The sequence below is a fragment of the Methylophilus methylotrophus DSM 46235 = ATCC 53528 genome (assembly GCF_000378225.1).
Lineage (GTDB): Bacteria > Pseudomonadota > Gammaproteobacteria > Burkholderiales > Methylophilaceae > Methylophilus > Methylophilus methylotrophus.
This window is the reverse complement of sequence record NZ_KB905141.1, coordinates 622,340-680,010: the sequence shown is the minus strand read 5'-3', so window position 1 is coordinate 680,010 and position 57,671 is coordinate 622,340. Positions and strand designations below refer to the sequence as shown.

Genomic DNA, 57,671 nt, shown 5'->3' with positions numbered 1-57,671 from the left:
ACTCGAATTCTTAAAACTTCCTCCACACTCTATCGAAGCTGAGCAATCGGTGCTGGGCGGGCTGCTGCTCGACAACGAAGCACTGGACAAGATTGCCGATATCCTCGCACCGCAGGACTTCTACCAGCATGATCACAAGCTCATTTACGAGCACATTGCCAGGCTGATTGAACGCAACCAGCCTGCCGATATTGTGACCGTGGCAGAGTCGCTGGAAAACAGTAATGAACTGACCACTGTGGGTGGTGTAGCTTACCTGGGGGCGCTGGCACAAAATACTCCTACCGCCGCCAATATCCGCCGCTATGCGGAAATTGTGCACGAGCGCTTTGTCATGCGCCAGCTGGTTGCCGTGGGGACAGATATTGCAGAAAGTGCTTACCAACCCAACGGCCGCGATGCACAGCAATTGCTGGACGAAGCAGAAGCGAAGATTTTCCAGATTGCCGAAGGCGGTAACCGTAAGAGCCAAGGCTTTTTGGGCATGCAGGTCCTGCTACCGCAAGTGGCTGACCGCATTGATTACCTGTATTCGCGTGAAAATCACTCCGATGTCACTGGTATCCCAACCGGTTTTACCGACCTCGACTCCATGACTTCCGGCCTGCAAGGCGGCGACATGGTGATTATTGCCGGCCGTCCTTCCATGGGTAAGACCGCCTTTGCCATTAACATTGCCGAAAACGTGGCGCTGGATACCAATAAAGCGGTAGCGATTTTCTCGATGGAGATGGGCGCCACGCAGCTGACCACCCGTATGATCGGCTCCATTGGCCGCCTGGACCAGCACAAGATGCGTAACGGCAACCTTGAAGACGAGGACTGGGAAAAGCTCACCACCGCGTTGGGTAAACTGAACGAAGCACCGATTTATATTGACGAAGGCGCGGGTTTAAGCAGCTTTGATGTGCGTGCGCGTGCGCGCCGCTTGCACCGCCAGACCGGTGAGTTGGGCCTGATTGTGATCGACTATTTGCAGTTGATGACCTCGCCTGCAGGACGCTCGGGTGAAAACCGAGCAACGGAAATTTCCGAGATTTCACGGTCGCTTAAGGCGCTAGCTAAAGAATTAAACGTGCCGCTGATTGCGATTTCACAGCTTAACCGCAGTGTGGACCAACGTCCGGACAAGCGTCCGGTCATGAGTGATTTGCGTGAATCGGGCGCGATCGAGCAGGATGCCGACTTGATCATGTTCGTGTACCGGGATGAATACTACAACCCTGACAGTGCTGAAAAAGGCACCGCCGAAATTATTATCGCCAAGCAGCGTAACGGCCCGATTGGCCGGGTACGCCTGACCTTTATGGGTGCGCATACCCGCTTTGCCGACTATGCCAATGCGGCGTATATGCCAGACGAGTATTAATTCCGCTGGCTATTCCTATGCGTCCTATTGTTGCCCATATTTCAGAAGTTGCGCTGGCGCATAACCTGGCGCAAGTCAGGCGCTATGCGTCGCAATCCAAAGTCATTGCCGTCGTCAAAGCCAATGCCTATGGTCACGGCCTGCTCAACGCCGCGCGTGGCTTGAAGGGGACGGATGCCTTTGCCGTACTCAACATCAGTGAGGCGGTTGCATTGCGTGACGCAGGTTACCAGCATCCCATCTTATTACTTGAAGGTATTTTCTCAGCAGAGGAAATGACGCTGATTGACCAGTACCATCTGGATACGGTGGTTGCGCATCAAGCCCAGCTGGCGTGGGTACTTGAAAGCCGCCCCAATATTCCGCTGCGGGTATTCCTCAAACTGGATAGCGGCATGCATCGCTTGGGCTTCCAGCCACATGAGTACAGCCATGCATTACAGCAATTGGCCAATTCTGCGAATGTGCGTGAAGTGATCCTCATGACGCATTTCGCCAACGCGGATGTGGTTGATGGCACGGATGCAGCTATGCAGGTGGTGAGGCAAATGATGCCTGAGTCCTATGCACGCTCGCTGGCAAATTCTGCGGCGATTGTGCAGCAGCCGCATACCCATGCAGACTGGGTGCGTCCTGGCATTATGCTGTATGGCGCCACCCCTGTCGCTGAGAAATCGGCAAGCAGCCTGAGGCTGAAACCGGTGATGACCTTGCAGTCAGGGTTGATTGCCGTGCAGGAAATTGCCGCGGGCGAGAGTGTAGGCTATGGCAGTTTGTTTACCGCGGACAAACCCACGCGTGTGGGCATCGTGGCTTGTGGATATGCGGATGGTTATCCACGCCATGCCCCAACGGGGACGCCAATTGCTGTCGCGGGTCGCTTAACTCGGACGCTAGGGCGTGTTTCCATGGATATGCTGGCAGCCGATATTAGCGATATTCCAGAAGCGGTCATTGGCAGTCCTGTAGAGTTATGGGGAAAACAAGTGCCAGTGGATGACGTGGCGCAGGCCAGTGGCACCATAGGCTACGAACTGTTATGTGCCGTCACGGCCAGGGTACCCTTCAAAATTCATGGCTAAAGCAAAAACACAATATACCTGTACCGAATGTGGTGCCGTTGAGCCTAAGTGGCAAGGGCAGTGCCCGAGTTGCCATGCCTGGAATACACTGGTTGAAACGGTGCCTGAAACAGCCACCCAAAGCCGTTTTGCCAGCCTGGCGCCGACGGCACAATTGCAAAAACTGGCGGATGTTGAAGCGCAGGATATATCGCGCCAGGCGACTGGAATTTCTGAATTTGACCGCGTGCTGGGTGGGGGGCTGGTGGCTGGTGGCGTAGTGCTGATAGGCGGCGATCCCGGCATTGGTAAATCCACCTTGTTATTGCAAACCGTGTGTAAGGTCTCGCAATCTCTCAAAGCGTTTTATATCAGTGGAGAGGAGTCTGCGCAGCAGATTGCCATGCGTGCGCAACGGCTTGGCCTGGATGCCAGCAAAGTGGATGTGCTGGCCGAAATCAACCTGGAAAAAATCAGCCATGTGCTGCAACACCACCAGCCTGACGTCGTGGTGATTGACTCTATCCAGACCATGTATTCCGATGCGTTGCAGTCTGCACCGGGCTCGGTGGCCCAGGTGCGAGAATGTAGCGCGCAATTGACGCGGATTGCCAAGCAGCTGGGGATCAGCATGATCCTGGTCGGCCATGTCACCAAAGAGGGGTCGCTAGCTGGTCCGCGGGTGCTGGAGCATATTGTGGATAGCGTGTTGTACTTCGAAGGCGACCAGAACTCCAGTTTCAGGCTCATACGTGCCTTTAAAAACCGTTTTGGTGCGGTCAATGAACTTGGCGTATTTGCTATGACCGAAAAAGGCCTGCGTGAAGTCAGCAATCCTTCGGCCTTGTTTTTGTCGCATCACGAGTCGCCTGTGCCTGGTTCCTGTATTACGGTTACTCAAGAGGGTACGCGGCCTTTGCTGGTTGAGATTCAGGCGCTGGTAGATACCGCGCATGCACCTAACCCCAAGCGCTTATGCGTTGGCCTGGAACAAAATCGCTTGGCCATGCTGTTGGCAGTGTTGCATCGGCATGCCGGTGTCGCCTGTTATGACCAAGATGTCTTTATCAATGCCGTCGGCGGCGTGAAAATCAGTGAACCTGCCGTGGATTTGGCGGTATTGCTGGCGATTGTGTCATCACTCAAAAACAAACCTTTGCCTGGCAAGTTGATTGTGTTTGGCGAAGTTGGGTTGGCTGGGGAAGTGCGCCCCATTCAGCGCGGCCAGGAACGTCTTAAGGAAGCGGCCAAGCTGGGCTTTACCCATGCCATCATCCCAAAAGCAAATGCCCCCAAAGGCGGTATCACCGGTTTACATATTGATGCGGTTGACCGGCTTGAGCAAGCAATAGACGTGCTGCGCGCATAAAAAAATGGCAACGACTGCTGAGAGTGCAATCGTTGCCTGAGAGTGAGGCTACCCAGAAGAGGAGGGGCAGCCACAGGGAAGCTTGCAGCCCTAAGGCTGCTGTCTAAAAAATCCTGTTGTTTCCACTTGCCTGCGCTTAATCTTTCTTAAGACGCACCAATTGCCTGGGTCGGTAAGTTGCGCTCCACGCGGTTCATGACTTCTGGCAGGCGTTTGCTCATCAATGCTGGATACAAGTATAGGAAATGCGGGGAAGGCTGTCAGTTACAAAGAGGTGGTGTTTTGTAGCGATTTGTAGCTGCTTGGATACTGTGAAATTAGGCGATATAGGGGGCTGCCGAGGCAATTAGTCACAAAAATTTCATGCAACTATTCCCAAATCCCAGTTGCCAAAACTGAGTCACTTACCATACTTGTATGACATTAAGATGACATTCGGCAAAAATGTACTGGGGGAACAATAATGAAAAAAATCCTTTTTCTTGTACCACTCATGATGGCTGCGTGTGCCAGCGTCACTCCAAATCAATATACAACGCAAAATGGCAGGATGGGCTATACGCTCACATGCAGCGAATTCAACACTACCTGGGAGCAGTGTCAGTCGAAGGCGGGTGCCTCGTGTTCACACGGTTACGAGGTGGACAAGCACTTGTCTTTCACTGAACACTTTCCTGATAGCGGAGATGGCATTTACAGGCCCGCGAACAATCACCTGGCGGTGATTTGTAAAAATTCAGGCTAAGAATTGCTTTTAGGACCGCCCACAATCGCTTGTGCTGCGGCGTAACCACTGCGGATTGCGCCTTCTATGGTCGCTGGATAAGGTCCGGCGACATAGTCCCCGGCGAGCAATAGCTGTGGTTGTGAGGTGATGGTGGTAGTAGGTCGCACCATGGCTGGCAGGCAGCTGAAGGTAGCGCGTTTTTCAGTAATCACCTGCGACCAAAGTGGGGCGTCTTCCAATTGTGTACCATAGCTGGATAAAGCCTGGTTGATTTCGAGAATGCACTGTTCTACTAATGCGGATTTATCGACAGTCCATGGTGCATGGGCGCTGATCACTACAGCCAGTAACCCATGCTGACCACAACATTGGCCGCGGTCAAATACCCATTGGGCGGTGCCATGACACAAGCCCATCATTGGGTGAGGTAAGGTTGTGTCTGCGCGGTATTGTAGGTAGATCGTTGTAATCGGTTGATACTCGAATGCAGGTATTGCAAGTTCACATCTGATCGTTTTGAGCTGATGCGGGCCCACCGCAATAATCACATCATCATAGGTTTCTGTGTCAGTGGTGGTAGACACTTCACAACCTTCCGCTGATGGTTGAATGGCGGTGACGGGGCTACGTAGCCTGACCTTACTACCCAAGGCTTGAATATGTTGCAGCAAGGGGTGGATCAAGGCACTGGATAGGTCTGTTTTGAACACCAGAAAGTCGCTATCCTGGCGCTTGTGCTGGAAGCTATCGCATAACACATTGAGGAACACCTGTGCACTTGCCAATTGAATAGGCGTATTTAGGGCTGCGAGGCAAAGGGGTTCCCACAAAGTACGAACGGCGAGGGAGGTTTGTGTGCCCTGCGCCAGCAATTCTGCAACGGTCAGGTCTTGCGCTAAAGTAAACTTTTGTTGTTTGAGTTGTTGCATCCAGCAGATGGCGCGCCATTTACTCTGCCAGTCCAGACCTTGCGCTGTCAATAAGCCCCACAGTAGATGTAGAGGCGCGGGCAACCATGTTGGTGTGACCAAAGACATGCGTTGCACACCATTGTGCATATGCAGCGAAAGTGGCAAGCGTTTGAATATCTGCTCTGCATCCAGTCCGGCTTCTTTAACCAAATCGAGCGTGGCGCTGTAAGCACCCAAGCACAAGTGTTGGCCATTATCAAGCATGGTGGTGTTATGGGTGACACTCCGCGCCCGGCCACCAGCCTGAGCGGCAGCCTCAAATAGCGTCACCTGATGACCATGCTTTAACAGTGCATGCGCGGCGGAGAGGCCCGCTAGCCCTGCACCCACAATAGCGACATGACGGCGAACGTTTGGTGAAGATGGCATTACTTGCGATATTTAAACCATGCACTCACGGCCAGCTTCAGTTTCCTGAACGGAGGCAGCATGATTTTATGCGTCAGTACCAGATTGGGCTCTGGCTTGATTTCTTGTAGCAAGGCCCGGTAAATCGCGGCCATGATAAGACCAGGTAATTGAGGCTTGATATCTGCTTTGGGTAACTGGTTCAATGCCTTGTCATAAAACAGTTCAGCACGTTCAATTTGCTTGAGTAATAGTGCCTGCATTTGCTCTGACGGCTTGCTATTCAGGAGTTGTTCTTCGGTAATACCTGCACGTTCCAGTTCATCCAGCGGAATGTAAATGCGTCCGCGGCGGGCATCTTCGCCGACATCGCGGATGATATTGGTCAGCTGGAAGGCCATGCCCAGATCGTGCGCATATTCAAGTGTTGCAGGGTGACTGTATCCAAAAATTTGCGCAGAGAGCAGCCCAACGACACTGGCAACCCGGTAACAATACAAAGCTAGCTGTTCAAAGTCAGCATAGCGGTTGTATTGCGTATCCATTTGCATGCCATCAATAATCTCGATGAAATGTGTCTCTTGTAGATTGAAACGTTTAACCACGGGTTGCAAAGCCTGAGTGACAGGGTGCTGTGGTGTTTCATGAAAGAGCCTGTGAACTTCCTGCTTCCACCAGGCCAGTTTGGTCTGGGCAATCTGGTAATCAGTACATTCGTCGACCACATCATCCACTTCGCGGCAAAACGCATACAATGCAGTCATGGCGTCGCGTTTTTCTTTGGGTAAAAACATAAAACTCAGCGTGAAGCTAGAGCCACTCTCACGGGTTTTCTGTTGGCAATATTGTTGCGGGCTCATTGTTTAAACAGGGCTTTCAGCAAAATCAGTAGCCAGTCATAGGCTTTTAAGGTCGGACGATGGTGGTAAATGTCGCCACGGCAGGATTTTAATTGATGCAGAATGCGTTCGCCACCAGCAATCATCATACGCAATTCGAAACCAATCCGACCAGGCAATGCACGGCCTAGCGGTTTGCCACTGAGTAACATCCGTTCGGCACGTTGCACATTGTGCATGAAAAAAGTTTCCCAGGCATTATCCAGGCGCTGCAGGCGTAAATCCTGCTCGCTGATGCCAGCCGCTCGCATCTCATCCTGGCTAAGGTATATCCGTCCGGTTGCGCCATGTTTTTTCAGGTCAATCGCGATGTCCTGATAAAAGTTAATCAATTGCAGGGCTGTGCATATCTGGTCAGACCAAAATCTATGTTGTGGGGTATCGCTGCCATACAGTTGCAGCATCAGGCGGCCCACTGGATTGGCCGATCGACGGCAGTAATCCAGTACCTCATCAAAGTTGGCATAGCGGGTTTTGACCACATCCTGTTTAAAAGCCAGAATCAGATCTAACAGCAATTCTACGTCCAGTTTATGTGTTCTGATGACTTGTTGCAGTTCGTGAAACAGGGGTTGCGATGGCCGTATGTAGGCCTGAATGAGTAATAACTCGTCTTCATAGGTTTGCAAAGCCTGCAAGCGTTGAGCCTCGCTGGCATCGCCTTCGTCGGCAATGTCATCTGCTTCTCGCGCGAACTGGTAAATCACGGTCACCGCATGACGCAGATGCGCAGGCAACAGCAAGGAAGCAACCGGGAAATTTTCGTAATGCGTTTTCGCCAATGTGAGACTGGCTTGCGATTGGGCTGGCTTGGAAAAGGCTTGCATGGCTTAAGTATGCCATAAATCCGTGATACGCTTACGCCTTGTATATTAACAAGTAGTGAAGAGAGTTTATGTTAGGGATTATTGGTGGCACCGGGCTGACGGCACTGGATAATTTGAATATTTCTAAGCGCCTGATTGTGCGCACGCCTTATGGAGAACCTTCACAGCCGCTGGTGTTTGGTGAGATCAATGGCAAAGAAGTGGTGTTTCTGGCGCGTCATGGTGGCGGGCATACCATTCCGCCACATGCCGTTAATTACCGCGCCAATATCTGGGCGCTGCATTCGGTTGGTGTGTGTGATTTACTGTCCGTGGCGACTGTGGGTGGCATCGCCCGGAATTTAATTCCTGGAGACATTGTACTGCCCAACCAGATTCTGGATTATACCTATGGCCGCAGTAATACTTATCATGATGGCGTGGAACTACCGGTACGTCATATCGATTTCACGCATCCCTATGCACAAGCCATGCGTGAGCGTTGCCTCAAGGCAGCCGCAGATGTGGGTTATAGCTTGGTGGATGGTGGCGTCTATGCTTGTGTACAGGGGCCGCGATTGGAAACTGCGGCAGAGATAGACCGTTACGAGCGGGATGGGGCGACGATTGTAGGTATGACAGGGATGCCTGAAGCGGCCTTGGCGCGGGAGATGGGCGTCTCTTACGCGGCAATTTGCCCGGTGGCTAACTTTGCCGCAGGGCGGGGTGATAGTGCCCAGGCGATCCAGTTTGAGCAGGTCATGCCTTTGTTGCAGCAAACCATGGATAAGGTGCGTACGGTGATTGCACAGTATCTGTCTGATAATGATTGTTCTGCTTAAGGCAAAGGAATCATAATGGCAGTGAAACCAGTATTACGTATGGGTGAACCACTGTTATACCGCGTAGCAGATAGAGTCACGGCGTTTGATACGCCTGAACTGCACGCACTTATCCAGGATATGCATGACACCATGACCCACATGAATGGTGCCGGTATCGCCGCACCTCAGATTGGGGTCAGCCTGCAAGTCGTGATGTTTGGGGTAGGCAAGAATCCGCGTTATCCAGATGCTGAAGAGGTGCCATTCACCATCCTGATTAATCCCGAGTTAACGCCCGTTGACCAGATGGAAGAAGAGGGCTGGGAAGGTTGCCTGTCTGTGCCCGGTATGCGCGGCCTGGTTCCGCGTTATCAGCACTTGCATTACCGGGGTTTTGACCCGCAAGGAAACATCATTGACCGGACGGTGAGTGGCTTTCATGCACGCGTTGTACAGCATGAATGTGACCACTTGTTTGGCGTGCTTTATCCCATGCGTATCCGCGACATGACAAAATTTGGCTTTAATGAAGTACTTTTTCCTGGAATGACACTCCCAGATGATTAATTGTTTGCTATAATGCGCGCTTTCGGGAAGAGTGGCAGAGCGGTTTAATGCAACAGTCTTGAAAACTGTCGAGGGTTCACGCCCTCCGTGAGTTCGAATCTCACCTCTTCCGCCAAAACATGAATGCCGCAGGAATGCGGCATTTTCATTTGCAGTTTTTATTCATTACATATTTAAGGAAACGTCATGACACAAATCATCATCGACCATAACCCATCAGAAGAGAAATTGAACGAACTGGGCGTAAGAAGCTGGAACACCTGGGATTGCGCACCTTCCAAATTCCCTCTGGATTTCACTGCGACTGAAAAAGCCTACGTATTGGAAGGCGAATTCAAAGTGACCCCAGCAGGTGGCGAAACAGTGACCATCAAAGCAGGTGACTATGTTGAGTTCCCAAAAGGCCTGAAATCCCAGTGGGAAGTGGTCAAACAATTGAAAAAACACTACAAGCACTTCTAATTGCTGCTTGTCACAAGTGTTTAAGAAAAACCCTGCATCGCAGGGTTTTTTGTTTTTGGGAGTCTTAGATCGTTAAAGCTGAAGTCATTAAACTATACCAATGTGCCGAAATTTAAACCGGATCCCAGCATGCACTCTAGCCAACTTGTTGATATTAAAATACAATCTCACCTTGATTGAAAAATCAAACGCCTTGGGGTGGCTAACGCCTGAGATCTCGCGCAAGCGGGAAACCCAATGAACCTGACCCAGATAATGCTGGCGTAGGGACAGGCAGAGCATCCACAACGCAAATGTTTTGGTTTGTTGTTCTATCAACAAGCCTATTCACATCATTGTCACTCTTTCCCTGTCCTTTTTATGTATTTTAATAGAAAGGATGATCGTGAAACCGATTACAAAACCACTGTCTTTGATTAGTCTGCTACTGACCACACCTGTGTTGGCCGCGGAAGATGATGAGACAGTGAAGCTGCCTGAGGTTGTGGTGAGCGCGGATTTTCGTCCAAACACGGCAGAGAAAACCCCAATCAGCCTGACTGAAATCAAGAAAGAAACCATTGAAGCACGTGGCGCCCAACACCTTGAAGAAGTATTAAATCTCGCGCCTAACGTGAATGTCACTAGCGGTGCTTCTCGTGGGAGATTTCTGCAAATACGAGGGATGGGTATACGCAGTCAATATAACAATCCTGTGAATCCGTCAGTTGGCCTCATTATTGACGGCATTGATTTCAGTCGATTGGGTGGGGCGGCAACGCTGTTTGATATCGATGCGATTGAGGTTTTGCGTGGACCGCAAGGCACCAAGTTTGGCCCTAATGCGATTGCAGGGGTGGTGACCATGCAAAGCGCTGAGCCAACCAGGGACTTCAAATTACGCGCCCAATCCGGCGTGGCCGAATATAACACCCGTAACCTTGGCCTGGCAGTAGGTGGCACCATTGTGGAAGACCGTCTGCTGGGGCGTGCCTCAATTTACTCACATAAGTCTGATGGCTATATGCAAAATGATACTTTGGGCCGTGACAATACCCAAAATCAGGATGAGTTGACCTTTCGCAGTAAATTTAAGTTATTCGCGACAGAAGATTTAACGCTAGACTTTACCCTGATGCATTTGAATATTGATAATGGCTACGATGCATTTACCTTGGATAACAGTCGCCGCAGTAAAGCAGATCAGCCTGGTGAGGATGCACTCAGAGCCAATGCCTTTGGGGTAAAAGCTAACTGGCAGGCGTCAGACGCAGTGATTATTCAATCTGAAGCAACTTTTCTGAAAGCAGATTCTGCTTATGGATTCGATGGCGACTGGTCAAAAGGGCTTGCCATTGGGTACAGCGGTACAGAACAATATAAGCGTAAACATGATAATTACTCATTTGAAGTGCGTGCCCTGTCTGATAAGGCAGGCAGGATTTTCAATGATTCAACAGATTGGACAGTGGGTTTCTACCATTTTAGCCAGGATGAAAAATTCGATTCCAACATCAATTACGGCACCCCGAATTTACTGAATGGCCGCTTTGATACGGACAACACTGCCTTATTTGGTCAACTAGACAGCCATTTAACAGAAAAGCTCACTTTGGTTACAGGCTTGCGTGCTGAGCATTTTGAAGCCCGCTATAGAGACTCTGACAATCTTGTTAAAAATATCTCTGAAATGCTGTACGGCACTAAGTTGGGACTGAATTATCAGGCCAGTCAGGACCATCTTTTGTATACTTCGCTGAGCCGCGGTTACAAGCCAGGCGGTGTCAACAACGATAATAGGGTGCAGCCAAGTCAGAGGGCATTTAATACCGAATATATGTGGAATCTGGAAGCGGGTGTTAAATCTCATTGGCTGGACGGATCTCTTGTGACGAATGTGGCTGTGTTTTACGCAAAGCGTAAAGACGCACAAACAAAAAGCTCTACACAAGTTGGCACTTCGTTTATTGAGTTTTATGACAATGCCGCACAAGCCACGCATATGGGCCTGGAGGCAGGGCTGGATTGGTTTCTTACTGACCAGTTGCGTATGATAGGTTCTCTGGGCTTGTTAAATGCCAAATTTAACGAGTATCAAAACCCCAATCCTGCAGCTGTGAAGTTGCAGGGACGCGACGTTGCCAGTGCACCTTCATATCAATATAACCTGGGTGCAGAATGGTATGCCAATGCCGCATGGACCTTGAGGGCAAATGTAGAGGGTAAAGACGCTTTTTATTTCTCCGACAGCCATAACTCAAAATCCAGTGCTTATGCTCTCGTAAATGCGAATGCTGATTACAAATATGACAAACATTGGCGTCTGAGTATTTGGGTGAGAAACTTGCTGGATAAGGATTACGCAACCCGAGGTTTTTTCTTTGATCAAGGATTTGGTAATCAAGGCTATCAGCAATACGGTGAGCCACGCATCGGTGCTATCACTGTTACTTACGATTATTAAACAAGCGAGGGACTTGAATTGCCCGCATTAATATTTTTTATTTTGGAGTGTGTATGCGTATCTCAGTAGACATCAGCTTGTACCCATTAACCGAAGGTTATGTAGAACCCATTCTTGAGTTCATCAATAAACTCGAAGCCAATAAAAAACTGGTGGTAAAACGTAATAGCCTGGCAACACAGGTGTTTGGTGAGTATCGTGAGGTGATGGATTGTCTCGATACAGAGATGGAAGCGGTATTTAATGCGTTACCGCACAGTGTATTTGTCATGAAGTTTATTGGCACAGATAGAGCCGATGTGGTCGATGTATAAAAGTAGGTCGATTTCCTCGCCATGACACAAGAGCATTTCCATTCTATCGTCACCGCATTTCAGCAAATGTCCCACTGGGAAATGGCTGCTGCCTTGATGGGCGTGGCCTATATTCTGCTCGCTGCCGAAGAGTCGCAATGGTGCTGGCTATTTGCTTTCTTCAGTACGCTGGTGTACACCGTGCTGTTTTGGCATGACCAGCTTCCCATGCAGGCGCTGCTGAATTTCTATTACATGGGCATGGCGATTTATGGCTTTTGGGCCTGGCATAAACATGGTAAACAAACGGACACATTAAAGATTAGCCGCTGGCCGTGGCTTTGGCATATCGGTTTTATTGTGGTGGGGATTGCCGTGAGTGCTGTTGTCAGTGCTTATTTGCAAAAAACCGGCCAATCACAAAGCCCGGTGCTGGATGCATATACCACGGTTTTCTCAGTGATGAATACATGGTTGATTGCCAGGAAAGTGTTGGAAAACTGGCTATACTGGGCGGTAATTGATGGTGCGGCCACGTTGTTATATGTGCAAACAGGGTATTACGCAACGGCGGCTTTATTTGTGTTGAACACCATTCTGGCGATTGTCGGTTTTATCAGTTGGGTGAAGCTTTACCGGCAACAAAGGAGTTGATGTGGATGGGCCGGCTGGTTTATATGCGTTGCATCCATTGGGACAAGTCACGCTCACCGAGTATGTTCATTAAAAACAGCAGTAACTGGTAGCACGGTTTCTGTGCATGTAGGTCAGGCCAGGCGTGCTTTTGCATATAGTGCCGTTTAAATAAAGCCCATTGCGGCGGGGTTAATACATATTCGAGCAGCACCAGATCCAGCGGTCGTGGGGCAATCACAAAGGCATCAATATCAATCAACACCAGGTCATGTTTGCCTGAGTCGCCCAATTCGCTGCAACGGAATTGATCCCAACGCAGGTCCAGCATCACCGGTACAAACTCGGTTTCACGGATATTTTTTGTATGAGCCAGCACTTGGCTGACCAAAGGGTCAGTCATCAGCATGCCATGCTGATTGACCAGGTAAACGAGCGTTTCATGTAAACGACCAGGCCATTGTGTTGCTGAGAATTGTGGCGCATGGAGTGGCCCCCACTTGCGATTAATACACTGGTGCAGTGTAGCGATATGTTCGGCTAACTGGATTACCCATTGATCGGTGATCTGCTCCGCCTCAGCATCTTTGCCAGCTATAAAATGGCTGAGTACAAACCTTCGGGCACTGGCTGCGACAAAATCAGGGATAGTCAGCGTACCGTTTTTCTTTAGAAAATAATGCGTTGCATGCATATTGGCCAGGCTGTCAGGAAAATCCGCAGCAAATAAGTGGTTTGCACCTAGCCAGAAAGGGGATGCTTCAAGCGTCGCCTGATTGCAAACTTTCAGTATCATGTCACCATGGTCTGTCGGGCAGTAAAAAAGCTGATGGGTGCTATCTTCAAACTTGTTCGGAATAGCAAGGGGTTGAGCAATCAGTTTGGGTAAACCGGCTTGTTCGGATGCAGTGAGTTGCGGGTAAGTAAACATGGTCTGGCTCATATTTTAAGGTATCAGGCTGTTTAAATCATCTTGAGAATACACAGAATAAGTGGCTACGCGGCCAAATTGCTGCGTTGCGCGGTACTCTAAACCTCGCTGTACACCGGGTACTATCTCGGTTTCTGCGTTCCGTGCGCCTTGCACCTTATCCCGCTCGCTCATTTATCCGCGTATCCTTGAAGAAATCTGCAGGACGAGGTTCATTTTTTAACATTCAATCGCCGGTGGGGTCAGCTCACCGTATTGCAAGGTTGTATTGGTCACTCCCTGCCGATTAAAATAGCTTTGACCTGTAAAAGAGGAGAGCGATATGTCAGCCATTATTGTTGAAAAACCCACGCCAGAGCGCCTGAATGAACTCGGGGTCAAGCAATGGCCTACCTGGTCCAAAGAAATTTCCATTTTTCCCTGGCAATATAGCAGTACTGAAATCGCCTATATCCTGGAAGGTGAGGTCACCGTCACGCCAAAGGGCGGCGCGCCAGTGAGCTTTTCAGCCGGTGATCTGGTGACATTCTCATCAGGCCTGGATTGCGTTTGGGAAGTCAAAAAACCACTACGCAAACACTATCATTTTGAATAAGACTAAAAGCAATTAAAGCGCTTTTAAGGCTTGTGTGAGCGTGGCACTTTGTGCGTCACCTATGGGCTGTCCGTCGCAGGCTGAAATCAGGAAACTGTCTTCGACCCGATTGCCCAGCGTGTTGATTTTGGCATTATGCAGTTCGATGCCATGTGTGAGAAATATCAGCGCCATGCTAGCCAGCAGGCCAGGCCTGTCATTGGCGACGACATCCAATTGCTGAAAAGTACTGCCTTGTGGTGGATGACCAGGTGCCGCGCGCAGGTGCACTTGCGTTGTGATGGGCATATGTTTTACCTGACGGCTGACACGCCCGCGTATCGGTGTCGGAATAGGCTGGTCGCTGCACAGTTGCTCGGTCAAGCCCTGCTCTATGTGTTTAAGCAGGCCGTTATAGCTGATCTGCCGTGTTTCAGGTTCGAGGACAATAAAGTTATCCAGTGCATAGCCGTGCGCGCTCGTGAAAATCTTCGCCTGCACAATGTTGTACTGCATGCTGTCAAAAAAGTGGCAGATGCGGGCAAAGATTTCTTTTTTATCCCGGCCATAAATCATGACCTGAATGCCATCACCGTTGGGGCTGAGCCGGGCACGCACGATTGGTTTTTCGGCGCGCTGGTGGGGGATCAGCAGACGGCTCTGCCAGGCGATTTCGTCACTGTCAAACCGGCTAAAATAACCGGCACCAAATGCTTGCCACAATGGCTGTACCGAAGACTCTTTAAGGTTGAAGCTGCTGAGTTTTTGCAAAACCTCCTGTTTGCGCAGAGTGAGTTGCGCTTCTGTATTGAGCGATTGTTGTAATACGCGCCGTGTTTGCAGAAACAGGTTTTCCAGCAGTTTGGCTTTCCACGCATTCCACACATTGGGGCTGGTGCCACGGATGTCTGCGACAGTGAGCAAGTACAATGCTGTCAGCCGGTATTCTGAACCTACCAGTTGCGCAAAGGCTTCAATCACATCGGGGTCTGAAAGATCACTTTTTTGTGCAGTACTCGATAATTTCAAATGCGCTTCAACCAGCCACGCCACCAGTTCGGTATCGTTTTTAGGTAAGCCCAGCTTGCGGCAAAAGCGCCTGGCATCCAGGGTGCCTAATGTTGAATGGTCGCCGCCACGGCCTTTGGCAATATCATGAAAGATCGCAGCCAGGTATAACAGGTGTGGCTGGTTGAACGCATTAAACAGCTCGCTACACAACGGAAATTCGTGGCGCAAATCCGCTTTAGCAAAGCGACGCAGGTTACGCAATACGTTAAGAGTATGTTCATCCACGGTATAGACATGAAACAGGTCATGTTGCATTTGCGCAATGACGCGGCCGAACACCGGGATATAACGGCCCAGGATGCCATAACGATTCATGCGGCGCAGGCTGCGGTGTACCCCTTCACGGCTTTGCAGAATTTGCAGAAACAGTGCCTTATAGGCGGCATTTTGCCTAAACTTGTGATCAATCAATGGTTGGGCAGCTTGCAGTGCCCGCACCAGTGGCGCGCTGAAGCCAGTGATTTCAGGGTGTTGTTGTAAAAGTTGGAAGCAGCGCAGGATGGTTTCGGGTTTGCGTTGAAACAGGTCTGGGCTACGTGCGCTCAACAGGCCTTGTGATAAGGTAAAGTTTTCATCCAGGACGGTGGCAGGTTCGGTGGGTGGATTCACACGTGCGTGTAGGAGTTTAAGCAATACCTCGTTTTCAATAATGATCGCTTTGGCGCTGCGGTAGAATCCTTGCATCAATTGTTCGCTGGCACGTTTTTGCGGAGTGGTTTGATAGCCCATTTGTTCGGCCAGGGCGTTCTGGAAATCAAATACCAGCCGGTCTTCACGTCGCTTGGCCAACAAATGCAGGCGGATGCGCAGGTTCTGCAGCAATCGTTCATGGCGTTTGAGTTGGTTCGCCTGGCTGCGGCTCAGCAGGCCAGTATGCACCAGGTCATTCCAGTCATGGCCTAAATTCTGGCTTTGGGCGATCCATAAAATCATATGTAGATCACGCAGGCCACCTGGACTTTCCTTGACATTGGGTTCAAGGTTATAAGCGGTATCGTGAAACTTGGCGTGGCGGATTTGTTGTTCGCGCAGTTTTTCTGCAAAGAAGCGCGCGCTGTCTAGCTGTGTCTGTAATGAATGCGCCAGTGTTTTGAAACTTGATTTGTCACCGGTCAGCCAGCGTGCTTCCAGCAGGTTGGTCATGATGGTCACATCGAGTTTGGCCTCATCCAGGCATTCCTGCAAGGTTCGCACACTGTGGCCAATATTGAGGCCAATATCCCACAAAGTGCCAACCAGCGATTCGACATCGGTTTGCAACTGCTGGCTACTGTGCTGTGGCATCAGAATCAGCAAGTCGATATCCGAATGCGGGAACATATCGCCGCGTCCATAACCGCCCACGGCAAGCAGGCTGACGGTGCCTGGCAGGGCGTAAGCGCGCCAGATATCCCTTAATAGCTGGTCGAGTAAACGGGTGTGTTGCCGCAACAATGTTTTTGCTTGCGGAGTGGCCAGGTAAGCATCGGCAATCTGCTGGCGAGCCAGTTGTAACGACTCGCGCCAGTGCTTGAGCTGTTCTTTGGCAATCACCGTCATGTAGCTACGGTCACTTATAGGTCTGGACGTGGCGGTGTGCCGGCAGAGACCGTCATGATCTCAAAACCATCTTCCGTCACCAGTACCGTGTGTTCCCATTGGGCGGAGAGGCTGCGATCTTTTGTGACGACCGTCCAGCCATCCGACATGAATTTGATGTCACGACGCCCGGCGTTGATCATGGGCTCTATGGTAAAAATCATGCCTGGCTTGAGCGTGACGCCTGCACCGGGTTTGCCATAATGTAAAACCTGGGGTTCGCAATGGAATTTTTTGCCTATGCCATGCCCGCAGAATTCGCGCACGATGCTATAACCATTTTTTTCTGCAAACGATTGAATAGCATAGCCAATATCACCCAAGGTATTGCCTGGTTTGACTTTTTCGATCCCGCGCCACATGGCCTGGTAGGTCAGGTCACACAAGCGTTTTGCCTGCGGCGTGACGCTACCCACCATAAACATACGTGAAGTGTCGCCATGGTAGCCATTTTTAATCACAGTGATATCTATATTGACGATGTCACCGTTCTTGAGCTCTTTTTCGCTGGGCACGCCATGGCAAATCTGCTGGTTGATAGAGGTGCAGATGGATTTGGGATACGGTGTATGGCCATCAGGCGCATAGTTCAACGGTGCCGGAATCGCCTGCTGCTCATTGACAATATAATCATGGCACAACTGGTCCAGCCTGTTGGTGGTGACACCCGCAACCACAAAGGGGGTGATGTAATCCAGTACCTCAGCGGCCAACCGGCCAGCGACGCGCATTTTTTCAATTTCTTCGGGAGTGTGCAGAGTAATTGCCATATGCCTGATGATCTTCAAAAGCCAGCTTTTGAGCGGCCAGCTTGGGAATCAATAACTAAAATGTCATTCTAACATAGGCATTTATCAGAGATGACTAAAGAAAAAGCGCTTTTGCGCCGTTAAACTGATAAGTCAGAGAACAAACTGGCAGTGAATTGTGCGATTGATTACAGCATCGCCTTGCGCTGCAGTGTTTTATACTCGGGCGCATGAATCAAGCTGGAGCGTACACATGGTGACACTCACCGAAGCAAGAGAAAACCGGACAGTCAATGATTGGGTCGCCTTTTTTAAACAGGCTGACATCCCGGTATTGCGGCAGACAGCCAGGGAACTCGCAGCATTGCGCGAGCGCGAGGATGAAATGGGTGCCCGCGACATAACCCGCGTGGTGATTAATGACCCACTCATGATGTTCAAGGTGCTGACGTACGCCAATAATCATCGAAGCCGCCATCAGTTACAAGATCTGGTGCAGGTTGAACAGGCCATTATCATGATGGGCAACAGTACCTTTTTTGACCAGATTCCGACTGTGCCGCATGTAGAAGATGTATTAAACGAACATGTCGCGGCATTAGTGGATTTGCTCAAACTGATGATACGCGCACACCGCTCCGGGTATTTTGCTGCCGATTTTGCCTCTCACCTAATGGACTTGCACGCAGAAGAACTGCGCGTGGCCGCTTCGCTATACGATTTTGCCGAAATGCTGATGTGGATTTTTAATCCGGAAGCCATGGGTGAGATCAGAAAACGCCAGGCGGCTGATAAAACCTTGCGTAGCCGTGTTGTGCAGCAAGAGGTGCTTGGTTTTAGGGTGGTGGAGTTGCAGGCGGAGCTGGTGCAGGTCTTTAACCTGCCATCTTTGCTAACAGATTTGATGGATGAACAGCGCGCACATTTACCCCGAGTGCGTAATGTACAGTTGGCGGTGAATTTAGCCAGGCATTCAGCCGATGGCTGGGACAATGCTGCCTTGCCAGACGATTACAAAGACATTTCACAGTTGTTGCATGTGGATGTAGATCGCGTGATGCATATTGTGGGCGCGCCCCAACCATAGGCAGCTGATTAGTGCCCTGCAAGCCGATCAGTGATCGCCTGATGAACGCGGTCTATCACCTGTTCCCAGGTTTCTTCCGGCCCTTGTTGGAACAGCCGCATGCCTGGATACCACGGACTATCTTCCCGCTGCTGTAACCAACGGAAATGAGACTGGTGTGGCACTAACAGCCAGACCTGCTTCCCTAACGCCGCCGCTAAATGCGCCACAGCGGTATCCACCGAAATCACCAGATCCATTTGCATGATCAGCCCGGCAGTCTGCGTAAAGTCTGTTAATGCCGGGTGGTGGCATTCCAGCATCGGAAACCGTTTGAGCATGATGTGGTCTTCACGCCTGAATTCTTTTTGCAGGCTATGCCATTCCACCTCCATATGCAGCAAAGGCGCCATCAGGTACAGGGGAGTGCTGCGCAATGCGTCATATTTATTGCCCGCATCGCCACACCAGTTCAGGCCGATACGCAACCGCCTGGCGGGCCCCAGTAATTGCTGCCAGGGTTGTTGATGCCGTTCTGCAATCTGCAGATAAGGCAGGGCGGCAGGAATGGTATCCAGAAGGGTGCTAAAGGCGGTGGGTAAACTCAGCATGGGGCAATGCACGTCAAAATGAGGCAATGGTCGCCCATCCTGGCGGATCACAAAAATACTTGCGTCTTGCGCCCACAACTCATTGAATAAATCAAACAGCGCATCAGGCACAGCGACGATGATCTGGTTAGGCTTAAACGCCTTGATCAAGGGGATATAGCGGCAAAACTGCAAGGTATCGCTGAGCGTCATTTCTGCCTGGATCAGAATGGTTTTACCAACCAGCGAGCCGTTACCGCGCCATAATAGGCGCAAGTCCGGGCGCTGTGGGTCAGCAAACATTTGCCAGCGGGCTTCATACATCGTCCAGCCAGTTTCATACTCGCCTCTCGCCAGTTGCAACATGCTCAGGTAATAACGGGCCTGGGCGTGGTTAGGTGAGTGTTGCAGGGCCGTTCCCAGGCATTGGTAAGACTCGTCGCTCTCACCATTTTCATAGAGTGCCAGGCCCAGATTGCAATAGGCAGAGGCATAGCCGGGATTGAGCTGCAAAGCCTGGCGGAAATCACTGATGGCCTCGGCATATTTGCCTAGCTGGCACAAAATGACACCACGGTTGTTGTAAGGCACAGGCAGCATAGGCTGGTAGCTGATGGCCTGACTAAAACTACTGAGCGCTTCTTGACTGTGCCCCTGTAATTGCAGCATCAGTCCACGTTGGTGGTAAGCTTCTGCAAAGTCTGGCTGAATTCTAATCGCCTCGTTCATGCATGCCAGCGCCTCATCTGTCGCGTGCAATTGCTGGCATAACACGCCAAGACGGTAATGAAAATGGGCATGCTCAGGATGTGCCACAATGGCTTGCCTGAGCAGTGCCGCGGCCTGCTCGACTTGCTGAGCTTGTAGCATTAAATCCGCACACTCACTAAACGCCTGCATATGCTTCGGATTCAGTTTGGTCACCGTACGCAACCGTAAGATGGCCTCCTGCGTGCGGCCCAGGTTTTTCAGCGCACGCGCATCCAGGTAATAAATATTGGCCTGTTTGGCATCCAGCGCAATCGCCTGTTTATAGCAGTCATGTGCAGCCTTAAACTGCTGTGTGCGCATATGCAGGTTGGCCAGTTGCAAACGCAACTCCACTAAGTCAGGCTTCAGGCTGATCGCCTGCAACAGGTATTGCTCGGCGGCATGAAACTCCTGATTTTGAAGCATCAGCCCAGCCAGCTTCTGGTAGGCGTCCCACTTTTGCGGGTCTGCGGCGATCAGTTTGAGCAGTTTTGCAATGGCTTCATTATTCATGGGGAGTGACTGCGAACCTTCAAACGATTGCGGATGACCTTAAAATGACTGATGGCGGATTAAGGTACAATAAGCAGCTGTAAGCGTCAACGACCTGAATGTCATAAATCTGTTGTAGAGAAGGAAAATCGAATGCTGATCAAACTGATCATGTACGGACTTTTGCTGTGGCTGGCCATCTGGGGCTACCGCCAATACCAGCAGCCGTCCACCCGCGTCACTGTTGGCATGAAGGCCCCGGATTTCAAATTACCGGATGCGGATGGCAATATGCGCAGTTTGTCTGACTGGCAAGGTAAATGGCTGGTGCTGTATTTTTATCCCAAGGATGATACGCCGGGATGCACGCGGGAGGCCTGCCAGTTCCGGGATGATATCCAGCAAATTCGCGCGCTCGGCGCTGAGGTGGTTGGTATCAGTGTAGACACGGTTGCAAGTCACGCCCAGTTTGCGCAAAAGCATCGATTATCCTTCCCCATCCTGGCCGATAGCAATGGGCAGGTGGCTGACGCCTATGGTGCCTTGTTTAACCTGGTGGTGTTCCAGGCGGCCAAACGCATGACATTCGTGATTGACCCCCAAGGCATGGTGGCGCAGATGTACAGCAACGTTAACCCGGATGGTCATAGCAAGGCCATTATCAGTGACCTCAAACGCCTGTCAGCTTTTTAAAGAAGATTTCCATGCAAGCCCTTTCGCTCATCGTTGCTCACGCGGATAACCGTGTGATTGGCCACAATAACCAGCTCCCCTGGCATTTGCCTGAAGACCTCAAGCGTTTCAAGCAGCTCACCATGGGGCACCACATTATCATGGGCCGCAAAACCTATGAATCATTGGGGCGGTTGTTGCCGGGGCGCACAACCGTGATTGTCACACGCGATACTGAATATACCGTGGAAGGCGCGAAGGTGGTGCACTCATTGCCTGAGGCGCTGATTGCGTGTGCTGGTGATGATGAGCCGTTTTTGATCGGTGGGGCAGAAATGTATGCGCAAGGATTGCCTTATGTCACGCGGCTATACATTACGCGTGTCTATGCGCATGTGGGTGGGGATGCGTTTTTTCCGGAGATGGAGATGCATGACTGGGAGTTGGTGAGTGAGGAAGGGCATACCTCGGTGAATGGGTTGCATTATAGTGATATGGTGTATCAGCGACGCTGATCAGGATGTTATTGATTGATGGAAAAAGATTAAAGTTCTTCTTTTAACCATGCTTAATCTAAATTGAAGGTAGTCGAGTTTTTCGTCATTCAGGCATAGTGTGAGCAGAGTATGTGCTGCGCCTGCGGAACGGCTTGTTTATGCGAAAGCAGCGCGTTAAGCAGTAAGTGGTCATTCCGGCGGAGGCCGGAATCCAGATCAGGTGAAAGTTTAGCTGAATCAAGAGTGACTGCCATACTTACTGCAACTCCTCGTAGATGTTATTTGGAAATCCACATTCCTTTTTCGCCGGTAGGCGAATTACTTCTCTTTGCTTGAGCAGTCTATGGTTTAGTTTTGAGTGTGCTCCTAGATGGATAAAGTCTTTATTTCGCCTTTAGGCGACCATTCTTTCTTATGCTTGTCCATAAGAAAGAAGGCAAAGAACAAGACACCCTAGCTTCCGCTTGTTCCCTGCGTTGCTCACCAAAACAAGCGGTCACGAAACTCGACCTGGCAGCTCACACAATACGTGAGCTGCTGCGGGACTCGGACAGTCGCTCCCTTTTTCCTTCTTTTGGCTGCGCTACTCGGCGCGGCAGATAGGGGCCCGAAACCTCATGAGCGCCTGCGTTTGTGGGCTAAAAAGCAAGAATTTGAGTTTTTCACCTTCCAAATTTCTACGTTGTCAGTTTGGCGAGATGAATCCCATCCCATCACGCTGAGTAGGGGGAACAAAGTAAGGGAGAAGAGAGCGGCTATCTGAGCTCCGCGGCAGCTTGCGGTGTTTGCATGCTGCTAGGGCGACAACTAACACAGTGTTGCGACGTAGGCAAACTCGCGTAGCGATGTTACGCATAGCGACCTTAGCCAATTTCGTGACCGCTTACGCTAAGTACAGCAAAGCAACGGATGAAAGCCTTGGGTTGAGCAAGGCAAGGGATTCGTCAGGCCGTGATGGCTGGGTGCCGTCCTCTTTGGCTTCGGCCGCCACTGCGTGGCTTAACCTGAAGGTTAGCCTATGCCGCAACACTTTGTTAGTTGTGGTTACTTTCTGTGGGGCAAGCAACAGAAAGTAACTCGCCTACAGGCGAAACAGAGTACTGTATAAATAGCAAAGGCAACCATTAGGTTGCCTTTGGTGAAGTTCACAAAAAAATAAAACTCAGTAGAAAAACTGCTGAGTGAAACTAAAAATTTAATCTTCTTGCTTCACGCAATCCACATAATACACGGCTTTACCATCGACTATTTGCTTCACTAATCCATGGTTATCCGTCTCAAAGCCTGGGAATTTCTCATTAAACTCGCGCGCAAACTTGAGGTAGTTCACAATGACTTTGTTAAAGCGTTCGCCAGGGATCAGCAACGGGATGCCTGGCGGATAGGGCGTTAACAGCACTGCAGTGACGCGGCCTTCGAGGTCATCAATGGCTACGCGTTCAATTTTGCGATGCGCCATTTTTGAGAAAGCATCGGTCGGTTTCATGGCTGGCACCATGTCAGACAGGTACATTTCTGTGGTCAGGCGTGCTACGTCGTTAGCTTTGTAAACTTCATGAATCTGCGTGCATAGATCTTTCAGGCCTACGCGTTCATAGCGTGGATGTTTCTGTACAAACTCAGGCAGCACTTTCCACAGCGGCTGATTCTTGTCGTAGTCGTCTTTAAATTGTTGTAACGCGGCCACCATCGTGTTCCAGCGGCCTTTGGTAATGCCGATGGTGAACATGATAAAGAATGAGTATAAACCGGTTTTTTCAACGATCACACCGTGTTCAGCCAGGTACTTGGTGACAATGGCAGCGGGGATGCCGAATTCATCGGAAAAGTCGCCTTCTACGTCTAGTCCTGGGGTGATGATGGTGGCTTTGATCGGATCCAGCATGTTAAAGCCTTCGGCCAGGTTGCCGAAGCCATGCCAGCGTTCATTGGCTTTGAGCATCCACGCGTCACGTTCTTCCAGGCCGTCTTCGGACAGGTCAGTTGGACCCCAGACTTTAAACCACCAGTCTGTGCCCCATTCTTCGTCGACCTTGCGCATGGCGCGGCGGAAGTCCAACGCTTCTTTGAGGGATTCTTCTACCAGGGCGGTGCCACCAGGGGCTTCCATCATGGCAGCAGCGACGTCGCAGCTGGCAATAATTGAATATTGCGGGCTGGTGGAGGTGTGCATCAAATAGGCTTCGTTGAACACGTCACGGTCCAGGCGGTTCTGGTCGGCATCCTGTACCAGAATCTGCGAGGCCTGGCTTAGGCCTGCCAATAGTTTGTGCGTGGACTGGGTGGAGAACACCATGGATTCTTTACAGCGTGGGCGGTCAGCGCCAATCGCATGGTAGTCACCATAAAAGTCATGGAAGGTCGCATGTGGCAACCAGGCTTCGTCAAAGTGCAGGGTGTCAATTTTGCCATCCAGCATTTCCTTGATTTCTTCCACGTTATACAACACGCCATCATAGGTGGACTGTGTAATGGTCAGCACGCGTGGCTTGGCATTTTTGTCGGTGGCAAACGGGTTGCGTGCGATCTTTTTCTGGATGTTTTCCCAGGCGAATTCACTTTTTGGGATAGGCCCGATAATGCCGAAATGGTTGCGCGTTGGCATCAGGAACACGGGCACGGCACCCGTCATAATGATGGAGTGCAATACGGATTTATGGCAGTTACGATCAACCACTACAATATCACCCGGCGCCACGGTTGAGTTCCAGACAATCTTGTTCGATGTTGAGGTGCCGTTAGTGACAAAGTACAAATGGTCGCAGTTGTAGATGCGCGCAGCGTTGCGCTCAGAAGCGGCCACCGGGCCGGTGTGATCCAGTAATTGGCCTAATTCATCTACCGCATTACACACGTCTGCACGCAGCATGTTCTCGCCAAAAAACTGGTGGAACATCTGCCCGACTGGGGATTTCAGAAAGGCTACGCCACCCGAGTGACCAGGACAGTGCCATGAATAAGAGCCATCAGCCGCGTAATGAGTGAGTGCCTTGAAGAAGGGCGGTGGCAAGCTGTCCAGGTAGGCTTTGGCTTCGCGGATAATCAGGCGCGCCACAAACTCAGGCGTGTCTTCATTCATATGGATAAAGCCGTGCAACTCGCGCAACACATCGTTAGGGATGTGACGGCTGGTACGGGTTTCGCCATGCAGGAAAATGGGGATTTCCTCGTTGCGGTAACGGATTTCCTGCACAAAGTTACGCAGTTGCTCAATGGCTTCCGGTTTCTCCTCAACGATTTCCTCATCATCAATCGACAGGATAAAGGCTGATGCACGGCTTTGCTGCTGGGCGAAAGAGGTCAGGTCGCCATAGCTGGTGACGCCAAGCACTTCCAGGCCCTCATCTTCGATGGCTTTCGCCAGCACACGGATGCCCAGGCCGGAAGAGTTCTCGGAGCGGAAGTCCTCGTCAATAATGACGATAGGGAATCTAAATTTCATGCAATAAATCCTTTACCGCTAAAATCAAGACACAAGGGCACAGAGAAAGCATTTGCTTTGCACCGTGCCCTTGGTGAATGTCAGGTTATTGTTCAATGTTGCCGTTATATTTTTGGCAGGGTCACGCCAATTTGACCCTGGTATTTACCACCACGGTCTTTGTAGCTCGTTTCACAGATTTCATCAGACTCAAAGAACAGCACTTGCGCACAGCCTTCGCCAGCATAAATTTTGGCGGGTAGCGGTGTGGTGTTGCTGAACTCTAGTGTGACATAGCCTTCCCACTCTGGTTCAAAGGGGGTGACGTTGACGATAATGCCGCAACGCGCATAAGTCGACTTGCCGAGGCATACAGTCAGTACAGAGCGAGGAATACGGAAATACTCTACCGTGCGCGCCAGTGCAAATGAGTTAGGGGGAATCACGCAATAGCCTTTGCCGGAGACCTCGACAAACGACTGCGGGTCAAATTGCTTGGGGTCAACTATGGTGCTGTTGATATTGGTAAATACGCGGAATTCGTCAGCACAACGGATATCGTAACCGTAAGAAGAGGTGCCATAAGAAACAATCTTCTGGCCATTGGTCTCACGTACAAGCTTGGGCTCAAACGGCTCAATCATGCCGTGTTGTTCAGCCATTCTGCGTATCCATTTGTCAGACTTAATGCTCATTCCGATATCCAGTCACTCGCGCTAAAGCGTATGTAATAAAGAGAAAAAAGCGGAGTTTAAACTCCGCTTTTAGTGAGTGCAAATAATAACAACAAAAGCTGCTAAATTTGCAAATTATTTATGAATTTTTAGCGATAGGTGCAACGTGGCCTAAAACTTGTCGCCGCCCAGTTCAATGCTGTAACGCCAGAACTGGTCTTCACCTTCAAAAATCACTTTGGATTCAATCGGATCACGGCTGCCAGCAGGGTACTGATGCACAGGGCGCTTGTCTTCCGCCCAAGCTTTCACGACTGGGTCGACCAGGCGCCATTGGGCTTCAGCTTCAGAAATATGCAGATAGTTGGAGTTGTCACCTTGCATCAGGTTAAGCAACAGGGCTTCGTAAGCATCTACGGTGTCGTCGCTATCCCAACGGTTAGCCGCATCCAGCTGGATGGTACGTGTTTGCACGTCCAGGCCAGGAATCTTGGACTGGATTTCCAGCTTGATACACTCGCGAGGCTGGATGCCGATAATGAGCCAGTTCTGGTCCTGGTCATTGATTTGCAAAGGTGCCTTCTTGAAGCGGATGGAAATGCGTGTGTCGGCTTCGTGCAGGCGTTTTGCCGTACGGATATAGAACGGTACACCTTTCCAGCGCGGATTATCGATAAACAGTTTCAACGCTGCATAGGTTTCAACGACGCTGTCCTTGTTGCCTAATTCTTCCAGGTAGCCAGGGACTTTTTCGCCGTTGATTTCGCCAGCAGCGTATTGTGCACGGAATGCGTGTTTTTCCAGCTCTTTAACTGGAATTGGGCGAATTTCTTCAAGCAATTTGATTTTCGCATCACGCACGCCTTCAGGAGACAGGTCTTTTGGCTGCTCCATGGCGGTTAAAGCCAATGTTTGCAAAATATGGCTTTGTAGCATGTCACGCAATGCGCCAGTGCTGTCATAGAACTGTGTACGGTCGCCTACACCCAGCATTTCGGTGTTGGTGATTTGTACGTGGTCGATATACTGATTGTTCCAGATCGGCTCTAACACGGTATTGGTAAAACGTTGCAGCAGAATGTTCTGCAAGGCAGATTTACCCAGGTAGTGGTCGATACGGTAGATTTGGCTTTCTTTGAGGTGCTTGGTGATCGCAGCCTGCAGCTCTTTCGCAGATGGCAGGTCAGTACCGAATGGTTTCTCGATCACTACACGACGCCAGTATTTGTCTTCCTGAGTCAGGCCAACATTTGCCAGGGATTCCACCACTGGGGCAAAGTCAACGGGACGTACAGACAGGAAGTAAGCCAGGTTCTGCGGGAATACTTTTTCGTCGCTCAGGGTCGCTTTCAGTTTTTTGAAAGCATCTGGATCGGTCGGCGGGTTGGCATGGTAGAAGTTACGGGCGATAAAACGCTCGAACACTTTCTGGTCATAGCCTTTTTTAAACTTGGTATCCAGCATGGATTTGATGTCTGCACGCCAGGCGTCCAGATCAACCACTTGGCGGCCAACGCCGATAATTTTCATGTCATCTGGCAGGCGGCCCAGCATGTCTAGCCTGAACAAACCAGGATATAGTTTTACGCGGGCCAGGTTGCCACTCGCGCCAAACAATACCAGGGTGCATGGATCAATTTTATTCGTCATTTCTAACCTTAAGATAAAAATGTAAACGGGAAAGGGCAGGCCTTTCCCATATGTCTGTTAATTAAACTAGTTAGTTCTAACAGTGTGCGCAAGTCATTAAGCAAAAAGCCTCCCATCACGAGAGGCTTATTCTGAATTACTTGGTTTTAACTGCGTGGCCACCAAATGCATTACGCATCAGTGACAACAGTTTGTAGCTGTAACCTTTGGAGTCCTGGCTGCGGAAACGGGCTTGCAATGCAACAGTCAGTACTGGCGCAGCAACACCTTGTTCAACCGCTTCAACCACTGTCCAGCGGCCTTCGCCGGAGTCAGCAACATAAGGAGCGATGGCTTCCAGCTTCTGGTCACCTTTCAGTGCTTCAGCAGTCAGATCCAGCAACCAGCTGCGAACCACGGAACCATGACGCCACAATTCAGTGATTTGTGCCAGATCCAGGTTGAAGTCTTCTTTACCTTTGATCAGGTCCAGACCTTCAGCAAACGCTTGCATCATGCCGTATTCGATACCGTTATGGATCATTTTTGTGAAGTGGCCGGAGCCGACTGGACCCACGTGTGCCCAACCACGGTCTGCGTGAGTCAGTGCCTGTGCGTAAGGTGCCAATACATCTGCATATTGTTTTTCACCGCCGTACATCAGGCAGTAGCCGTTTTCAAGGCCCCAAACACCGCCAGAAGTACCGCAATCGATAAAGCCGATACCGTGCTCAGCCAACATTGCACCGCGACGCTGACTGTGTTTGTAGTTAGAGTTGCCGCCATCGACGATGATGTCGCCTTTGTTCAGCATTGGAATCAAATCTTTGATTTGATTTTCGGTGATTTCGCCAGCAGGCAACATCAGCCAGACAATTTTTTGGCCTTCGAGTTTGCTTACAGCATCCGCCACAGAGGTTGCCGCTTCCATGCCTTCTTCTTTAACCAGTCTGTTAACGAATTCGGTGTTGAAGTCAAAGCCAACTACGTTGATTTTGTGACGCAGCAAGCGTGCAGCCATGTTGCCGCCCATTTTGCCCAAGCCAATCATTGCTAATTTCATTCGGATTTTCCTATGGTATGAGGATAGTTTAAGAGACACCCATCTTTTGGATGGCATGAACCCGATCAGTGCTTCGGATAATTTTGCAGAATTATCATGTCGAGTCAGCTATAATTATAGCAAATGCCGTTACGCACTAAAAGGCTGCGCGCGCTTTTTTGTATTGTTTTTTACAGGTTTTCTATGTCTTTGAATGCTCAAACCCGTTGGCTCACATTTCAATCCCAGCAAGAAATTAATCAAGCTGCCCTGAACAGAATTTTAGCTGCTGCTGATGCGGCGATTGCCAAATATGGCAGCTTTCTCATTGTACTAGCCGGTGGCAGTACCCCCAAAGCCGTTTATCAGTTGCTGGCAAAGGCTAATGCCGACTGGGCTAACTGGCATGTGTATCACAATGATGACCGCTGCTTGCCGGTCGATCATGCCGAACGCAACAGCAAGATGGCACGCGACGCCTGGTTAAGCCATGTGCCTATCCCAGAAAATCAGATTCACGATATTCCTGCCGAGCTGGGCAATGTGGAAGGCGCCAAAGCCTATGCTCAAACTCTCAAAGGTGTGCGTACTTTTGACCTGGTGATTCTTGGCCTGGGTGAAGATGGCCATACCGCCAGCCTGTTCCCTGGGCAACTTGTGGACAACTCTGCTGATGCGGTCCCTGTCTACAACTCCCCCAAACCGCCTGCAGACCGTATTACCATCAGTCAACATCGCCTCAACAATACACATGAAGTCATGTTCCTGGTGACCGGGGCAGGTAAACAAGAGGCGGTCGATCAGTGGCGTAGCGGGGTTGCAATCCCGGCAACATTGATTCAATCCCCCAATGGTGTGGATGTCTATTGTTTTGGTGTCGAGTTGAAATAAAAGCTGCTCAATAAAAAAGCGCCTTAAGGCGCTTTTTTATTGGTTTTTTCAGCCAGCAGTTGTTCCAGCAGGCTGATTTGTTGCTGCTGCAAGCCAATCAGTTCCTGCCATTGCTGTTCGCGCAAACTGTCCATTTTTTCGTGTAGCAGTAAAATCTCCAGCTCTGCTTTCAGGTTCACTTCATAATCATGTTCTGCCTGCCTGCGGTCAATTTCTGCCTGGCGGTTTTGTGACATGAGGATAATCGGTGCCTGGATTGAAGCCAGCATGGACAGGAACAGGTTGAGCAAAATATAGGGGTAGGGATCAAACGCGTTGCCATACCGCAACAGGATGACCGAGTTGAGAATAACCCAGCCCGCCAAGACGAGCATAAACACGAAAATAAAGGCCCAGGAGCCGCCGAAGCGGGCCATGGCATCGGCGGCGCGTTGACCGCGGCTCAATGTTTCGTGGGTGGGGGGCGCAGCCAGGTTTCGCGAAACCGGGTGGCGCTCTGTGACATGCCTCGCCACCCGTTGCATATGCTCATCCATCGCTTCGTATTGCGCGCCCATCAGGCCTTCAGCAATATGGTGCTTGCGGAGTGTCATACGCAGTTTCTTTCAGGGGGGAATTCAGGTTTTCTGAATCACAATGTTAGGAAACTTGGCGCTGTGGTCCAGGCTGGCAATGGCGATTTTGCTCGCCGCTTTGCGTGCAATCTCTTTATAAGTATTCGCAATCGCGCTTTCCGGGTGTGCAACCACGGTAGGCTGGCCGCCATCTGCCTGCATGCGGATGCTCATATCCAAGGGCAAACTGCCGAGTAAATCTACGTTGTAATCTTTAGCCATGAGCGCACCACCACCGGCACCAAAAATATGTTCTTCATGGCCGCAATTGGAGCAGATATGCGTGCTCATGTTTTCGACGATGCCCAGGATAGGGATGCCGACTTTCTCAAACATTTTCAAGCCTTTGCGCGCATCAAGCAAGGCAATGTCTTGTGGCGTCGTGACAATGATCGCACCCGTCACAGGAATTTTTTGTGCCAGTGTTAATTGAATGTCACCCGTGCCCGGTGGCAGGTCTATGACTAGATAATCAAGGTCTTGCCAGCGCGTATCGCGTAATAGTTGTTCTAAAGCGCCAGTCACCATGGGGCCGCGCCAAACCATAGGCGTATCTGTATCCACCAAAAAACCGATGCTCATGGCCTGAATGCCATGCGCACGCATGGGTTCTATGCTTTTGCCATCAGCACTGTCAGGGCGGCCGGAAATACCCAGCATCTGTGGCTGACTGGGGCCGTAGATATCGGCATCCAGCAGTCCAACGGTCGCCCCTTCTGCGGCCAGCGCCAGAGCCAGGTTGACGGAGGTGGTGGATTTGCCCACGCCCCCTTTACCTGAGGCCACCGCAATCACGTTTTTCACATTAGGCAGCAAATTGACGCCACGTTGCACACTGTGCGCGACGATGCGGCAACCCACATTGACAGTCATCTTGCCTATGCCTTCTATGCCGCCCAGGGCATCAGCCACTTGCTGGCGGATCACCTCCAGTTGGGTTTGGGCCGGATAGCCTAACACCACATCCAGGCTGACGTCGTTACCATTTATCTGGATATTTTTAATGCATTTTCCACTGATAAAGTCTTTGCCGGTATTTGGGTCTATGCAAAGTTTTAAGGTGCTTTGAATCAATAATTCGCTGATGGCCATGCCTGAGATCCCTGCGGTAATGCCTGACTAATTAGATAGGGTATTTTACCGCATTGGCGTGTGTTCGTCATGCTGCATCTGGCAGGGTTGTTGCGCAAGCTGCTCTGCAGATTTTTGGTAATGGTGGTGAAAGGTATCAAAACAGTGAGACCAGCTCCAGAGACTGCGCGCCTTGAGACGGATCGCCTGCCTGTCGAGTGACCGACAACGCAGGATGGCCTGTTTCAGATCATGGTACAGCACGCCCGAAAATCCTTCTTCGACAACGTCACATGGGCCAGTAACGTTAAAAGCCGCCACGGGCAAACCATTACACATGGCTTCTATCATCACGATGCCAAACGTGTCTGTGCGCGAGGGGAAAGCAAACACGTCATTATTTGCATACAGCTCAGCTAATGCCTGGCCGTAGTGATATCCCACAAAATGCACACGCGGATATTTTTGCTTTAATTCGTTTAAATATGGGCCGTCACCGACGATGGTGATCTCAAATTCGTCCTGATACACACACAAGGCATCCAGGTTCTTTTCTTTGCTGACGCGACCAACATTCAGCACGCGTAACTTGCTCGCTGAAGAGGCTGCATGTGAGGTGCTTATGAGTTGCTCGGACACGCCACGCGACCAGATGACCAGGTGCTTAAATCCCTGCTTGAGCAATGTCTGACGCATGCTTTCTGTGGTGACAAACGTCGTCAATGCATCACGGTGAAACCAGCGTAAATAGCCATAGGTCCAGCGCGCTGGAATATGCCACATCAGTTGCAGATATTCAGGAAAACGCGTGTGGTAAGAGGTGGTATATGGTTTTTTATGCAGTTTGCACCAGCAACGTGCCACCAGGCCCATCAGGCCTTCGGTGGCGATGTGTAGTTGCGAAGGTTGCATGCGGTTGAGCGTGCGCCAAAGCCGCCACGGTTGCAAATTGAGCTGTATTTCGGGGTAAAACGGTAATGGCATCCAGCGAAACAAGCTGGGATGTAATACCCTAAAGCGCAGATTGCGTGAACGGGCGACGCGGCGCAAGTTTTTATAAGTCGCTGAAACACCATTTGTTTGCTGAAAGGTGTCGGTCACAATCAACATCATTCACTACGCTCCGCATAGAAGGGTTGATGTATGTTGGCAAGCTGAAATGACGGATTGATGACTATTTAAGTGTTTATGGTTATGCCGTTCTGCACATCATCCTACGTGGTCAGCTGGCTGTAAGCTTCGGGCCCCATGCGGTAAGTTCACTCTAAGGCTGGATTGCTAAGGTAAGCACATCGATGACAGCAATATCCATCTAAGCAGTCACGGTTAACTTATTTGGAGAACACGCATGAACAAATTACTTGCACTCACCCTGTTAGCTATGAGCTATGCCCATCACGCCAATGCAGACACCTTGCTGCAAACCGCGGATCAAGAAGGTGACTTCAAAACTTTTTTACAAGCCGTTAAAAGGGCTGGCCTGGAGAGCACGCTCAACGATAAAGGCCCGATTACCCTGTTTGCCCCTAATGATGCGGCGTTTGCCAAGCTGCCAAAAGCAAAATTTAAAGCCTTAATGGCCAATCCCACTGAGCTGAAAAAAGTGCTCAGCTACCATATTTATCCCGGCAAAATTACCCAGGCTGATGTAAGCGCTGGCAAAGTCAAATCCCTCGAAGGTGCTGACCTGATGCTCTCTGTGACTGATGGCGTGAAAGTCGATAATGTTAAGGTGGTGGGCGATGAAATCAATGCTGATAATGGCGTGATTCATATCATGAGTGCGGTGCTGATCCCGAAAGGTTAAATCGATATAAGGTTGATGTACGCAAGACATTTTGCCTAAAGCTGCCTCGAGTTAAGCTAAAGGCAGGGTTCTCAATCAGGCATTTTATATCTCACCGACCAGGTAATGCATGTTGGATCGCAATACCTGGTCTTGTCTTCTGCAACATGAATATGTGATGGCATGCTTCATGTTGCATTTGCTTTATGTTATATCAAATCATGCGCCTCAATTGGAATTAAAATCTGGTAGAGAGTTTGCGCATCACAATGGTCACTTATCCCATTGCCGACGTGTTTTGCGGTTACTTGCTCTATCTTGCCAAGGTACTAAGGAGACATGGTTTGATCAATATTCAAGACAGTCCGTCGCATGCCCTGCCATTACCAGAAGTACTAGATACCTTTGATACCCAAAAAACAGGCTTATCAAGTGATGTTGCCTTGGCACGTTTGCGCATGGTTGGTGAGAATCGATTACCCCAGTCCAGCGCAAAGTCCATGTGGCTCCGGTTAGCCTTGCAGTTTCATAATCCACTGATTTACGTCTTGATGGTGGCGGGCATTGCTACTTTTACGCTGGATGATTATGTGGATGCGGGGGTGATTGCGGCGGTGATCATAATTAATGCACTGATCGGCTTTGTGCAAGAGGGAAAGGCTGAGGAAGCGCTAAAAGCAGTGCGCTCGCTGATGGCAACGCGTGCAAAAGTGTTGCGTGATGGTCAGCATGCAGACATAGACGCCAGTCTGTTGGTGCCTGGAGATGTGGTGATATTGGAGCCCGGTGATCTCGTGCCTGCAGACTTGCGACTAATGCAGGTGAAAAATTGCTTTGTCATGGAGGCAGCGCTGACAGGTGAATCTGATCCTGTTGAAAAAAATATAGACATTGTTGCGGTGGAGGCGCCTGTTGCAGACCGCCTTTGTATGGCCTATTCCAGTACGTTGGTCACTGCGGGGTATGCGCATGGCGTTGTGGTGGCCACGGGCAAACAGACCGAAATCGGCAAAATCGGCATCATGGTCAGCGATGAGCAAAGCTTAGAGACGCCATTAACCCGTCGCCTGGGCCTGTTTGCAAAACAAGTGACGCTGCTTATTTTAATCATCGGCGTCTTCTCTTTTGCCTTTGGTTATTGGGTAAGGCAGATGCCATTGCTGGACTTGTTTGTAGCCGTGGTGGGCTTGGTGGTGGCAGCCATTCCAGAGGGCTTGCCTGCGATTGTGGCTATCGTGCTTGCCATTGGAACGCGCGTGATGGCGAAAAACAAGGCAATTGTCCGTCGACTGGCCGCAGTAGAAACATTGGGTTCCGTGACCGTGATCTGTTCTGATAAAACGGGGACGCTCACCTGTAATCAAATGACTGCGGTGACTGTCATCTTGCCAGAGCAAACGCTCAACGTATCTGGCGTGGGCTACGCCCCCAAAGGCGATTTTTTAAAAAAGGGTGACAGGCTTGATGTGACTCTAGCCCATGACCTACGGAGTTTGCTCATGTGCGCCACGCTGTGTAACGATGCGGGGGTTGAGCAAAACGAGGAGGGCGCCTGGGAGCTGATAGGCGACCCTACAGAAGGCGCACTGCAAACGCTCGCCGCTAAAGCCGGCGTAGACAAACTGAACTTGCATCAACGCTATCCTAGGTTGGATTGCATACCGTTTGAGTCTGAGCATCAATATATGGCGACTTTGCATCACAGTCAGACGGGTGAAGGTTTGGTGCTGCTCAAAGGGGCACCAGAAACCGTACTGGCGCATTGTCAGCGCGATGTGTCAGGTCCGCTGGATCTTGAGCGTTGGGAGGCCCGCATGGCAGAAGCTGCCAAACGCGGAGAACGCGTGCTGGCGTTAGCCAGACGCATCCTGCCCACGAATAGCACCACATTGTCGATGGCCGAGATGGATGACAATTTTGAACTGCTTGGCATGGTGGGCATGCTGGATCCTCCGCGTGCAGAAGCGATGGCAGCCGTGGCCGAATGTCAGGCCGCGGGGTTGCGCGTGGTAATGATCACAGGCGACCATGCCATCACTGCCAGTGCCATCGCCAAACAGATAGGCTTGAATGCCAGTGCCATCCTTTCTGGCGAACAGATAGAAAAAATGGATGATGCTGAGCTTCGCGAACAGATGAAAACGGTGGATGTGATTTCCAGAGCATCGCCGCAACACAAATTGCGCCTGGTGAAAGCCTTGCAATCGCTTGGCGAGTTGGTTGCCATGACCGGCGATGGGGTCAATGACGCGCCTGCGATCAAGGTCGCTGATATCGGGGTGGCGATGGGTAATAAAGGCACTGCCGCTGCCCGCGAAGCGGCTGATCTGGTGTTGACCGACGACAACTTTGCCACCATCAGCAATGCAGTCAAAGAAGGGAGAGTGGTACTCGATAATATCAAAAAATCTATGTTGTTTATTTTGCCAACCGATGTTGCGGAAGCAGGGGTCATTCTTCTTGCCATTCTTGGCGGATTATCATTGCCGATCACAGCCAGTCAGATTTTATGGATCAATACGGTCACAGCCGTGACGTTTTCGCTTGCCATTGCCTTTGAGCGGCCTGAGCGCGGTGTGATGCAAAGGCCGCCGAGATTGCCCACAGAACCCCTGATTACCAAGCTGTTTGCAAAAAGAATTATTATTGTCAGTGCCCTGCTCATGGCATTTACTTTTACAGCCTTTGAGTGGGAATTATCACGTGGGCACAGTTTGGCGATGTCTAGAACAGCCGCTGTCAATATGCTGATCATGTGCCAGATGGCTTATTTATTCAATGTTAAATACTTTGCGCATTCATCCATGCGGATTTCAGCCTTCATCGAGAATAGAATCACTTTAGTCGTTTGTGGCGTGATGATAGTCTTGCAAGCTTTATTTACTTATTCACCGTGGATGCAATCGGTGTTCAGTACTGAACCTATTGATGTTGCTAGCTGGTTATTTATTCTGGCCTTCGCCATCTTGATGTTTTTAGTGATTGAGCTGGAAAAAGCGGTATTACGTACTTTTAAGGTTCAAGTCTTGTAGCAAGTGCAAGGCAGATGGAGGGAATAAGTCAGTTTTTAGGGATGACCTGCGCAGCCATTTCAGCTTCTTCATCAGCAGGGATGACCAGAATAGGTTTGGAGGAGGGGGCACTGATCCAAGGTTGATGGGTTTGGTTGGCGTTTGGGGACAAACGAAAGCCTAAAAATGAGAGCGGGTCACAAATCAATGCTCTTATTTTGCTGGCGTGTTCGCCTATGCCTCCTGTAAACACCAATGCATCAATGCCGCCTGCTTTCGCGGCATAACTTCCTATCATGGCACGCACGCTACGGGCAAAGTACTCCACCGCAAATTTTGCAGCAGGGCTATCGCTGTCCAGCAGGGTTTGCATGTCGCTGCTTTCGCCATTGGAGAGGGCGTGCAGGCCACTTTGGTGAAAAATCAAATCCTCCAGTTGTGCGCTGTTCAACTGATTTGCGAGTGCCAGCATCACGCCGGGATCCAGATCGCCACTGCGCGTCGCCATCGGGATGCCGCCCGCTGTGCTATAGCCCATACTGGTATCCACTGATTGCAGGTTTTCAAGGAGGCAGACACTGCATCCGCTGCCAAGATGGGCCACAACGATACGGCCTTGCGTGATCGTATGGTCCAGCAATCCAGGTAGCTGCTTGGCGATATGCGCATAATTCAAACCATGAAAGCCAAATCGACGTAGCTGCGCTGATTCGGGGATGGCGTAGCGGTATGCCAATGCGGGCAGGTTGTAATGAAAACCGTTGTCAAAACATGCCCACTGCGACAGTCGGGGGTGGTCGGAATAGTGAGTTGCACAAAGCCTGACCCCCAACAAGTTGAGTGGGAGATGCAACGGTGCGAACGAAACCAGTGTTTCAAGACGATCTTGCTCTTCCACCGTCAGCAAACGCGCCGTGTCCTCAATATGGCCGCCAAACACAAAACGGTGGGCGATACGGGTTGGGTGGGCAGCCCCCAGCTCTGCAAAAAGCTGTTTAAATGCAGCCTCAAAGCCTTCTGTCACTGGCAGATGCGGGGCTATACGATAATGGTAATTCTGGCGGACGTTGTCAGATGCAAAGTAGGCCGCTTTTAGGCTGGACGAGCCACAGTTGATCACCAGTAAAGACTGGTCATCATTCAATATGTTTTGCGTGCTTAATTCTGCCATTGCCATTCATCCTCTTCTGGCATATCCACGCCATGCTGATAGGCATATTCACAGCAAGCGATCTGGCGGTTCAGGAGTTCCTCTTGCACATGGGCACCGATATTGCGTAGGCCAGGAATGCGGTAAATCGCTTCAATCGCCAGGCTGAAACGGTCAATCTTGTTCTGGATGGCCAGCTCTAGCGGTGTGTTGATACTGCCTTTTTCGCGATAGCCCCTCACATGCAGGTTTGCGTGATTGGCGCGCCGGTAAGTGAGCCTGTGAATCAGGTAGGGGTAGCCGTGAAAATTGAACAAGATGGGTTTGTCCGTGGTAAACAAGCGGTCAAACTCCTTATCGGATAAACCATGCGGATGCTCGCTATCCGGTGTCAATTTATATAAATCGACGACATTGATAAAGCGGATTTTTAGCGAAGGGAAGTGGTGCATGAGCAGCTGGGTAGCCGCAAGCGCTTCCTTGGTTGGAATATCGCCCGCACATGCCATAATCAAGTCGGGTTCACTCCCCGCGTCGCTGCTGGCCCACTCCCAAATCCCCAGCCCTTTTGCACAATGGATAGTCGCACTTTCAATATCCAGATACTGAAGATGTTTTTGTTTGTCACAGACAATCACATTAATGTAATCATTGCTGCGCAAACAGTGATCTGCCACAGAAAGCAGGCAATTGGCATCGGGGGGTAAATAGATGCGTGTTATTTCCGCGCTTTTATTGGCGACCAGGTCCAGGAATCCAGGATCCTGATGCGTAAAGCCGTTATGATCTTGTCGCCAGACCGTGGACGTAATCAATAAATTCAAAGAAGAAACCGGCGCACGCCAACTGACCTTTTTCGACATCTCCAGCCATTTGGCATGCTGGTTGAACATAGAGTCAATGACATGCACGAATGACTCGTAAGTGGATAGAAAACCGTGCCTGCCTGTTAATAAATAGCCTTCCAGCCAACCTTCCAGTGTGTGCTCAGACAAATACTCCATGACTTTGCCATCTGCCGCTAGCTCACCGCCATCGTCATCCTCAGGCAATCTATCCGCCAGCCAGGTCTTTTTACTGGCGGTGTACACGTCTTGCAGCTTGTTCGAGCTGGTTTCATCAGGCCCAAATACGCGAAAATTGTTTGGATTGGCCGATATCACGTCGCGCAGCATGCAACCCAGCGGTTGCGTATTGGAGTGAAGGGCGCCTTCTGCCCGTGATGCTATGACCGCATACTGGCGGTAGTCTGGTAAAGCCAGCGGCTGGCGCAACAGCCCACCATTGGCATGCGGATTGGCACTCATGCGACTGGTGCCGCGAGGGGCTAACTCAGCCAACTCAGGCAGGAGGCGCCCCTCTGCATCAAATAAGGTTTCAGGTTGGTAACTGCGCAACCACGATTCCAATTGCGCAAGATGCTCAGGGTTCTCCGCGGGTTTGCTGATAGGCACTTGATGCGCGCGCCAGCTGTTTTCCACTTGATGCCCATCCACTGTTTTGGGGCCAGTCCAGCCTTTGGGGCTGCGTAACACAATCATAGGCCAACGCGGGCGGCTGGCATCATTTTTGGTTCTCGCGTTTTGCTGGATATCCTTAATTGACTGAATAGCGGTTTCAAGCGCTTGCGCCATCTCCTGATGCATGCGCTCGGGATCATTCCCCTCCACAAAAATAGGTGTCCAGCCATAGCCATTGAGCAACTCTTCCAGTTCCTGGTGTGATATCCGCGCCAATACGGTGGGATTGTTAATTTTGTAGCCATTGAGATGCAACAACGGTAACACAGCCCCATCTCGAATAGGGTTCAGGAACTTGTTTGAATGCCATGCGGTGGCTAAGGGGCCAGTCTCCGCCTCACCATCACCGACCATCACAGCGACCAATAAATCCGGATGATCGAACGCAGCCCCAAAGGCATGCGAAAGGCTATACCCCAGTTCACCGCCTTCATGAATCGAGCCCGGCAATTCAGGCGTGCAATGGCTGCCAAATCCACCCGGGAAAGAAAAGTCTTTAAACAAATTGCGCATGCCGAATTCGGTTTGCGCTTTGTCGGGATAAATTTCGCTGCAAGTGCCTTCCAAATAGACGGGCGCCAGTACACCGGGCGCGCCGTGCCCGGGGCCAGCGATAAAAATCGCATTCAAGTCGTATTTTTTGATCATGCGATTGATGTGGATATAAGTAAAACTCAATCCTGGACTGGAACCCCAATGGCCTAATGGGCGTTGCTTGATATGACAAGCTTCCAGTGGTTTTTTTAACAGCGGGTTTTCCTGCAAGTAAATCATCCCCGCAGCCAAATAATTACACGCCGACCAATAACGATTGATGCGGTTCAGTTCATTTTGATCTAATAAAACCCTGTGTTCAGTCATATGCGCGACCCTCTCGTTTTCACTGATCGTTTGAGTAGTATGTCACTCACCATGGCAAATGGTTTGGTATAAATCAAAAGAAAGTATTTTGGAACAGGGATGTAGAGCGCTCATGTTGCGTTACAGAGCAGCTTTGAAAGCTTTTATAAAATGCGAGCAGCGGGGTCAGAGTAAAACTGAAATTCTTTTTTGTTTTTTAATCTCACCCGCAATATCCCTCCAGGTCCTTTATTGCAAATGAATAGTCGTTTTATTCAACCAACCCATCAAGCTTTTTAGGCTGAAACTCATAACTCAGCGTAACGAATGCTGACCTTGGTGCCCCAATACCCAAGAAACTGGTACCTTGCCAATCCGCACTGTTGTAGTTGAATCCACTTTCACCAATGACGCCGCGAATAGAGGGAGAGAAAGCGTTCAAGCCTAAACGCCCAGCACTGGCGTATTGCTTGTCAAACAAATTGTTAATACGCAGGCCTAATGTCCACTCAGGGCTGATTTTGTAGGTAGTGTTGAAATTAACCACGGCATAGCCATCTGTTTTACCTTCACCAAAGTCAGCACGCTGGATCGTACAGACTGTATTACCGTTGTCACAAAATGGCCCCGTAATCGGTGAAGCAGGGCCAGCTCGATGTTTATTGTTTTCATTGCCACGAATAAATGCATCAGAATGTGCAACTACATTTAAACCTACCCGCCAGTCGTTGGTGATGTCATAGCTGACATTTGCATTTAGGTTATGCAACGCAACGCCAGGCATACGATCTCCAGGGGTCACTGTAATTTGTTGATAGGTGCCCTCACCGGTTTGCGTCACAATATCGTATACATTCCCTGCACTACTGTTACTTGGACTAGCAAGCTTGAATTTGGACTGAAAAGTTGCATCAGTGAGTGCGTAGTTCACACCCCAACTCGCTTTACCCCATTTACCCTTCAGCCCCATTTCAAGGCCACGCCGACGTGTATCTCCAACATTCTGAAAATAACTACTGGTGGCATTGACTGCAACGAAATAAATGTCATCTGTTAAATCCGTTTGATAAAGCGCTGCATTCCATTCGATGCTGTCGGTTAACTGACCTCGCGCACCGACCTCATAACTGGTTGAGCGAACTTGTTTGAGGTAGGGATCTCCGGCTAAAGCCCCCGGTAGATTGCAGACACGTTGCTCAGCCAATGATCGGGGACGACCATCAGACAATGGAGTAGGGTCATAAGCGCACCCAAGTTCAATCACAGTTGGCGTTCTGGCACCGCGTCCAAGATTGGCGTATAGATTCAGGTCTTCACGTGCTTGCCACGTAATACCAAGGGATGGATTAAATGAGCGATACTTGAATTTTTCTTTTTCTGGAGGACGAAGCGTCGCGATATTTTGACCTGAAGCATCGATAGGAAATGTACTTGGATCAAATGGTACGATTTGATCTGCAATGCCAGTAGGGCACTCAGTGTTTGGGTCTATCGTGCCATCATTATTGTTGTCCGTGCAAAGTACCATCACATTAAGATAGTTAAGGATGGTGTTCACATCCGTAAATGATGAGAGCCTTGCAACTGAAAGTTGGTTGTTAACGTAAGTGCGGTTATAGCGTGCAGACGCCGTGATATTAAGTGTTTTAGTTGGTGACCATGTCTCGCTGAAATACAGACTCTTGGTCAGGCCATTCCCTTTAAAGTCGTTTAAGCCATATCCACGATCAGGGCTATTGGCGTAATATTCCCAACCTAAAAGCTCAGGTGCCACATAGGCATTGCGTTGCGCATCAAGCATGCCCAGATATTGCTTACTTTCATAAGTTGTATCAGCCTTATCAATTGAGCTGCCGATCATGAACTTATGTTTATCGAGGTTCCAGTTAAATTGTAATGAGGCTCCTTTTCCCAACTGGTCAACCTGAGTATCAGTAAAGATAGCGGTTGGGGTACCTTCTATGTAACCAGTATTCGCGTAAGGCCCACTAGCATATTTGCCATCGCGATAATAATAATTTCCGTTGGCATCTTGGGCTAATGGTCCCATGGTAGGGATATAAGACAATCCGCCTACCGCACCAACTTGATTAGTGATATTCGCACTATTAATAGGTACCACTAGCTCCCAATAATCATGAAAAAAGCCAGCATCGTCTGTGTATCCGCCCAATGCTCCAATATTTGGTGCTGAAGAAATAATGTCATAGCTATATTCACTACTCCCCGTTCCAGGATGAAGAGTACTGGTGCTCACAGCTGAACCATTAGCACTAGCCACAATAACGCCATAATTCTGAAACGCATTACGAACAATCTGTTCATACTGATTAGTGACTGCTGCATTAAATGCACCAGGTACATTTGATGGCTGAGATATATCATCCAAGTTTCGTCTTGGATCATAAGTCCAATTCCAAACAAGATTTCCTGAACCATCGCCTGCTGCCACTTGTGCTTGATTTGCGTTCGCTTGAGTATTGAAGTTGGTGCCGTAAGCAAGGTCATTGACACAAGGATCAAGAGGATCAGTACAAATTGCACCACTTGTTGTTAAAGGGTTGCCATTCGCATCCGCAGCCACATTCATAGCATAGTTGTTATAGTCGGGTAGTCCGTCTCGGTTAATGTCAGGCAAACCATTTAACAATTGGCGAGAAGGATCATTAATGGTAGCGGCATTTGGCCTTGCACTAGTCCCCCCAAAGTTCTCATTCACATCGGACATATGCGACTTGCGCTTGCTATTTCGGTTATATATCTGTGCAGTAATATTGAAAGTGTCAGTCACATCCCAGATACCTGATAACTGGAATTGAAACAGGTTGTTTCTGCTCTCGTCAGGTGATGTGTACACTTGCTTCGGGTTTTGATCGACCATCTGCTGTGGTAACAAACCGTTACCAGTCAATTTATTTCCAGCATACAAGCCAGAAAAACTAAGCCGGGCGCGTTCGTTTTGCCATTCAGCTTTACCAAATATCTGGTTGACCTTACTCGGCGAATTGTCTCGCCAACCATCCTCAAGGAAAAAGTTGCCAGATAAAAAACCAGCGATCACACCATTGTTGTTACCAGCGGAAATTTGCAGCTGTTTACGGCCAAATGAACCTGTCAGCACTTCAGCATCCAGCGTTTTGCCATCAAAACCACTCTTGGTCCGCATGGTGAGCGCACCACCTAGTGTGCCTAATCCATAAATTGGATTGGAGCCTGGAATAATTTCGAGACTGGATAAGGCATTCATCGGAATCATGTCCCAGTTCACCACATCACCAAAAGGTTCGTTGACGCGAATGCCATCTAAAAATACTGAGATACCTTGTGCCGTGCCCAACTGTGGTGAAGCCGTAAAACCACGATATTGCAAGTCCATCTGAAATGGATTGCTTTGATAGTCATTGACTGTGACTGATTGAAGCTTCTGGTTCATCAAATCAGTAATTGTGAGCGTGTGTGCCTCTTTAATATCCTTGGCCGTAAGAGATTGCACATTGCCAGGAATTTCCTCTTTTGTGAGCGCGAGACCAGGCATGGGGCCTACCTCGTAGAACTTCTTGGCACGGACTTCGACTTTATCTAAATCAAGGGTGGTTTTTTCGTCTTTTAGCTCTTTGGCTGTTTTAGCTGCGGGTTGAATATAAAGGGTTGATTGATTCAATTTGGCTTCAAGATTGCTGTTCGCCAGCAATTTTTTAAATAGCTCTTTTGTCAGCATGGTACCGCTGATGGCAGGTGCCTTTTTACTGTTGACTAAAGCGTCATTGAATGTGATGTTGATACCCAGTTTTGTGCTGATGGCTTTTAAAGATGTTGCTAGTGGCTGGCTAGGCAGGTCTATGGAGATTGTGCGCGTAAAAAGTATCTCTTCTTCCGGTTGCGGCAACTTAGTGTTAAGTTCTGCTGCCCATAAAGGGTTGATCCAGGCAGGCTGGCTGCTAAAGCAGGCAGCAATGGCTGCGCCCAGAATCAGTTTTTTTGGTGTATGCATCTGACTTCCCCGTTACTTTTTGGCTTGTTATTGCCTTAATGCATGGGGAGTCAAAACCCTGATATCTTGATTGCAAAAAAATGTAATGATGTGCGCTTGGCTTATTTAGCAGCGGGGTAAGTTTCTAGTTGAATACCTTCGGGGCTGCGGTGCACGCGGACATTAGCGATGCGGGGAAGGGTGGCGATAAAGCTGTTGCTGTCTTTAATGGCGACCACGGCGCTGATTTTTTCGCTGGAACGATCATCGCTGGTGACTGGTTGTTGCTGGTAGCGCGAGAGGGTTTCGGCGATTTCTGACAGCGATGCCTGATTAAATACCAAAGTGCCGCTAATAAAGCGGAAGTAGTCTTGGGCACTCACTTGTGGGCGAGCTTGCAGGCCGTGCTGGTTGATTTCAGCGACCTCGTTATTTTGCAGAATCAGCCCTTGCTGGTTTTGCTTGTTGAGCACCTGTACCTTGCCGTGATCGACACTCACACGCTCAAGCTGTTTGAGTTTGTTAACGGCAAAGCGTGTGCCTAGCACGGTGACTTTCAGGCGCTGGGTTTCTACCACAAAGGGGCGGTCGCGGTCAGGTTGCACTTCAAACACGGCTTCGCCTTGCAGTAGGTCAATGTGGCGCTGGTTGCGGTAGTACTTGATCTCGATGCGCGAGTTGGCGTTGAGCGTGACGCGGCTGCCATCGTCCAGTGTTTGGGTGGTCAGTTGGGCGGTAGTTGTGTGCGCGGCGAGTTGTAGCGTGGGTGTGCTTTGCCAAACTTGGTATTGATGCAAGCCAGCCCAGCCGATGCAAAGTGCAGCCACCACGCCTGCAACGGTACCCGCCAGTTTCTGCCGCGATTTTTTGCGCTCGTTCTGTTTGAAAAAAGTGTCGGCTTGTTTGGCCTGCGCCAGCAATTCCAGTTCCGAGACCGAGTCTATGCCTTGCCAGGCGTCGCTGATGCTGCGGTATTCTTGTTGATGTAGTGGGCTCTTCATGAGCCAGGCCTCAAACTGGCTACGCTCAGGTGCGTCCGGTGCTGCTTCTTGCATGCGGATAAACCACCGTGCGGCTGTTTCCGATATTTTTTTGTGGGCTGACATGCGCTTATTTGAGAAACTGCTCACGCGCCGCACGCAGGTCTAGCAAGGCGCGGATCAGGTGGCGTTCGACCATGTTCAGGCTGATTTTCAGCTGCTCGGCAATGTCTTTTTGTGCATGGCCCTCAATGCGGTACATGATAAATACCTGGCGGCATTTAGGCGGCAGGTCTTGAATGATTTGGGTCACAAGTTCCAGGCGTTGTTTGATATCAGCCAAGTGCTCAGCTGACACCGTGACAGGCTCTTCAAGCTCTGCCTGTTGCTGGTAGTCAGCAAAGTAGCTGTCTTTGCGGTATTGCTCCAGAATCAGGTTTTGCACGATGGTGCGCAGGTAGGCATGTGGTTCCTGGTTACGGTGTGGGCTAGTGGTCAGGGCAAAACGTAAAAACCCATCATGCAAAATATCTTTTGCATGATGCGGGCAAAGCGTTTTGCGACGGATGCCAGGAAGCAACGTCGTATATGCCCAATGTAGATTGATGCCATGCCAGAACATGCGATAAGCGATAAGGGGTTTAATAAACTGCAAAACACACGCAAAGATTGTTCCTAAATAAATATTGTGTAGGCTGCTGGCGGTAACTACTTGTTTCGCCTGCAAATTTAACGATAGTCGTCAGAAGATGGGAATAATTTTAATTTGGTTGTAATCAGCCAGGTTGGCTTTAATAAACCAATCTGGTGTGGGCGGGGGTGTTGGCTTGTATCAAATATCTAGCCAGGAATCGCTGAAGTGTCTTATGGTTTGCTAAAATAGCGCTTTTACTTGAAACCCATGTTGTCATGACACGCAAAATTCTGGTCACTTCTGCACTCCCTTATGCCAATGGCAGTATTCATTTAGGTCATTTGGTAGAGTATATCCAAACCGATATCTGGGTGCGTTTCCAGAAGATGCAGGGACATACAGTGCATTACGTGTGTGCGGACGACACCCATGGCACGCCTATTATGCTGCGTGCGGAAAAAGAGGGCATCACACCCGAAGCGCTCATTGAGAAAGTGCATGCCGAGCACAGCCAGGACTTTGCGGATTTTCTGGTGCAGTTTGATAACTACTATTCCACCAATTCGGAAGAGAACCGTCAGCTATCCGGCAATATTTACCGCGCACTCAAAGCCAACGGCAAAATTGCCACTAAAACCATTGAGCAGTATTTTGACCCGGTCAAAAGCATGTTTTTGCCCGACCGCTTTATCAAGGGCGAGTGTCCTAAGTGCCATGCCAAAGACCAGTATGGCGATAACTGTGAAGTGTGCGGCTCCACCTACAGCCCGACGGATTTGCTGAATCCTTATTCAGCCGTGTCTGGCGCAACCCCTGTTCGCAAAGAGACGGAACACTATTTCTTTAAACTCAGTGAGTGCGTGGACTTTTTGCGCAAATGGACACGTTCCGGCACTTTGCAGGCCGAAGCTGCCAACAAAATGAGCGAGTGGGTGGGCGAGGTTGGCGAGAATAAACTGTCTGACTGGGATATTTCGCGTGATGCACCTTATTTTGGTTTTGAAATCCCCGATGCGCCGGGCAAGTATTTCTATGTCTGGCTGGATGCGCCGATTGGTTACATGGCCAGTTTTAAAAATCTGTGTGCCAAGGCTGGACTGAATTTTGATGAATATTGGAAAAAGGATTCTTCCACTGAGTTGTACCATTTTATTGGCAAGGATATCTTGTATTTTCATGCCTTGTTCTGGCCAGCGACTTTGGAGTATTCCGGTCATCGCACACCGACACAAGTATTCGCGCATGGTTTCCTGACCGTGAATGGCGAGAAAATGTCCAAGTCACGCGGGACATTTATCACGGCACGTAGTTACCTGGATCATGTCAAAAATCCTGAATACTTGCGCTATTACTATGCCGCGAAACTGAATGGCAGCATGGAAGATATCGACCTCAACCTGGAAGATTTTGTTGCGCGTGTAAACAGCGACTTGGTGGGTAAATATATCAATATTGCTAGCCGTACGGCAGGGTTTATTGCCAAGAAGTTTGATAATAAACTGATTGCTGCCAAACATGCTGTCATTGACGATATGCGCGCTGCGGCACCTGCCATTGCGGAAGCGTTTGCTGCACGTGACTTTGCACGGGCTTTGCGTGAGATCATGAAGCTGACTGATGCGGCAAATGCCTATGTGGCAGAAGCTGCGCCTTGGATAGTGGCAAAAGACGACAGCAAGGCAGCAGAATTGCACGCAATTTGCAGCAACGCGCTGGAAATGTTCCGCTTGCTGACCATTTACCTGAAACCGGTATTGCCGAATATTGCCGCTGCAGTAGAAGCGTTCCTCAATGTGCAGCCTTTACAATGGGCGGATGTGGCGCAAGGCTTAGATGCGCAAACAATACAACCATATAACCACATGGTGACGCGTCTCGAAGGCAAGCAGATCGAAGCTATGGTTGAAGCGAATAAGGAAAGCCTGCAAGCGGCAGCGCCCACCAAAACTGAAGCCAAGGTTGAAGTGAAAGCCGAAACCAAGCCTGCCGAAGAGGGAGACTATATTTCGATTGATGACTTTGCCAAGGTCGATTTGCGGATTGCGAAAATCGTCAGTGCAGAGCATGTGGAAGGCGCTGAGAAGCTGCTTAAATTATTACTGGATATTGGTGAAGAAAAACCACGTCAGGTATTTGCTGGCATTAAGTCTGCCTATGATCCTGCTACGCTGGTTGGGCGTTTAACCGTCATGGTTGCCAACCTGGCACCCCGCAAGATGAAGTTTGGCATGAGCGAAGGCATGGTGCTGGCTGCCAGTGATGAACGCGGCGGTCCTTATATCCTGTCGCCAGACAGTGGAGCACAGGCGGGTATGCGCGTGAAGTAACCCAGGCCTGCAACGCTGGCTATACAGTGTCATTCGCTAATTTTGCAGGTGTTGATGTGTTGTTTCATTGCGCTAAATCAAGAAAATAAAAGGGTTTTGCTGCTTTAATCTACGCTTGAAATAACCGGCTAAGGTCTTGATTTATATTATATTGAATCATATAATATAAAGTTGTATATCGTCCCGGGAGGGGATACACCTAAGGTAATGTCAAACACGCAATCAATTAGCAACGCCAACCCCTGGCAGGGCCTGGATATCCAGTCTGAGTGGGAGCGTTTTAGTCAGCGTGAAACATCATTACCTCATGTTTGGATCTCGCATGTTTGGGTAGACCACATGCATTGCGCAGCCTGCAGCGGACGTATTGAGCATTCGATCAAATCTCTTCCTGGCATTCTTTCTGTGCACGCCAGTGCCGCCTCCAAACGTGTTCGAGTCGTTTGGGATGCCCAAAAAACATCTCCTTCACAATGGTTTGCCAATCTGAACGACATTGGCTATCCCGCCTTACCGCTCAACGAATACAACGCCATTTCGGATAGAACCATTCAGCAGCGCAAAATGTTGTGGCGCCTGGTGGTGGCTGTCTTCTGCATGATGCAAGTCATGATGTACGCCTACCCGACCTATTGGGTTGGCAGCAATGATATGGCACCTGACATGGTGCAACTCATGAAATGGGCTTCATGGGTGCTGACGTTGCCCGTCATGCTGTTTTCCGCCACCCCATTTTTATCCCAGGCTTGGGCCAGTATCAAGCAGCGCCAGCTAGGCATGGATGTGCCGGTGTCGCTGGGGATTGTGGCTGCATTTGTCATGAGTACGCTGGCAACCTTTGCGCCCGGCGGCTGGTGGGGCGACGTCGTTTACTACGATTCCCTGACCATGTTTGTGAGTTTTCTGCTGATTGGCCGCTGGCTGGATGTCAAGCTGCGTAACCGTACCGCTGGTGCGCTGGAGAACATGATGCGCCGTTTGCCGAATGCGGTGCTCAAGAAAAACGACGTTGGCGAGTGGGTGCAAATAGCGGCAAGTAATATCAATGCAGGCGATATTTTGTTTGTGCGTCCAGGCGAAGTATTTGCAGCCGATGGCAAAGTGCTTGTCGGGAGTACCAGTGCTGATGAATCCATGCTCACTGGGGAGTCTGAGCCGGTCATGAAGCCCATGGGCGCCACCGTGATTGCTGGTTCAGGTAACTTAACCTCAGCCATTGAAATGCAAGTGGAGCAGGTGGGCGAGGGGACACAATACCATGCGCTGGTTAACCTGATGGCATCGGCTTCCACTGAAAAACCTGGCATTGCCTTGCTGGCTGATAAGGTGGCGCAACCCTTCTTATGGGGCGTATTGCTGGCCGCCTTGTATGCGCTCATCTTCTGGTGGACCAAAGACCCTGCGAAAGCTGTGATGTCTGCCGTGGCAGTGCTGGTGGTGACTTGCCCGTGTGCCTTGTCTTTGGCTACCCCGGCTGCCATGCTGGCCAGTGCCGGTACGTTTGCCAAAGGAGGTGTGTTGATCCGCCGTTTGCAGGCAATACAGGTCATCAGTGAAGTGGATACCATTGTGTTTGATAAAACTGGCACCCTGACCGAAAACCTGCAACAGGTGACGCTTGAAGAGAGTCATGCTGCCTGGGATCGTCAGTGGATACTAGATGTGATTGCCACCATGAGCCGTGATTCACTGCACCCTGTAGCAAAAGCTTTACATGAATTTGCTTTGCATCAAGATGCACAAGATAAGCTGGAAATGCAGGGCTGGCAGGAAATTGTCGGTGGCGGCATGTCTGCTACATTTACTACCCCAAACGGGGCGTTACTGCCGGTTAAGCTAGGGAATGCAGACTTTTGTGGTGTGAGCCGTGAGGCCGAGAGCGAAGCGCTACGCCAGGTCTATGTCACTGCAGGTGAAATCATGCTGGCAAGACTGTCTTTGACCGAGCAAGTCAAACCACATGCCAGGGCGGCAATTTCACAATTAATTTCACAGGGCCTTGATATTCAGCTGTTATCTGGTGATAGAATAGCGCCCGTTAAAAACCTTGCGGCGCAACTGGGCATCCAGAACGCGTCCGGGTTACAAAAAGCAGAAGATAAGCTGCAGCACGTAAAGTTGCTGCAACAACAGGGGCGGAAAGTTTTAATGGTCGGTGATGGTTTGAATGACGGCCCTGTCATTGCAGCAGCGCATACTTCTATTGCAATGGGTTCCGGCGTCCCTTTGACGCAGGCGCAGGCCGATATGGTGGTATTGGGCAATGATATCGGTGTGCTGGTTTCGCTCATTTCGCATTGTAAAAAAACCATCCTCATCGTAAAACAGAATTTGTTATGGGCGGCGTTGTATAACGCGGCCGGAGTGCCTTTGGCGATTTTGGGTCTTTTGCCTGCCTGGTTGGCCGGGTTGGGCATGGCGGCCAGTTCGTTATTGGTGTTGCTGAATGCATTGCGTCTCACGGACTGGGATAAGTCCGGTTGGCAGAAAGGTCAGGCATAGCATGGAAATAGCATACTTATTGATCCCGCTGGCAGTGATGCTGGTGTTTGTGATTCTGGGTGGTCTGTGGTGGGCGATCCAGACGGGTCAGTTTGAGGACCTGGAAGAAGAAGGGTCCAGGATTCTTGAGCATGATTGAGGATTCTTGAACACGATTGATGTGTATCAAATCAGATTTGTGACATCTCTGAGATTATCAGCGATGAACAATAAGCAGTTTGTTTAGTGTTGGGTGTTTGTTTTAATCATTGGGAGAAATCCATGCAAAATGCAACCGTGAAGGCTGCGACCTACAACGATACCGTGGTCCGCCAGTTCGCAATCATGGCAGTGGTCTGGGGTGTTGTTGGTACATTGATGGGCGTGATTGTCGCGTCCCAGCTGGTGTGGCCAGAGCTTAACCTGGGCTTGCCATTTACTTCTTTTGGCCGTTTACGACCACTGCATACCAATGCAGTGATTTTTGCGTTTGGGGGCAGTGCTTTATTTGCTACCTCATACTATGTCGTGCAACGTACCTGCCAGACCCGTTTGTTTAGCGACAAGCTGGCCAGTTTTACTTTCTGGGGCTGGCAAACTGTCATTGTTGCCGCTGCCATTTCTCTGCCACTGGGTTACACCCAGGGTAAAGAGTACGGTGAACTGGAGTGGCCAATCGATATCCTTATTGCAGTGGTATGGATTTCTTATGCCATCGTGTTCTTCGGTACTATCGGTATCCGCAAGGTAAAACACATTTATGTGGCTAACTGGTTCTACGGTGCCTTCATTCTGGCAGTGGCTTTGTTGCACATCGTTGAGAGTGCTGCCATCCCTGCTGGCATGTTCAAGTCTTACTCTGCTTATGCTGGTGTGCAAGATGCGATGGTACAGTGGTGGTATGGTCACAATGCGGTAGGTTTCTTCCTGACAGCCGGCTTCCTGGGCATGATGTACTACTTTGTGCCTAAGCAAGCTGAGCGTCCAGTGTACTCTTACAGCCTGTCTATCGTGCACTTCTGGGCACTGATCTTCACTTACATGTGGGCGGGTCCTCACCACCTGCATTACACCGCTTTGCCTGACTGGACTCAGTCCCTGGGTATGGTGTTGTCCTTAATCCTGTTTGCCCCAAGCTGGGGGGGTATGATCAACGGTATCATGACCCTGTCCGGCGCATGGCATAAGCTGCGCACAGACCCTATCTTGCGCTTCCTGATCGTTTCCCTGTCTTTCTACGGCATGAGTACGTTTGAAGGTCCGATGATGGCGATCAAGACCGTGAACGCATTGTCTCACTACACTGACTGGACTGTTGGTCACGTGCACTCTGGTGCGCTGGGCTGGGTTGGTTTCATCTCTATCGGTTCCCTGTACTTCCTGATTCCTCGCCTGTTTGGCCAGAAACAAATGTATAGCGTGAAAGCGATTGAAGTGCACTTCTGGATGGCAACCATCGGCGTGGTGTTGTACATCGCTGCATTGTGGATTTCCGGCGTGATGGAAGGTTTGATGTGGCGTGCGATGAACGCTGACGGTACTTTGGCCTACACCTTCGTTGAAAGTGTGAAAGCTAAGTTCCCATACTACTTCACACGTGCATTGGGTGGCTTCCTGTACATGAGCGGCCTGATCATCATGTTGTGGAATACATATAAAACAGCAACTAGCGGCAAACCAGCGACGGTAGAAGTACCAGCTGTTGTTGCACACGCTTAAGGAAATCACTATGGCAACTCATCAAAACAATAGTGGCAATCTGCACGAAAAGATTGAAACCAACAACTTCCTGCTGATCGTGCTGACTTTTATCACGATCTCCTTTGGTGGTCTGGTTGAAATCGTGCCGCTTTTCTTCCAGAAATCCTTGACTGAGCCTATCCGTGGTTTGCAGCCTTATACACCGCTGCAACTGGCAGGCCGTGATATCTACCTGCGTGAAGGCTGCTACAACTGCCACTCACAGATGATTCGTCCGTTCCACGCTGAAACACTGCGTTACGGTCATTACTCTGTTGCAGGTGAATACGTGTATGACCACCCGTTCCAGTGGGGTAGCAAGCGTACCGGTCCTGACCTGCATCGTGTGGGTGGTAAATACTCTGATGACTGGCATCGTGTTCACCTGAACCAGCCTCGCGATGTGGTTCCTGAGTCCATCATGCCAGCCTACCCATGGTTGAACGAAAACCTGGTAGACGATGCCACCATCGGTGACCATATGGCTGCCTTGCGTAAAGTAGGTGTGCCATACACTGATGAGCAGATCAAAGCTGCCGGCGAAGAAATCAAGGGTAAAACCGAGATGGACGCACTGGTTGCATACCTGCAGGTATTGGGTACCCACCTGAAATAAGGAGACGCGCCATGGACACAATCAACCTATTACGCATATTGTTTACAGTACTGAGTTTCGTCCTGTTTATTGCAATCGTGGTGTGGGCATGGCGCAATCGTCACTCCGCACAATTTAAAGACGCGCAGCACTTGCCGTTCGATCAAGACTAAATATTTGTGCGGACAAGTTAAGGAAAACATCATGAATGATTTTATAAATGGATTTTGGCCGATCTGGATTTCGACCATTACCTTGGGTGGGATTGCTTTTTGTGTTGGCTTACTGATTTTCGCCAGCCGCATTAAAGTGAATGTGCAAAGTGACAACACCAATGGTCACGAATGGGATGGCATTAAAGAAATGAACAATCCGCTGCCAATGTGGTGGGTAGGTTTGTTTGTGATCACCATCATTTTCGGTTTGGCTTACCTCTTCCTGTTCCCTGGTCTGGGTACTTACAACGGTAAGTTTGGCTGGACAGAAGTAAAACAGTACGAAGCGGAAGTTGCCAAAAACAACGAAAAGATTGCCCCTTTGTATGCCAAATATGCGGCAATGCCAGTGGAAGAAGTGGCCAAGATCCCTGAAGCACGTGATATTGGTAAACGTATTTTCCTCAATAACTGTGCCGCCTGTCATGGTTCAGATGCGAAGGGTAGCCGTGGTTTCCCTAACCTGACTGACAATGACTGGTTATATGGCGGTGCACCTGACACGATCAAGCTGACCATCAACAATGGCCGTAACGGCATCATGCCTCAGATGGCCGCTGCCGTAGGCTCTGAAGAAGATGTCAAAAATGTGGCTAACTACGTACTGAGTTTGTCTGGCAGCATTCATGACTCTGGTCGTGCCAATGCCGGTAAAGAAAAATTTGCCGTCTGTGCAGCTTGTCATGGTCCAGAAGGTAAAGGTAACCAGGCAATTGGTGCACCTAACCTGACAGATAACATCTGGTTACATGGCCAGGGTGAGGCTGCAATTATCAAGCGTATTCACGAAGGTAAAAATAACGTGATGCCAGCATGGCAAGAGAAATTCACGCCAGAGCAAATTCATTTGCTGACCGCTTATGTTTGGGGCCTTTCCAACAAATAGGTGAATGCAAAACACAATGAGCGATATTAAAGAAAGCGCTGTGACCAAAACCACCATCCCTGAACAGGAGGTGGTTTTGTCACTTTATAAGTCCGCAGATAAAATTTATGCCCGCAGCGTATCTGGGATCTTTCATAAATGGCGTTGGGTCATGGTATGGGCCACGCAGCTGTTTTTCTATGGCGTGCCATGGTTGCAATGGGATGGCCGCCAGGCCATGCTGTTTGACCTGGAGGCCAAGCGGTTTTATATCTTCGGCCTGATCTTTCATCCGCAGGACCTGATTTACCTGTCCTTCCTGCTGATTGTTTCCGCGCTGGCACTGTTCCTGTTTACAGCGGTGGCCGGGCGGTTATGGTGTGGCTACACCTGTCCACAAACGGTTTATACCGAAATCTATATGTGGATGGAACAGAAGATAGAAGGGGATCGTATAGCAAGAATGCGGCTTGACGACAGTAAGTGGAATCTCAACAAGATTACCCGCAAGTCGCTCAAGCAGTTTGCCTGGATCACGTTTGGCTTGTGGACCGGCGTCACCTTTGTCGGCTACTTCTCACCCATCCGTGAGCTGGTCCCTGCCATTTTTGAATGGCAATTGGGGGGCTGGGAAACCTTCTGGATCTGCTTCTACGGTTTTGCGACCTATGGCAATGCAGGCTACATGCGTGAGCAGGTCTGCAAATACATGTGCCCATACGCGCGTTTCCAGAGCGCCATGTTTGACGGTGACACCATGACCGTTACTTATGATGAGGCACGTGGCGAGCCACGTGGTGCACGCTCCAAAAAAGCGGGCGAAAATGCCAACGGGCTGGGTAGCTGTATTGATTGCAGTATTTGTGTGCAAGTGTGCCCGACCGGTATCGATATCCGCAATGGCCTGCAATATGAATGTATAGGTTGCGGTGCCTGTATTGATGCCTGTGACGACGTGATGGATAAAATGGGTTATGCCAAGGGCCTGATCAAGTACACGACGCAGAATGGCTTGGAAAATCGTTGGACCCGTCAGCAAATGTGGCGTCGTCTGTTGCGGCCACGTGTGCTGGTTTACACTGCAATTCTGTCTGCGTTAACCATTGGGATGGTGGTCAGTCTTTATTTCAAACCTGACTTCAGGCTAGACGTACTTCGTGACCGTGCCATGATGGCGCGCTACACGAATGAAGGCAAGATTGAGAACGTGTATAACCTGAAATTGGAAAACGACACCGAGTCATCACGCGATTACACCTTGAAAGTGACCGGGTTGCCTGACATAGCTGTGCATATTTCAGATAATAATGGCCAGCCATTCAAAGGCCTTAAACCTTTTGAAACACGCAATGTCATTGTGGAATTGCAATTACCAGATGGCGTGACCAGCGCCGGATCGCACAAAATTTATTTTGAAATGATGGATATTGCATCCAAAGACACGATCAAAGAGAAATCGGTGTTTATCGTGCCAAGCAATTAACGCATCAGAAACAAATGCGCCAGAAATGAACGGAGTTACACATAATGAGCAATACGCAAGCAATCGCTAATGGAGCGTCTATCAAGGGTGACCAGAAGTGGTACCAGAACCCGTTCGTCTGGTTGATTATTGGCGGGCCTTTATTGGTGGTTGTCGCTTCTTTTATTACCCTGTACCTGGCCATTACGCATCCTGATCCAGCCATTGATGATTACTATCGCAAGGGCATTGAAATCAACAAGACACTGGATGCGCAAGGCCAAGAGTCACTGAGTGAATCCATGGCGCCTGCCATCCAGGCACGCAACCACGCCCAAACCGGCTTAAAACCGGCTGAAGAGTAATTTTGTAATTTTCTTGATTTACTGAAACACGCGCACGCAAACGCCCAGCGTGCGCAACCTTTCTGCATATTCCTCCAGTACTTCAGCTGGGGTGGCATGGAGGCAGCCTTTGGTATCCTGCTGGCTTTGCCTGGCAATACCATAAAGCAAAATTCCGCTAATCTCTTCTTTCACCGATTGCAAGGCGTCAATATAGCCTGGCAAGCTAGGGGTCGTAGTCAGCTCTCCGTCCGTTATTCTACTAACAACGGCAGTTTGTACCCATGTTTTACAAAGTGTGCAACAAGTCTGCAGGCGCTGCAAATGCAAGGATAGCGGCAGATGCGTGTCATTAATGGCGAGCATTTCACCATCACTCCCTGCATCCAGTTTGAACCAGACTTCGCCCTCTATCTCATCCAGTAATTTGAGCGCATGTTGCACATTGGCGTGTTGAAGCTGACTACCATTGGTAATTAGCCGGACATGTGCAGGGCGTTCGTCTGGGCGGCGCTGACTTAATAACTCGATCAGTTTGCAGAGTACCTCGGCAAACTGTGGTGAAGTGGTCGGTTCGCCATCCCCAGCGAAAGCAACATCTTGCACGCAGTCTTTTAGCGTGAGTGGGGCGCAGTGTTGACTGAGCCAGTTGAGGCAATCAGTGAGTTCCTGAATAAGCTGGCGGCTATCAATCGTTGGAGATGGACCGCGCTGCAATCCGGGCACCTGACAATACAGGCAATGCCAATTACAGCAGTGATTAGGGTGCAGGTTAATGCCTATGGAAAGACCGCCAGCGCGACGTGACCATACCGGGTAAATATATTGCCAGTGACGACTACCGGCATACCCGGTCAGGGCTGTAAAAAGGGGAGAAGGCTCCATACCCTGAACCGATTGCCAGAAAAAAGTAGTTTTTAGCAGATGCTGGCGTTGAAAATAGTTTTCAGTTTTTCGTGGTCCAGGATGCGGATATTTTTCTGTTTGACTTCAATGATGCCGTCTTCACTGAACTTGGAAAAGGTGCGGCTGACAGTTTCCAGTTTCATGCCCAGGTAGCTGCCAATTTCTTCACGTGTCATGCGTAAAATCAGCTCACTTTTTGAGTAGCCCCTGGCATGCAAACGTTGCAATAAATTGAGCAAGAAAGCTGCCAGGCGTTCTTCCGCGCGCATATTGGCCAGTAACATCATCACGCCATTTTCACGCACGATTTCACGGCTCATGATTTTGTGTACATGGCGCTGCAGCATGGGGATTTCACGGGACAGGTCTTCGACATGGTTAAACGGCATCACACAGACCTCAGCGTCCTCAAGTGCAATCGCGTGGCAGTTGTGTTTGTCGCTGACAATCCCATCCAGGCCCATGATTTCACCAGCCATCTGAAAACCCGTGACTTGCTCACGGCCATCTTCCGACACGACACAGGTTTTAAAGAAACCGGTGCGGATGGCATACAAGGTTGTAAATGGGTCGCCGCTACTATACAGGTGGCCGCCTTGTTTCACTTTCTTGCGGGTGGCAACCATCCCATCCAGCTGCTTCATTTCATCGGTACTTAAACCGATGGGGAGGCACAGCTCACGCAGGTTGCAATTAGAACAAGCGACCTTGAAGCTGGATTCGGCTTGCATGGGAGGTGTCCTTGTCTGTCGTTGAACATGCGAAGGATTATACGCCTCTTCAGAGATGGTTTCATTGAACATGGTGATCTATCTTCCCTTTTATATTGCGTTGCATTATGCATGGGACGGCCTAGACAGCGTTTGATTTGCATCAAGAAGTCATCTATTGCTTTATGGCAAAGTGGCATCCAATGATCCCGGGGCTGCTCGCCCCCACTGTGCTGACAGGAAAGAATTTGCTAGAAACCATGAAACAACCGTTGATGATTACCCAGGAGCATATCGAACGCTATGATGTTTCCGGGCCGCGTTATACCTCGTATCCGACGGCAGACCGCTTTGTTGAAGCTTTTGATGCGGCTGCCTATTACAAGTCGGCAGAGCAGCGCAACATCAGTAACTGGACGCAGCCACTGTCGGTGTATGTGCATATTCCGTTTTGTGCCTCACTATGTTTTTATTGCGCCTGCAATAAAATTGTCACCAAACGCTATGAGCAAAGCGCCATTTACCTCAATTACCTGCAACGTGAACTTGGCTTGCATCTTAACAAGATTGGAAAAGCACAGGCAGTGAATCAGCTGCATTTGGGCGGAGGCACACCGACTTTCCTCAATGATGAGGAGTTGTCCAGCCTCATGCAGATGCTGAAAACAGCTCTTGTATTCAGTGAGGAAGGCGAATACTCCATCGAAATTGACCCGCGGACCGTGAATCAGGCCCGTTTGCAACACTTGCGTGACCTCGGTTTTAACCGCCTGAGTTTTGGCGTGCAGGATTTCGATGCAGAAGTGCAGCAGGCCGTACACCGGGTACAGTCTTATGCGCAAGTCGAAACCCTGATGCAACAGGCGCGGCAGATGGGCTACCAGTCTATCAATGCCGACCTGATTTATGGTTTGCCCAAGCAAACGCCAGCGACTTTCCGCGAAACCATCAGTAAAATTACTCAATTGCGTCCAGACCGCATTGCCTTGTATGGCTATGCGCACCTGCCTTCACGCTTTAAGCCACAACGCCGCATTTTGCAGGAGGACCT

At 50.0% G+C, this 57,671-nt stretch carries 47 protein-coding genes, 1 tRNA gene and 1 riboswitch (2 of these 49 running past the window's edge); of the genes, 27 read left to right on the top strand and 21 right to left on the bottom strand.

Annotated elements, in window-relative coordinates:
* The 3 genes in view from dnaB to radA are tightly spaced (at most 17 nt apart) and all read left to right on the top strand, a layout consistent with a single transcriptional unit that may run on beyond the window.
* Positions 1 to 1,369, top strand: the 3' portion of a protein-coding gene (gene dnaB, locus F463_RS0103205; protein ID WP_018985608.1) for a replicative DNA helicase. The gene continues 14 nt to the left of window position 1, outside the view; only the last 1,369 of its 1,383 coding nucleotides appear in the window; the start codon falls outside the window, past its left edge; it ends in the stop codon at positions 1,367 to 1,369.
* Positions 1,370 to 1,386: 17 nt separating this feature from the next.
* The gene (gene alr, locus F463_RS0103200; RefSeq protein ID WP_018985607.1) at positions 1,387 to 2,451 is read left to right on the top strand and encodes an alanine racemase; all 1,065 of its coding nucleotides are present in this window, start codon (positions 1,387 to 1,389) and stop codon (positions 2,449 to 2,451) included.
* Entirely contained in the window at positions 2,444 to 3,799 is a 1,356-nt protein-coding gene (gene radA / locus F463_RS0103195) for a DNA repair protein RadA (protein ID WP_018985606.1), read from the top strand. The genes alr and radA overlap by 8 nt, the downstream gene beginning before the upstream one ends.
* A 741-nt stretch (positions 3,800 to 4,540) precedes the next feature.
* Here radA and hpnE read toward each other — a convergent pair.
* The 3 genes from hpnE to hpnC are packed head-to-tail and all read right to left on the bottom strand — an operon-like array spanning position 4,541 to position 7,571.
* Entirely contained in the window at positions 4,541 to 5,866 is a 1,326-nt protein-coding gene (gene hpnE / locus F463_RS0103185) for a hydroxysqualene dehydroxylase HpnE (RefSeq protein ID WP_018985604.1), read from the bottom strand.
* Complete coding sequence (gene hpnD, locus F463_RS0103180) at positions 5,866 to 6,705, bottom strand: presqualene diphosphate synthase HpnD (protein ID WP_018985603.1); 840 nt, start codon at positions 6,703 to 6,705, stop codon at positions 5,866 to 5,868. The genes hpnE and hpnD overlap by 1 nt, the downstream gene beginning before the upstream one ends.
* Complete coding sequence (gene hpnC / locus F463_RS0103175) at positions 6,702 to 7,571, bottom strand: squalene synthase HpnC (protein WP_018985602.1); 870 nt, start codon at positions 7,569 to 7,571, stop codon at positions 6,702 to 6,704. Before hpnC ends, hpnD begins: the two co-directional genes overlap by 4 nt.
* A 68-nt stretch (positions 7,572 to 7,639) precedes the next feature.
* On the opposite strand from hpnC, the gene F463_RS0103170 reads away from it, so the two are divergent.
* The 7 genes from F463_RS0103170 (at position 7,640) to pnuC (ending at position 12,793) form a co-directional block, all read left to right on the top strand.
* Positions 7,640 to 8,392: an S-methyl-5'-thioinosine phosphorylase gene (locus F463_RS0103170; protein ID WP_018985601.1), complete on the top strand. Its 753-nt coding sequence runs from the start codon at positions 7,640 to 7,642 to the stop codon at positions 8,390 to 8,392.
* 15 nt (positions 8,393 to 8,407) lie between these two features.
* Entirely contained in the window at positions 8,408 to 8,941 is a 534-nt protein-coding gene (gene def / locus F463_RS0103165) for a peptide deformylase (protein WP_018985600.1), read from the top strand.
* Between the two features lie 25 nt (positions 8,942 to 8,966).
* Positions 8,967 to 9,056: transfer RNA gene (locus F463_RS0103160), tRNA-Ser, on the top strand.
* Positions 9,057 to 9,127: 71 nt separating this feature from the next.
* On the top strand, positions 9,128 to 9,403 hold the full coding sequence (locus F463_RS0103155; protein ID WP_018985599.1) for a cupin domain-containing protein: 276 nt from the start codon (positions 9,128 to 9,130) through the stop codon (positions 9,401 to 9,403).
* Positions 9,404 to 9,587: 184 nt separating this feature from the next.
* Positions 9,588 to 9,691, top strand: a riboswitch (TPP riboswitch).
* A 91-nt stretch (positions 9,692 to 9,782) separates the two neighbouring features.
* Positions 9,783 to 11,846 carry a TonB-dependent receptor gene (locus F463_RS0103150; RefSeq protein WP_018985598.1) on the top strand — a complete coding sequence of 688 codons (2,064 nt, stop codon included), beginning with the start codon at positions 9,783 to 9,785 and terminating at the stop codon, positions 11,844 to 11,846.
* Between the two features lie 53 nt (positions 11,847 to 11,899).
* The gene (locus F463_RS0103145) at positions 11,900 to 12,160 is read left to right on the top strand and encodes a YkoF family thiamine/hydroxymethylpyrimidine-binding protein (protein ID WP_018985597.1); all 261 of its coding nucleotides are present in this window, start codon (positions 11,900 to 11,902) and stop codon (positions 12,158 to 12,160) included.
* A 21-nt stretch (positions 12,161 to 12,181) separates the two neighbouring features.
* Entirely contained in the window at positions 12,182 to 12,793 is a 612-nt protein-coding gene (pnuC, locus tag F463_RS0103140; RefSeq protein WP_026295256.1) for a nicotinamide riboside transporter PnuC, read from the top strand.
* Positions 12,794 to 12,812: 19 nt separating this feature from the next.
* Here pnuC and F463_RS0103135 read toward each other — a convergent pair whose 3' ends face one another.
* Positions 12,813 to 13,703: a hypothetical protein gene (locus tag F463_RS0103135; RefSeq protein ID WP_018985595.1), complete on the bottom strand. Its 891-nt coding sequence runs from the start codon at positions 13,701 to 13,703 to the stop codon at positions 12,813 to 12,815.
* 322 nt (positions 13,704 to 14,025) lie between these two features.
* On the opposite strand from F463_RS0103135, the gene F463_RS0103125 reads away from it, so the two are divergent.
* Positions 14,026 to 14,298: a cupin domain-containing protein gene (locus tag F463_RS0103125; protein WP_018985593.1), complete on the top strand. Its 273-nt coding sequence runs from the start codon at positions 14,026 to 14,028 to the stop codon at positions 14,296 to 14,298.
* Positions 14,299 to 14,310: 12 nt separating this feature from the next.
* Here the strand turns inward: F463_RS0103125 and F463_RS0103120 are convergent, their stop codons facing one another.
* Both F463_RS0103120 and map read right to left on the bottom strand, forming a co-directional pair.
* On the bottom strand, positions 14,311 to 16,887 hold the full coding sequence (locus F463_RS0103120) for a [protein-PII] uridylyltransferase (RefSeq protein WP_018985592.1): 2,577 nt from the start codon (positions 16,885 to 16,887) through the stop codon (positions 14,311 to 14,313).
* 14 nt (positions 16,888 to 16,901) lie between these two features.
* Complete coding sequence (map, locus tag F463_RS0103115) at positions 16,902 to 17,696, bottom strand: type I methionyl aminopeptidase (RefSeq protein ID WP_018985591.1); 795 nt, start codon at positions 17,694 to 17,696, stop codon at positions 16,902 to 16,904.
* Between the two features lie 232 nt (positions 17,697 to 17,928).
* Here map and F463_RS0103110 point away from each other — a divergent pair, with 232 nt between their 5' ends.
* Positions 17,929 to 18,762, top strand: coding sequence for an HDOD domain-containing protein (locus tag F463_RS0103110; RefSeq protein WP_018985590.1), 834 nt, complete (start codon positions 17,929 to 17,931; stop codon positions 18,760 to 18,762).
* An 8-nt stretch (positions 18,763 to 18,770) separates the two neighbouring features.
* Here F463_RS0103110 and F463_RS0103105 read toward each other — a convergent pair whose 3' ends face one another.
* The gene (locus tag F463_RS0103105) at positions 18,771 to 20,594 is read right to left on the bottom strand and encodes a tetratricopeptide repeat protein (RefSeq protein WP_018985589.1); all 1,824 of its coding nucleotides are present in this window, start codon (positions 20,592 to 20,594) and stop codon (positions 18,771 to 18,773) included.
* Positions 20,595 to 20,726: 132 nt separating this feature from the next.
* On the opposite strand from F463_RS0103105, the gene F463_RS0103100 reads away from it, so the two are divergent.
* Positions 20,727 to 21,266: a peroxiredoxin gene (locus F463_RS0103100; RefSeq protein WP_018985588.1), complete on the top strand. Its 540-nt coding sequence runs from the start codon at positions 20,727 to 20,729 to the stop codon at positions 21,264 to 21,266.
* An 11-nt stretch (positions 21,267 to 21,277) separates the two neighbouring features.
* Positions 21,278 to 21,760 carry a dihydrofolate reductase gene (locus tag F463_RS0103095; RefSeq protein ID WP_018985587.1) on the top strand — a complete coding sequence of 161 codons (483 nt, stop codon included), beginning with the start codon at positions 21,278 to 21,280 and terminating at the stop codon, positions 21,758 to 21,760.
* 1,177 nt (positions 21,761 to 22,937) lie between these two features.
* Here F463_RS0103095 and F463_RS0103090 read toward each other — a convergent pair.
* The 4 genes from F463_RS0103090 to gnd all read right to left on the bottom strand — a co-directional run bounded on the left by F463_RS0103090 (position 22,938) and on the right by gnd (position 28,529).
* On the bottom strand, positions 22,938 to 25,184 hold the full coding sequence (locus F463_RS0103090) for an arginine/lysine/ornithine decarboxylase (RefSeq protein ID WP_018985586.1): 2,247 nt from the start codon (positions 25,182 to 25,184) through the stop codon (positions 22,938 to 22,940).
* Between the two features lie 104 nt (positions 25,185 to 25,288).
* Entirely contained in the window at positions 25,289 to 25,858 is a 570-nt protein-coding gene (dcd, locus tag F463_RS0103085; RefSeq protein WP_018985585.1) for a dCTP deaminase, read from the bottom strand.
* Positions 25,859 to 26,008: 150 nt separating this feature from the next.
* Positions 26,009 to 27,487 (bottom strand): glucose-6-phosphate dehydrogenase, encoded by a 1,479-nt coding sequence (zwf, locus tag F463_RS0103080; protein WP_018985584.1) that lies wholly within the window; start codon positions 27,485 to 27,487, stop codon positions 26,009 to 26,011.
* A 136-nt stretch (positions 27,488 to 27,623) separates the two neighbouring features.
* Entirely contained in the window at positions 27,624 to 28,529 is a 906-nt protein-coding gene (gene gnd / locus F463_RS0103075; protein ID WP_018985583.1) for a phosphogluconate dehydrogenase (NAD(+)-dependent, decarboxylating), read from the bottom strand.
* A 183-nt stretch (positions 28,530 to 28,712) separates the two neighbouring features.
* Between gnd and pgl the strand changes: the two genes are divergently transcribed.
* A complete protein-coding gene (gene pgl / locus F463_RS0103070; RefSeq protein ID WP_018985582.1) occupies positions 28,713 to 29,399 on the top strand; it encodes a 6-phosphogluconolactonase in 687 nt (228 codons plus the stop codon).
* Between the two features lie 23 nt (positions 29,400 to 29,422).
* On the opposite strand, the gene F463_RS0103065 is transcribed toward pgl, so the two are convergent.
* From F463_RS0103065 to F463_RS14060, 3 genes are read right to left on the bottom strand one after another with little or no spacing between them, the layout of a single operon-like run.
* Positions 29,423 to 29,992 carry a DUF1003 domain-containing protein gene (locus tag F463_RS0103065; protein ID WP_018985581.1) on the bottom strand — a complete coding sequence of 190 codons (570 nt, stop codon included), beginning with the start codon at positions 29,990 to 29,992 and terminating at the stop codon, positions 29,423 to 29,425.
* A 24-nt stretch (positions 29,993 to 30,016) separates the two neighbouring features.
* Positions 30,017 to 31,105, bottom strand: a complete 1,089-nt coding sequence (gene apbC, locus F463_RS0103060; protein WP_018985580.1) for an iron-sulfur cluster carrier protein ApbC — start codon at positions 31,103 to 31,105, stop codon at positions 30,017 to 30,019.
* A gap of 45 nt (positions 31,106 to 31,150) precedes the next feature.
* Positions 31,151 to 32,197, bottom strand: coding sequence for a glycosyltransferase family 4 protein (locus F463_RS14060; protein WP_018985579.1), 1,047 nt, complete (start codon positions 32,195 to 32,197; stop codon positions 31,151 to 31,153).
* Between the two features lie 235 nt (positions 32,198 to 32,432).
* On the opposite strand from F463_RS14060, the gene F463_RS0103050 reads away from it, so the two are divergent.
* Positions 32,433 to 32,891 carry a fasciclin domain-containing protein gene (locus tag F463_RS0103050; RefSeq protein WP_018985578.1) on the top strand — a complete coding sequence of 153 codons (459 nt, stop codon included), beginning with the start codon at positions 32,433 to 32,435 and terminating at the stop codon, positions 32,889 to 32,891.
* 323 nt (positions 32,892 to 33,214) lie between these two features.
* Entirely contained in the window at positions 33,215 to 35,902 is a 2,688-nt protein-coding gene (locus F463_RS0103045; protein ID WP_026295255.1) for a cation-translocating P-type ATPase, read from the top strand.
* A 28-nt stretch (positions 35,903 to 35,930) separates the two neighbouring features.
* On the opposite strand, the gene F463_RS0103040 is transcribed toward F463_RS0103045, so the two are convergent.
* From F463_RS0103040 to F463_RS0103020, 5 genes are all read right to left on the bottom strand, one after another.
* Entirely contained in the window at positions 35,931 to 37,052 is a 1,122-nt protein-coding gene (locus F463_RS0103040; protein ID WP_018985576.1) for an acetate/propionate family kinase, read from the bottom strand.
* Positions 37,040 to 39,412, bottom strand: a complete 2,373-nt coding sequence (locus F463_RS0103035) for a phosphoketolase family protein (protein ID WP_018985575.1) — start codon at positions 39,410 to 39,412, stop codon at positions 37,040 to 37,042. The genes F463_RS0103040 and F463_RS0103035 overlap by 13 nt, the downstream gene beginning before the upstream one ends.
* 250 nt (positions 39,413 to 39,662) lie before the next feature.
* Positions 39,663 to 43,382 carry a TonB-dependent receptor gene (locus F463_RS0103030; protein ID WP_018985574.1) on the bottom strand — a complete coding sequence of 1,240 codons (3,720 nt, stop codon included), beginning with the start codon at positions 43,380 to 43,382 and terminating at the stop codon, positions 39,663 to 39,665.
* Positions 43,383 to 43,483: 101 nt separating this feature from the next.
* A complete protein-coding gene (locus tag F463_RS0103025) occupies positions 43,484 to 44,467 on the bottom strand; it encodes a FecR family protein (protein ID WP_018985573.1) in 984 nt (327 codons plus the stop codon).
* Positions 44,468 to 44,471: 4 nt separating this feature from the next.
* On the bottom strand, positions 44,472 to 44,963 hold the full coding sequence (locus F463_RS0103020) for an RNA polymerase sigma factor (protein WP_018985572.1): 492 nt from the start codon (positions 44,961 to 44,963) through the stop codon (positions 44,472 to 44,474).
* 287 nt (positions 44,964 to 45,250) lie between these two features.
* On the opposite strand from F463_RS0103020, the gene metG reads away from it, so the two are divergent.
* From metG to F463_RS0102975, 9 genes are all read left to right on the top strand, one after another.
* The gene (gene metG / locus F463_RS0103015) at positions 45,251 to 47,302 is read left to right on the top strand and encodes a methionine--tRNA ligase (RefSeq protein ID WP_018985571.1); all 2,052 of its coding nucleotides are present in this window, start codon (positions 45,251 to 45,253) and stop codon (positions 47,300 to 47,302) included.
* A gap of 207 nt (positions 47,303 to 47,509) precedes the next feature.
* Positions 47,510 to 49,804, top strand: a complete 2,295-nt coding sequence (locus F463_RS0103010; RefSeq protein ID WP_018985570.1) for a heavy metal translocating P-type ATPase — start codon at positions 47,510 to 47,512, stop codon at positions 49,802 to 49,804.
* 1 nt (position 49,805) lies between these two features.
* On the top strand, positions 49,806 to 49,943 hold the full coding sequence (gene ccoS, locus F463_RS0103005) for a cbb3-type cytochrome oxidase assembly protein CcoS (protein WP_018985569.1): 138 nt from the start codon (positions 49,806 to 49,808) through the stop codon (positions 49,941 to 49,943).
* A gap of 122 nt (positions 49,944 to 50,065) precedes the next feature.
* Entirely contained in the window at positions 50,066 to 51,502 is a 1,437-nt protein-coding gene (gene ccoN, locus F463_RS0103000) for a cytochrome-c oxidase, cbb3-type subunit I (RefSeq protein ID WP_018985568.1), read from the top strand.
* Positions 51,503 to 51,512: 10 nt separating this feature from the next.
* The gene (gene ccoO / locus F463_RS0102995) at positions 51,513 to 52,139 is read left to right on the top strand and encodes a cytochrome-c oxidase, cbb3-type subunit II (RefSeq protein ID WP_018985567.1); all 627 of its coding nucleotides are present in this window, start codon (positions 51,513 to 51,515) and stop codon (positions 52,137 to 52,139) included.
* A gap of 11 nt (positions 52,140 to 52,150) precedes the next feature.
* Positions 52,151 to 52,291, top strand: a complete 141-nt coding sequence (locus F463_RS0102990) for a cbb3-type cytochrome oxidase subunit 3 (protein ID WP_018985566.1) — start codon at positions 52,151 to 52,153, stop codon at positions 52,289 to 52,291.
* A gap of 31 nt (positions 52,292 to 52,322) precedes the next feature.
* The gene (gene ccoP, locus F463_RS0102985) at positions 52,323 to 53,219 is read left to right on the top strand and encodes a cytochrome-c oxidase, cbb3-type subunit III (RefSeq protein WP_018985565.1); all 897 of its coding nucleotides are present in this window, start codon (positions 52,323 to 52,325) and stop codon (positions 53,217 to 53,219) included.
* Positions 53,220 to 53,235: 16 nt separating this feature from the next.
* Positions 53,236 to 54,681, top strand: a complete 1,446-nt coding sequence (gene ccoG / locus F463_RS0102980; protein WP_018985564.1) for a cytochrome c oxidase accessory protein CcoG — start codon at positions 53,236 to 53,238, stop codon at positions 54,679 to 54,681.
* A 44-nt stretch (positions 54,682 to 54,725) separates the two neighbouring features.
* A complete protein-coding gene (locus tag F463_RS0102975) occupies positions 54,726 to 55,025 on the top strand; it encodes a FixH family protein (protein ID WP_018985563.1) in 300 nt (99 codons plus the stop codon).
* 18 nt (positions 55,026 to 55,043) lie between these two features.
* Here the strand turns inward: F463_RS0102975 and F463_RS0102970 are convergent, their stop codons facing one another.
* Both F463_RS0102970 and fnr read right to left on the bottom strand, forming a co-directional pair.
* On the bottom strand, positions 55,044 to 55,889 hold the full coding sequence (locus F463_RS0102970; protein ID WP_026295252.1) for a radical SAM protein: 846 nt from the start codon (positions 55,887 to 55,889) through the stop codon (positions 55,044 to 55,046).
* Positions 55,890 to 55,921: 32 nt separating this feature from the next.
* Positions 55,922 to 56,641: a fumarate/nitrate reduction transcriptional regulator Fnr gene (gene fnr / locus F463_RS0102965; protein WP_018985561.1), complete on the bottom strand. Its 720-nt coding sequence runs from the start codon at positions 56,639 to 56,641 to the stop codon at positions 55,922 to 55,924.
* A gap of 239 nt (positions 56,642 to 56,880) precedes the next feature.
* Here fnr and hemN point away from each other — a divergent pair, with 239 nt between their 5' ends.
* Positions 56,881 to 57,671: the 5' portion of an oxygen-independent coproporphyrinogen III oxidase gene (gene hemN, locus F463_RS0102960; RefSeq protein WP_026295251.1), read on the top strand. It continues 595 nt past the right edge of the window; 791 of the gene's 1,386 nt are visible here — the first part of the coding sequence; it begins with the start codon at positions 56,881 to 56,883; the stop codon falls past the right edge of the window.

What these genes read in the sequence shown, in the direction of transcription:
- alr (WP_018985607.1), top strand. Translation starts at nt 1,387, where the DNA reads ATGCGTCCTATTGTTGCCCATATTTCAGAAGTTGCGCTGGCGCATAAC.
- radA (WP_018985606.1), top strand. Translation starts at nt 2,444, where the DNA reads ATGGCTAAAGCAAAAACACAATATACCTGTACCGAATGTGGTGCCGTT.
- hpnE (WP_018985604.1), bottom strand. Translation starts at nt 5,866, where the DNA reads ATGCCATCTTCACCAAACGTTCGCCGTCATGTCGCTATTGTGGGTGCA.
- hpnD (WP_018985603.1), bottom strand. Translation starts at nt 6,705, where the DNA reads ATGAGCCCGCAACAATATTGCCAACAGAAAACCCGTGAGAGTGGCTCT.
- hpnC (WP_018985602.1), bottom strand. Translation starts at nt 7,571, where the DNA reads ATGCAAGCCTTTTCCAAGCCAGCCCAATCGCAAGCCAGTCTCACATTG.
- F463_RS0103170 (WP_018985601.1), top strand. Translation starts at nt 7,640, where the DNA reads ATGTTAGGGATTATTGGTGGCACCGGGCTGACGGCACTGGATAATTTG.
- def (WP_018985600.1), top strand. Translation starts at nt 8,408, where the DNA reads ATGGCAGTGAAACCAGTATTACGTATGGGTGAACCACTGTTATACCGC.
- F463_RS0103155 (WP_018985599.1), top strand. Translation starts at nt 9,128, where the DNA reads ATGACACAAATCATCATCGACCATAACCCATCAGAAGAGAAATTGAAC.
- F463_RS0103150 (WP_018985598.1), top strand. Translation starts at nt 9,783, where the DNA reads ATGATCGTGAAACCGATTACAAAACCACTGTCTTTGATTAGTCTGCTA.
- F463_RS0103145 (WP_018985597.1), top strand. Translation starts at nt 11,900, where the DNA reads ATGCGTATCTCAGTAGACATCAGCTTGTACCCATTAACCGAAGGTTAT.
- pnuC (WP_026295256.1), top strand. Translation starts at nt 12,182, where the DNA reads ATGACACAAGAGCATTTCCATTCTATCGTCACCGCATTTCAGCAAATG.
- F463_RS0103135 (WP_018985595.1), bottom strand. Translation starts at nt 13,703, where the DNA reads ATGTTTACTTACCCGCAACTCACTGCATCCGAACAAGCCGGTTTACCC.
- F463_RS0103125 (WP_018985593.1), top strand. Translation starts at nt 14,026, where the DNA reads ATGTCAGCCATTATTGTTGAAAAACCCACGCCAGAGCGCCTGAATGAA.
- F463_RS0103120 (WP_018985592.1), bottom strand. Translation starts at nt 16,887, where the DNA reads ATGACGGTGATTGCCAAAGAACAGCTCAAGCACTGGCGCGAGTCGTTA.
- map (WP_018985591.1), bottom strand. Translation starts at nt 17,696, where the DNA reads ATGGCAATTACTCTGCACACTCCCGAAGAAATTGAAAAAATGCGCGTC.
- F463_RS0103110 (WP_018985590.1), top strand. Translation starts at nt 17,929, where the DNA reads ATGGTGACACTCACCGAAGCAAGAGAAAACCGGACAGTCAATGATTGG.
- F463_RS0103105 (WP_018985589.1), bottom strand. Translation starts at nt 20,594, where the DNA reads ATGAATAATGAAGCCATTGCAAAACTGCTCAAACTGATCGCCGCAGAC.
- F463_RS0103100 (WP_018985588.1), top strand. Translation starts at nt 20,727, where the DNA reads ATGCTGATCAAACTGATCATGTACGGACTTTTGCTGTGGCTGGCCATC.
- F463_RS0103095 (WP_018985587.1), top strand. Translation starts at nt 21,278, where the DNA reads ATGCAAGCCCTTTCGCTCATCGTTGCTCACGCGGATAACCGTGTGATT.
- F463_RS0103090 (WP_018985586.1), bottom strand. Translation starts at nt 25,184, where the DNA reads ATGAAATTTAGATTCCCTATCGTCATTATTGACGAGGACTTCCGCTCC.
- dcd (WP_018985585.1), bottom strand. Translation starts at nt 25,858, where the DNA reads ATGAGCATTAAGTCTGACAAATGGATACGCAGAATGGCTGAACAACAC.
- zwf (WP_018985584.1), bottom strand. Translation starts at nt 27,487, where the DNA reads ATGACGAATAAAATTGATCCATGCACCCTGGTATTGTTTGGCGCGAGT.
- gnd (WP_018985583.1), bottom strand. Translation starts at nt 28,529, where the DNA reads ATGAAATTAGCAATGATTGGCTTGGGCAAAATGGGCGGCAACATGGCT.
- pgl (WP_018985582.1), top strand. Translation starts at nt 28,713, where the DNA reads ATGTCTTTGAATGCTCAAACCCGTTGGCTCACATTTCAATCCCAGCAA.
- F463_RS0103065 (WP_018985581.1), bottom strand. Translation starts at nt 29,992, where the DNA reads ATGACACTCCGCAAGCACCATATTGCTGAAGGCCTGATGGGCGCGCAA.
- apbC (WP_018985580.1), bottom strand. Translation starts at nt 31,105, where the DNA reads ATGGCCATCAGCGAATTATTGATTCAAAGCACCTTAAAACTTTGCATA.
- F463_RS14060 (WP_018985579.1), bottom strand. Translation starts at nt 32,197, where the DNA reads ATGATGTTGATTGTGACCGACACCTTTCAGCAAACAAATGGTGTTTCA.
- F463_RS0103050 (WP_018985578.1), top strand. Translation starts at nt 32,433, where the DNA reads ATGAACAAATTACTTGCACTCACCCTGTTAGCTATGAGCTATGCCCAT.
- F463_RS0103040 (WP_018985576.1), bottom strand. Translation starts at nt 37,052, where the DNA reads ATGGCAGAATTAAGCACGCAAAACATATTGAATGATGACCAGTCTTTA.
- F463_RS0103035 (WP_018985575.1), bottom strand. Translation starts at nt 39,412, where the DNA reads ATGACTGAACACAGGGTTTTATTAGATCAAAATGAACTGAACCGCATC.
- F463_RS0103030 (WP_018985574.1), bottom strand. Translation starts at nt 43,382, where the DNA reads ATGCATACACCAAAAAAACTGATTCTGGGCGCAGCCATTGCTGCCTGC.
- F463_RS0103025 (WP_018985573.1), bottom strand. Translation starts at nt 44,467, where the DNA reads ATGTCAGCCCACAAAAAAATATCGGAAACAGCCGCACGGTGGTTTATC.
- F463_RS0103020 (WP_018985572.1), bottom strand. Translation starts at nt 44,963, where the DNA reads ATGTTCTGGCATGGCATCAATCTACATTGGGCATATACGACGTTGCTT.
- metG (WP_018985571.1), top strand. Translation starts at nt 45,251, where the DNA reads ATGACACGCAAAATTCTGGTCACTTCTGCACTCCCTTATGCCAATGGC.
- F463_RS0103010 (WP_018985570.1), top strand. Translation starts at nt 47,510, where the DNA reads ATGTCAAACACGCAATCAATTAGCAACGCCAACCCCTGGCAGGGCCTG.
- ccoS (WP_018985569.1), top strand. Translation starts at nt 49,806, where the DNA reads ATGGAAATAGCATACTTATTGATCCCGCTGGCAGTGATGCTGGTGTTT.
- ccoN (WP_018985568.1), top strand. Translation starts at nt 50,066, where the DNA reads ATGCAAAATGCAACCGTGAAGGCTGCGACCTACAACGATACCGTGGTC.
- ccoO (WP_018985567.1), top strand. Translation starts at nt 51,513, where the DNA reads ATGGCAACTCATCAAAACAATAGTGGCAATCTGCACGAAAAGATTGAA.
- F463_RS0102990 (WP_018985566.1), top strand. Translation starts at nt 52,151, where the DNA reads ATGGACACAATCAACCTATTACGCATATTGTTTACAGTACTGAGTTTC.
- ccoP (WP_018985565.1), top strand. Translation starts at nt 52,323, where the DNA reads ATGAATGATTTTATAAATGGATTTTGGCCGATCTGGATTTCGACCATT.
- ccoG (WP_018985564.1), top strand. Translation starts at nt 53,236, where the DNA reads ATGAGCGATATTAAAGAAAGCGCTGTGACCAAAACCACCATCCCTGAA.
- F463_RS0102975 (WP_018985563.1), top strand. Translation starts at nt 54,726, where the DNA reads ATGAGCAATACGCAAGCAATCGCTAATGGAGCGTCTATCAAGGGTGAC.
- F463_RS0102970 (WP_026295252.1), bottom strand. Translation starts at nt 55,889, where the DNA reads ATGGAGCCTTCTCCCCTTTTTACAGCCCTGACCGGGTATGCCGGTAGT.
- fnr (WP_018985561.1), bottom strand. Translation starts at nt 56,641, where the DNA reads ATGCAAGCCGAATCCAGCTTCAAGGTCGCTTGTTCTAATTGCAACCTG.